General features: G+C 51.6%; 57 protein-coding genes and 1 riboswitch (1 of these 58 only partly in view). Of the genes, 26 read left to right on the top strand and 31 right to left on the bottom strand.

The window, feature by feature from the left end:
- A protein-coding gene (gene argB / locus JHL22_RS11735) for an acetylglutamate kinase (RefSeq protein ID WP_200237623.1) crosses the window boundary here: on the top strand, positions 1-809 show its 3' portion. Its footprint begins 97 nt before the window's first position; the window shows 809 of its 906 coding nt (coding positions 98-906); its start codon lies beyond the left edge, outside the window; its stop codon occupies positions 807-809.
- Between the two features lie 2 nt (positions 810-811).
- Positions 812-1537 carry a pyrimidine 5'-nucleotidase gene (locus JHL22_RS11730; protein ID WP_200237621.1) on the top strand — a complete coding sequence of 242 codons (726 nt, stop codon included), beginning with the start codon at positions 812-814 and terminating at the stop codon, positions 1535-1537.
- Positions 1538-1591: 54 nt separating this feature from the next.
- Here JHL22_RS11730 and JHL22_RS11725 read toward each other — a convergent pair whose 3' ends face one another.
- Genes JHL22_RS11725 through apaG form a run of 4 tightly spaced genes read right to left on the bottom strand, consistent with a single transcriptional unit; the run spans position 1592 to position 5250 of the window.
- Positions 1592-2353 (bottom strand): DsbC family protein, encoded by a 762-nt coding sequence (locus JHL22_RS11725; RefSeq protein WP_200237618.1) that lies wholly within the window; start codon positions 2351-2353, stop codon positions 1592-1594.
- A 53-nt stretch (positions 2354-2406) separates the two neighbouring features.
- A complete protein-coding gene (locus JHL22_RS11720) occupies positions 2407-3582 on the bottom strand; it encodes an FAD-dependent oxidoreductase (RefSeq protein ID WP_200237616.1) in 1176 nt (391 codons plus the stop codon).
- Positions 3579-4850, bottom strand: a complete 1272-nt coding sequence (gene mltA, locus JHL22_RS11715) for a murein transglycosylase A (protein WP_200237848.1) — start codon at positions 4848-4850, stop codon at positions 3579-3581. Before mltA ends, JHL22_RS11720 begins: the two co-directional genes overlap by 4 nt.
- Before the next feature lie 25 nt (positions 4851-4875).
- The gene (gene apaG, locus JHL22_RS11710; RefSeq protein WP_200237613.1) at positions 4876-5250 is read right to left on the bottom strand and encodes a Co2+/Mg2+ efflux facilitator ApaG/CorD; all 375 of its coding nucleotides are present in this window, start codon (positions 5248-5250) and stop codon (positions 4876-4878) included.
- Between the two features lie 91 nt (positions 5251-5341).
- Here apaG and rpe point away from each other — a divergent pair, with 91 nt between their 5' ends.
- From rpe to JHL22_RS11665, 9 genes are all read left to right on the top strand, one after another.
- Positions 5342-6052 carry a ribulose-phosphate 3-epimerase gene (rpe, locus tag JHL22_RS11705; RefSeq protein WP_200237611.1) on the top strand — a complete coding sequence of 237 codons (711 nt, stop codon included), beginning with the start codon at positions 5342-5344 and terminating at the stop codon, positions 6050-6052.
- A 9-nt stretch (positions 6053-6061) separates the two neighbouring features.
- Positions 6062-6733 carry a phosphoglycolate phosphatase gene (locus JHL22_RS11700; protein ID WP_200237608.1) on the top strand — a complete coding sequence of 224 codons (672 nt, stop codon included), beginning with the start codon at positions 6062-6064 and terminating at the stop codon, positions 6731-6733.
- A gap of 233 nt (positions 6734-6966) precedes the next feature.
- A complete protein-coding gene (locus JHL22_RS11695) occupies positions 6967-8490 on the top strand; it encodes an anthranilate synthase component I family protein (protein ID WP_200237845.1) in 1524 nt (507 codons plus the stop codon).
- 24 nt (positions 8491-8514) lie between these two features.
- Positions 8515-9087, top strand: coding sequence for an anthranilate synthase component II (locus JHL22_RS11690; protein ID WP_200237605.1), 573 nt, complete (start codon positions 8515-8517; stop codon positions 9085-9087).
- Entirely contained in the window at positions 9084-10115 is a 1032-nt protein-coding gene (trpD, locus tag JHL22_RS11685; protein ID WP_200237603.1) for an anthranilate phosphoribosyltransferase, read from the top strand. Before JHL22_RS11690 ends, trpD begins: the two co-directional genes overlap by 4 nt.
- Positions 10112-10903 carry an indole-3-glycerol phosphate synthase TrpC gene (gene trpC / locus JHL22_RS11680; protein WP_200237600.1) on the top strand — a complete coding sequence of 264 codons (792 nt, stop codon included), beginning with the start codon at positions 10112-10114 and terminating at the stop codon, positions 10901-10903. Before trpD ends, trpC begins: the two co-directional genes overlap by 4 nt.
- A 4-nt stretch (positions 10904-10907) precedes the next feature.
- On the top strand, positions 10908-11354 hold the full coding sequence (locus JHL22_RS11675; protein ID WP_200237598.1) for an HIT family protein: 447 nt from the start codon (positions 10908-10910) through the stop codon (positions 11352-11354).
- Entirely contained in the window at positions 11355-12116 is a 762-nt protein-coding gene (locus tag JHL22_RS11670) for a uracil-DNA glycosylase (protein ID WP_200237596.1), read from the top strand.
- A 385-nt stretch (positions 12117-12501) separates the two neighbouring features.
- Positions 12502-14151, top strand: a complete 1650-nt coding sequence (locus JHL22_RS11665) for a DEAD/DEAH box helicase (RefSeq protein ID WP_200237593.1) — start codon at positions 12502-12504, stop codon at positions 14149-14151.
- A gap of 234 nt (positions 14152-14385) precedes the next feature.
- Here the strand turns inward: JHL22_RS11665 and JHL22_RS11660 are convergent, their stop codons facing one another.
- From JHL22_RS11660 to JHL22_RS11635, 6 genes are all read right to left on the bottom strand, one after another.
- Positions 14386-15603 carry an RNA-guided endonuclease InsQ/TnpB family protein gene (locus JHL22_RS11660; RefSeq protein WP_200237591.1) on the bottom strand — a complete coding sequence of 406 codons (1218 nt, stop codon included), beginning with the start codon at positions 15601-15603 and terminating at the stop codon, positions 14386-14388.
- Positions 15604-15718: 115 nt separating this feature from the next.
- Positions 15719-16894: a CaiB/BaiF CoA transferase family protein gene (locus tag JHL22_RS11655; protein WP_200237588.1), complete on the bottom strand. Its 1176-nt coding sequence runs from the start codon at positions 16892-16894 to the stop codon at positions 15719-15721.
- Complete coding sequence (locus JHL22_RS11650; protein ID WP_234041258.1) at positions 16891-18606, bottom strand: long-chain-fatty-acid--CoA ligase; 1716 nt, start codon at positions 18604-18606, stop codon at positions 16891-16893. The genes JHL22_RS11655 and JHL22_RS11650 overlap by 4 nt, the downstream gene beginning before the upstream one ends.
- A gap of 18 nt (positions 18607-18624) precedes the next feature.
- Positions 18625-19617: a Bug family tripartite tricarboxylate transporter substrate binding protein gene (locus JHL22_RS11645; RefSeq protein WP_200237586.1), complete on the bottom strand. Its 993-nt coding sequence runs from the start codon at positions 19615-19617 to the stop codon at positions 18625-18627.
- Positions 19618-19730: 113 nt separating this feature from the next.
- Positions 19731-20495, bottom strand: a complete 765-nt coding sequence (locus tag JHL22_RS11640; RefSeq protein WP_200237583.1) for an SDR family NAD(P)-dependent oxidoreductase — start codon at positions 20493-20495, stop codon at positions 19731-19733.
- A 29-nt stretch (positions 20496-20524) separates the two neighbouring features.
- Positions 20525-21706: a thiolase family protein gene (locus tag JHL22_RS11635; RefSeq protein WP_200237580.1), complete on the bottom strand. Its 1182-nt coding sequence runs from the start codon at positions 21704-21706 to the stop codon at positions 20525-20527.
- 120 nt (positions 21707-21826) lie between these two features.
- Between JHL22_RS11635 and JHL22_RS11630 the strand changes: the two genes are divergently transcribed.
- Complete coding sequence (locus tag JHL22_RS11630; RefSeq protein ID WP_200237578.1) at positions 21827-22621, top strand: IclR family transcriptional regulator; 795 nt, start codon at positions 21827-21829, stop codon at positions 22619-22621.
- 38 nt (positions 22622-22659) lie between these two features.
- On the top strand, positions 22660-23787 hold the full coding sequence (locus tag JHL22_RS11625; protein WP_200237575.1) for an acyl-CoA dehydrogenase family protein: 1128 nt from the start codon (positions 22660-22662) through the stop codon (positions 23785-23787).
- 177 nt (positions 23788-23964) lie between these two features.
- Here the strand turns inward: JHL22_RS11625 and JHL22_RS11620 are convergent, their stop codons facing one another.
- Genes JHL22_RS11620 through JHL22_RS11600 form a run of 5 tightly spaced genes read right to left on the bottom strand, consistent with a single transcriptional unit; the run spans position 23965 to position 29816 of the window.
- A complete protein-coding gene (locus JHL22_RS11620; RefSeq protein ID WP_234041257.1) occupies positions 23965-25164 on the bottom strand; it encodes a cytochrome-c peroxidase in 1200 nt (399 codons plus the stop codon).
- The gene (locus JHL22_RS11615) at positions 25049-26056 is read right to left on the bottom strand and encodes a sterol desaturase family protein (RefSeq protein WP_200237573.1); all 1008 of its coding nucleotides are present in this window, start codon (positions 26054-26056) and stop codon (positions 25049-25051) included. The genes JHL22_RS11620 and JHL22_RS11615 overlap by 116 nt, the downstream gene beginning before the upstream one ends.
- Before the next feature lie 2 nt (positions 26057-26058).
- Positions 26059-27060, bottom strand: a complete 1002-nt coding sequence (locus JHL22_RS11610; protein WP_200237570.1) for an imelysin family protein — start codon at positions 27058-27060, stop codon at positions 26059-26061.
- Complete coding sequence (locus JHL22_RS11605) at positions 27057-28409, bottom strand: di-heme oxidoreductase family protein (protein ID WP_200237568.1); 1353 nt, start codon at positions 28407-28409, stop codon at positions 27057-27059. The genes JHL22_RS11610 and JHL22_RS11605 overlap by 4 nt, the downstream gene beginning before the upstream one ends.
- Before the next feature lie 27 nt (positions 28410-28436).
- Positions 28437-29816 (bottom strand): imelysin family protein, encoded by a 1380-nt coding sequence (locus JHL22_RS11600; RefSeq protein ID WP_234041256.1) that lies wholly within the window; start codon positions 29814-29816, stop codon positions 28437-28439.
- A 233-nt stretch (positions 29817-30049) separates the two neighbouring features.
- On the opposite strand from JHL22_RS11600, the gene JHL22_RS11595 reads away from it, so the two are divergent.
- Positions 30050-31234 (top strand): class I SAM-dependent methyltransferase, encoded by a 1185-nt coding sequence (locus JHL22_RS11595; RefSeq protein ID WP_200237565.1) that lies wholly within the window; start codon positions 30050-30052, stop codon positions 31232-31234.
- Here the strand turns inward: JHL22_RS11595 and JHL22_RS11590 are convergent.
- Both JHL22_RS11590 and JHL22_RS11585 read right to left on the bottom strand, forming a co-directional pair.
- Positions 31231-32409 carry a tRNA nucleotidyltransferase/poly(A) polymerase-related protein gene (locus tag JHL22_RS11590; RefSeq protein WP_200237563.1) on the bottom strand — a complete coding sequence of 393 codons (1179 nt, stop codon included), beginning with the start codon at positions 32407-32409 and terminating at the stop codon, positions 31231-31233. The genes JHL22_RS11595 and JHL22_RS11590 overlap by 4 nt on opposite strands.
- A 21-nt stretch (positions 32410-32430) precedes the next feature.
- Complete coding sequence (locus tag JHL22_RS11585) at positions 32431-34491, bottom strand: lytic transglycosylase domain-containing protein (protein ID WP_234041255.1); 2061 nt, start codon at positions 34489-34491, stop codon at positions 32431-32433.
- Between the two features lie 23 nt (positions 34492-34514).
- On the opposite strand from JHL22_RS11585, the gene JHL22_RS11580 reads away from it, so the two are divergent.
- Complete coding sequence (locus JHL22_RS11580) at positions 34515-35129, top strand: 5-formyltetrahydrofolate cyclo-ligase (protein ID WP_200237560.1); 615 nt, start codon at positions 34515-34517, stop codon at positions 35127-35129.
- A 117-nt stretch (positions 35130-35246) separates the two neighbouring features.
- Here the strand turns inward: JHL22_RS11580 and metF are convergent, their stop codons facing one another.
- From metF to metK, 4 genes are all read right to left on the bottom strand, one after another.
- On the bottom strand, positions 35247-36089 hold the full coding sequence (gene metF, locus JHL22_RS11575) for a methylenetetrahydrofolate reductase [NAD(P)H] (RefSeq protein WP_200237557.1): 843 nt from the start codon (positions 36087-36089) through the stop codon (positions 35247-35249).
- Between the two features lies 1 nt (position 36090).
- Positions 36091-36426 (bottom strand): phage holin family protein, encoded by a 336-nt coding sequence (locus JHL22_RS11570; protein WP_200237554.1) that lies wholly within the window; start codon positions 36424-36426, stop codon positions 36091-36093.
- A 121-nt stretch (positions 36427-36547) separates the two neighbouring features.
- Positions 36548-37945, bottom strand: coding sequence for an adenosylhomocysteinase (ahcY, locus tag JHL22_RS11565; protein ID WP_200237550.1), 1398 nt, complete (start codon positions 37943-37945; stop codon positions 36548-36550).
- A gap of 72 nt (positions 37946-38017) precedes the next feature.
- Positions 38018-38132: riboswitch (S-adenosyl-L-homocysteine riboswitch) on the bottom strand.
- Between the two features lie 89 nt (positions 38133-38221).
- Positions 38222-39385: a methionine adenosyltransferase gene (gene metK, locus JHL22_RS11560; RefSeq protein ID WP_200237547.1), complete on the bottom strand. Its 1164-nt coding sequence runs from the start codon at positions 39383-39385 to the stop codon at positions 38222-38224.
- A gap of 412 nt (positions 39386-39797) precedes the next feature.
- Between metK and JHL22_RS11555 the strand changes: the two genes are divergently transcribed.
- The 4 genes from JHL22_RS11555 (at position 39798) to xerC (ending at position 43267) form a co-directional block, all read left to right on the top strand.
- Positions 39798-40688 (top strand): lysophospholipid acyltransferase family protein, encoded by an 891-nt coding sequence (locus JHL22_RS11555; RefSeq protein WP_200237545.1) that lies wholly within the window; start codon positions 39798-39800, stop codon positions 40686-40688.
- Positions 40689-40766: 78 nt separating this feature from the next.
- Positions 40767-41651 (top strand): diaminopimelate epimerase, encoded by an 885-nt coding sequence (dapF, locus tag JHL22_RS11550; RefSeq protein ID WP_407926773.1) that lies wholly within the window; start codon positions 40767-40769, stop codon positions 41649-41651.
- A 4-nt stretch (positions 41652-41655) separates the two neighbouring features.
- Positions 41656-42312 carry a DUF484 family protein gene (locus JHL22_RS11545; RefSeq protein WP_200237539.1) on the top strand — a complete coding sequence of 219 codons (657 nt, stop codon included), beginning with the start codon at positions 41656-41658 and terminating at the stop codon, positions 42310-42312.
- Position 42313: 1 nt separating this feature from the next.
- Positions 42314-43267: a tyrosine recombinase XerC gene (gene xerC / locus JHL22_RS11540; RefSeq protein WP_200237536.1), complete on the top strand. Its 954-nt coding sequence runs from the start codon at positions 42314-42316 to the stop codon at positions 43265-43267.
- Here the strand turns inward: xerC and JHL22_RS11535 are convergent, their stop codons facing one another.
- The 4 genes from JHL22_RS11535 to JHL22_RS11520 are packed head-to-tail and all read right to left on the bottom strand — an operon-like array spanning position 43268 to position 46034.
- Positions 43268-44251: a metal ABC transporter solute-binding protein, Zn/Mn family gene (locus JHL22_RS11535; protein ID WP_200237534.1), complete on the bottom strand. Its 984-nt coding sequence runs from the start codon at positions 44249-44251 to the stop codon at positions 43268-43270.
- A 15-nt stretch (positions 44252-44266) separates the two neighbouring features.
- Positions 44267-45130, bottom strand: a complete 864-nt coding sequence (locus tag JHL22_RS11530) for a metal ABC transporter permease (protein WP_200237532.1) — start codon at positions 45128-45130, stop codon at positions 44267-44269.
- Positions 45130-45840 (bottom strand): metal ABC transporter ATP-binding protein, encoded by a 711-nt coding sequence (locus tag JHL22_RS11525; RefSeq protein ID WP_200237529.1) that lies wholly within the window; start codon positions 45838-45840, stop codon positions 45130-45132. Before JHL22_RS11525 ends, JHL22_RS11530 begins: the two co-directional genes overlap by 1 nt.
- Positions 45837-46034: a hypothetical protein gene (locus tag JHL22_RS11520; protein ID WP_200237527.1), complete on the bottom strand. Its 198-nt coding sequence runs from the start codon at positions 46032-46034 to the stop codon at positions 45837-45839. Before JHL22_RS11520 ends, JHL22_RS11525 begins: the two co-directional genes overlap by 4 nt.
- Positions 46035-46211: 177 nt before the next feature.
- Here JHL22_RS11520 and JHL22_RS11515 point away from each other — a divergent pair, with 177 nt between their 5' ends.
- The 5 genes from JHL22_RS11515 (at position 46212) to hslU (ending at position 50580) form a co-directional block, all read left to right on the top strand.
- Positions 46212-46703: a Fur family transcriptional regulator gene (locus JHL22_RS11515; protein ID WP_200237525.1), complete on the top strand. Its 492-nt coding sequence runs from the start codon at positions 46212-46214 to the stop codon at positions 46701-46703.
- A gap of 260 nt (positions 46704-46963) precedes the next feature.
- On the top strand, positions 46964-48055 hold the full coding sequence (locus JHL22_RS11510) for a CobW family GTP-binding protein (protein WP_200237522.1): 1092 nt from the start codon (positions 46964-46966) through the stop codon (positions 48053-48055).
- Between the two features lie 125 nt (positions 48056-48180).
- Positions 48181-48633, top strand: a complete 453-nt coding sequence (gene dksA / locus JHL22_RS11505; RefSeq protein WP_200237520.1) for an RNA polymerase-binding protein DksA — start codon at positions 48181-48183, stop codon at positions 48631-48633.
- A gap of 69 nt (positions 48634-48702) precedes the next feature.
- On the top strand, positions 48703-49236 hold the full coding sequence (gene hslV / locus JHL22_RS11500) for an ATP-dependent protease subunit HslV (RefSeq protein ID WP_200237517.1): 534 nt from the start codon (positions 48703-48705) through the stop codon (positions 49234-49236).
- A 12-nt stretch (positions 49237-49248) separates the two neighbouring features.
- Positions 49249-50580: an ATP-dependent protease ATPase subunit HslU gene (gene hslU / locus JHL22_RS11495; protein ID WP_200237515.1), complete on the top strand. Its 1332-nt coding sequence runs from the start codon at positions 49249-49251 to the stop codon at positions 50578-50580.
- A gap of 91 nt (positions 50581-50671) precedes the next feature.
- On the opposite strand, the gene JHL22_RS11490 is transcribed toward hslU, so the two are convergent.
- The gene (locus JHL22_RS11490; protein ID WP_200237513.1) at positions 50672-50962 is read right to left on the bottom strand and encodes a copper-binding protein; all 291 of its coding nucleotides are present in this window, start codon (positions 50960-50962) and stop codon (positions 50672-50674) included.
- Positions 50963-51145: 183 nt separating this feature from the next.
- Here JHL22_RS11490 and JHL22_RS11485 point away from each other — a divergent pair, with 183 nt between their 5' ends.
- A complete protein-coding gene (locus JHL22_RS11485; protein WP_200237511.1) occupies positions 51146-51598 on the top strand; it encodes a universal stress protein in 453 nt (150 codons plus the stop codon).
- Positions 51599-51678: 80 nt separating this feature from the next.
- Positions 51679-52230: a cob(I)yrinic acid a,c-diamide adenosyltransferase gene (locus JHL22_RS11480; RefSeq protein WP_200237508.1), complete on the top strand. Its 552-nt coding sequence runs from the start codon at positions 51679-51681 to the stop codon at positions 52228-52230.
- Positions 52231-52242: 12 nt separating this feature from the next.
- On the opposite strand, the gene JHL22_RS11475 is transcribed toward JHL22_RS11480, so the two are convergent.
- The 5 genes from JHL22_RS11475 to JHL22_RS11455 all read right to left on the bottom strand — a co-directional run.
- Positions 52243-52959 (bottom strand): ABC transporter ATP-binding protein, encoded by a 717-nt coding sequence (locus JHL22_RS11475; protein ID WP_200237504.1) that lies wholly within the window; start codon positions 52957-52959, stop codon positions 52243-52245.
- A gap of 5 nt (positions 52960-52964) precedes the next feature.
- On the bottom strand, positions 52965-54170 hold the full coding sequence (locus tag JHL22_RS11470) for an ABC transporter permease (RefSeq protein ID WP_200237501.1): 1206 nt from the start codon (positions 54168-54170) through the stop codon (positions 52965-52967).
- Entirely contained in the window at positions 54163-55317 is a 1155-nt protein-coding gene (locus JHL22_RS11465; RefSeq protein ID WP_200237498.1) for an efflux RND transporter periplasmic adaptor subunit, read from the bottom strand. Before JHL22_RS11465 ends, JHL22_RS11470 begins: the two co-directional genes overlap by 8 nt.
- 2 nt (positions 55318-55319) lie before the next feature.
- On the bottom strand, positions 55320-55925 hold the full coding sequence (locus tag JHL22_RS11460) for a TetR/AcrR family transcriptional regulator (protein ID WP_200237495.1): 606 nt from the start codon (positions 55923-55925) through the stop codon (positions 55320-55322).
- 169 nt (positions 55926-56094) lie between these two features.
- Positions 56095-56895 (bottom strand): tripartite tricarboxylate transporter permease (locus tag JHL22_RS11455; protein ID WP_200237493.1); only part of this gene is annotated, 801 nt, incomplete at its 5' end.

Here is a 56895-nt window from a genome sequence, read left to right as displayed (position 1 = left end):
GCAAAACCGTTGTCATCAAATATGGTGGCAACGCCATGACCGAAGAAAGCCTGCAACGCAGTTTTGCCCGCGACGTTGTTCTGCTCAAGCTTATCGGCCTGAATCCCATTGTGATTCACGGGGGTGGCCCACAAATCGACAGCGCCCTCAAACGCCTGGGCAAAGACGGCAACTTCATCCAGGGCATGCGCGTTACCGATGCCGATACCATGGAAGTGGTTGAATGGGTCTTGGGCGGCCAGGTCCAGCAAGACATTGTCATGATGATCAACGAAGCCGGTGGCAAGGCGGTTGGCCTGACTGGCAAGGATGGCGGCCTCATCCAGGCACGCAAAAAATTAATGCCCAACCGGGAAAATCCCGATGAACCCCTGGATATCGGCTTTGTTGGCGATATCACCAGCATCGACCCTTCCGTGGTCAAGGCCCTGCAAGATGACCAGTTTATTCCGGTCATTTCCCCTATTGGTTACGATCCCGAAGACGGCAATGTCTACAATATCAATGCCGACGTGGTGGCTGGCAAAATAGCCGAAGTCCTGCTGGCCGAAAAACTCCTCATGATGACCAATACACCGGGTGTCCTCGACAAGTCGGGCAATTTGCTGCGTCGTCTTTCCGCCAAGGTTATTGATGAGCTTTTCGCCGATGGCACGATCTCCGGCGGCATGCTGCCCAAAATCTCATCGGCACTGGATGCCGCCAGAAATGGCGTCAACTCAGTCCATGTTCTGGATGGCCGTGTTCCGCATTGCCTGCTACTGGAAATCCTTACCGATAAAGGCGTGGGCACCATGATTACCGCTTAGGCATGGCCTGTTCCAGCCTGATCAAACCGTTAAGCGCAAAAGCCATACACAAAAAAACCGGCCGTGTATGGCTTTTTGACCTGGACAACACCCTGCACGATGCCTCTCATGCCGTGTTTGCCCAAATTGATGTCAGCATGACCAAAGCCATCATGAAAGCCCTGGGCATTGGTTTTGTGCCGGCCACCGCACTGCGGCAGAAATACTGGGAACGCTACGGTGCCACCATGATTGGCATGGAACGCCATCACGGTGTCAATGCTTCGCAATTCCTGCACATGAGCCACGATTTTCATGCGCCCGATTTTGTCAAACCAGAACGAAATCTGGCCAGATTATTGCAAAATGTGCCCGGCATCAAATACATCCTCACCAATGCCCCACACGATTATGCCTGTTCGGTCCTTGATACCCTGGGCATCCGTCATTGCTTTGCCGGCATCTGTTCCATTGACCAAATGCGCCTGCAAGGCACCTTCCGACCCAAACCTTCCCCCGCATTAATGCACCAACTGCTTGGCCTGCTAAAGTGCAAACCCACCGACACCATCCTGGTTGAAGACACCCTGAAAAACCTGAAGATTGCCAAGCAGCTGCACCTGAAAACCGTGCATATTTTCAATGCCGGCACCCCCTTCAGCTCAACGCATAAAATCCGTCCAGCTTATGTTGACTTGCGGGTAAAGTCGGTTCACGAGCTTTTGCGTCACCCGTTTTCATACACATAAAAAAAACCGGCTTTTACAGGCCGGTTTTTTTATGTGTCAATGTCGTGTTGATGCTTAATTCTGGCTAACCACCTGGCTTTGCCGGTCCAGTACTTCATTAATTTTTTTTGCTGGCATATAACCATTGACGCGACTGCCGTCCTCAAAAAACATGGCAGGCGTACCCTGAACACCCAGCGTTTTACCCAAGGCAAGAATACTGCTAATGGGGGTTTCTTCCTCACACTTTGCCGTTGGCGGGGACACGTTCCTGCCCATCCAGTTTCCCCATGCCAGGGCCTGATCTTTGGCACACCAGATATTGTTGGCTTTTACCATAGAGTCCGGCGCCAGGATAGGCATCAGGAACGTATACACGGTCACGTTATCGACGCCATCGAACTCTTTATAGAGTTTTTTGCAATAGCCACAATTGGGGTCTTCAAAAATAGCCACTTTTCGTTCACCGTTACCAATAACCCGTTTAACGGCCTGTTCAACCGGTAAGGTATCAAAAGGCACTTCAGATAATTTAGCCACCCGCTCACTGGTGACATCGCTTTTGGTCTTGGCATCAATCAGGTTGCCGGCAATCACAAAATCAGCTTTTTCAGTGGTGTAAACAATATTGGTACCCATCTGGACTTCATAAATCCCCGCATAGGGAGTTTGTTCTACAGCGGTTACTTCTACCTCAAACGCCGAAGCAATGGCTTCTTTAATGCTGTCTGTTGTGTTGTTTGCTTCTTGTGCCAAAGCCGGTGACGAGGCAAAGCCCAGCAGGCAACACAGCGACAAAGCCTTGAGCCGTGCCCATTTATTCACATACAATTTCATTCCAACTGTTTCCTGTATAAAGCAGGTAACTACCTGCCTTTGATAACTATAAATTAAAGCCCCGAAGCCGCCGCAATCAGACGCTGCTTGACAAACGGCAAGCGTTGCACCACATCCATGCCGGCATTGCGCAACAGCGCCAAAGGCCCCGATGATGGCAGGGCAAACAGCTTGTGCAGGCCATCGGTAGCCAGGCGCATGGCCAGAATGGCTTCGGCACGTTCATTTTGATAACGTTCCAGTACTCTAAGATCGCCAAAAGAGCGAAAAGGTTCCTTGTGGGCCAAGGTGCTGCATAAAACCCGCGCATCAACCAAGCCAAGATTAAGGCCCTGGCCTGCCAGGGGGTGCACCCGATGGGCGGCATCCCCCACCAGGGCAATACCCGGTGCGGTCATTTTGGCTTTTTCAAGAGTAAGTGGAAAACCATACAAAGGGCTGCGGACACTGACCTTGCCCAACCTGCCCTGCGTAATTTCATCAAGCTGCCCTGGCAATTCTGCAGCCAGCTGCTCAGGACTCATGGCCTGCAGCACGTTAGCCTGTTCATCGCGCAATGACCACACCATGGAAACCTGATGGCCATCACGGGTATCGGGCAATGGCAGGAAGGCGAGGATGCCATTGGGACGGAACCACTGGATAGCCGTATTCAAATGCGGTTTTTCAGTGGTGAGCTGCAAGACCAGCCCGGTATCCCCATAAGGCTTTGCTTCATGCGCCAGGCCCGTAGCCTTACGTAACGGGGAGCGGGCACCATCAGCCCCGATGAATAAATCAGCCTGTATCGTTTTACCTTTTTCTGTGATGACCTGCCCAGGTGAATAACTGTGCATTTTGTCGTCAACCCAGGGCACGCCAAATATTTGCACCGCCTGGAACAAGGCCTGTTCTATTTCACCCGATTCCATGATCCAGGCCAGTTCGGCTTGTGCCGCCTGCCAGGCATCAAGCACCACCATACCGTCCCGGTCACCATGGATTTCCATGTTTTCTACCGGCACAATGCGTTCGCCAGGAATGGAATTCCAGACACCCAGTTCTTGCAGAAACAACTGGCTGGCTGAAGAAACCGCATAAATCCTTGGATGATACTGCTCACCAAGGTTAGCCATGGGCTTTTTCCTGGGGCCCAACAAACACACATTGACTCTTTGCCTGGCCAAAGCCAGCGCGCAGGACAGTCCCACAATACCGCCCCCGCAAACCACTACATCATATTTACTCATCTTGCACTCGGTGCTCCAGCCTGTTTAGGCCATAAAATCCAAACTTCTCCTTGCTGCTTCATTTTACCAGCCAAATTGCCAGCTTCCGGACCACTGCCCCAGAAAAAATCGGTTCGGGCAGCGCCCTTGATGGCAGCGCCCGTATCTTGGGCAAACACCACATTTCTTAATGGCGTGTTAGAACCCGGCTGGGTGGTTGATAAAAACAGGGGTGAACCCAGCGGTACAAAAACGGGATCAACCGCTACCGACCTTTGAGCAATTAAAGGAATCCCATACGCCCCTTTAGGCCCAATGGCTTCATCAGTGACCTTTTCAGGCCGAAAAAACACCATGGCCTGATTGGCATTTAACATTTCATTAACCCGGCCGGGATTGGCCTTGGCCCAAGCCTTAATATTTTGCATGGATGCTTGACTGATGGCTATTTCACCTTTGTCGGCCAGCCATTTTCCAATGGAAGTATAAGGGCGGCCGTTATGGTCGGCATAAGCCAGGCGCAGGGTTTCACCATTATCAAGCAGAACACGGCCTGAACCCTGAATTTGCAGAAAAAATGCTTCGACGGGGTCATCGAGCCAGGCAATGACAGGAGGCTTGTTGGCGCTGGCATTGATTTGCTCACGCGTATCATACGGCACGACTTTATTGTCAACCAGCTTGCCCCGAATACGCTTGCCAGCCAATTCGGGATAGACGCCACCCAGGTCAATGGTTAACAAGTCTGCCGGTGGCGCATACATGGGCCATTGGTATTGCCCCCCTTGCGACAGGGAGCCCCTGACCACCGGTTCATAGTAACCGGTGACCGTGTTACTGCTGCCATTTACACCGGATACCTTCCAGGGTTGCAAATGGGTTTCAAGGAAATTTTTTACAAAAGCGGCATTATTGCTGCGGACCGGCTGACCCGATTCGGCAACGGCCTTGCAAACCGGCTGCCAGGCTTGTGGGGTGGCACGCGCCGGGATTGTCAGGGACCCGGAAATGGGTCGCATCAGCCCCCGGCAATTGTTTACCAAGGTTAGCCAAAGATTGTCAACCTGCTCCTGATCCCAACCCGGCAAGTCGGACCAGGACACACGGGTATACTGGCCCGACAGTTTGCGCTCGGCGGTTTGTGCGAATGATGACAGCGCAGGCACCGTCAAGGGCGCGTCAATCGCAACCGTTTCAGGGCTTTCACCCGGGACATAAGGGGCACTGCCTGAACAGGCAGCCAGCAAAACAGCCGAACCGGCTGAAAGGGCCAGAAGACGAAGTTTCATCATTATTTTTTTCCGTTCTTAATTCTTAATGTAAGGTGCGGGGTACGGTAAGCACGAATTCAGGGATATCCACATCGAAAGGTACCCCGTTTTCACCCACACAATGATAACTGCCTTTCATTGTGCCGTAAGGCGTGCTCAGCGGGCAACCGCTGGTGTATTCAAAGGTATCTCCTACGGCAATCAGGGGTTGTTGCCCAATTACCCCCAGGCCCCTGACTTCCTGGACCTGCTCGTTGCCATCCTTGATAGTCCAGTGCCGGCTAATAATTTGCGCCGCAAACAAACCGTTATTCCTGATACGAACCGTATAAATAAAAAAATACTGCCTTTTTTCAGGATCCGATTGCTCCGGCAGATATTGCGCAATGACTTCAACCTCGATGCTATCAGATTTCAAAAGAATTCTCCTGAATGAATGATCACTCTATTTTATGTGAAATAATAACCGCTTATTGTACTTCCACCATCTCTAACTACGAAAAATCATCATGTCAATACAGCATGTTACCCGAATTGCGCCCAGCATCCTATCCGCCGATTTTGCCCGTCTGGGCGAAGAAGTCCGCGATGTCGTTCAAGCCGGTGCCGACTGGATCCATTTTGATGTCATGGACAACCATTATGTCCCCAACCTGACCATCGGCCCAATGGTGTGCGAAGCCATTCGCCCGCATACCACCGCGCCCATTGATGTCCACCTGATGTGTGAACCGGTTGACAGCCTGATCCCCATGTTTGCCAAAGCAGGGGCCAATATCATCACTTTCCACCCCGAAGCCTCCCGGCACATAGACCGTAGCCTGGGCCTTATCCGGGATCATGGCTGCCAGGCAGGCCTGGTTTTCAACCCGGGCACCCCACTTGCCTTCATGGATCATGTCATGGATAAACTTGATGTCGTCCTGCTGATGTCAGTCAACCCGGGTTTTGGCGGACAAAGTTTCATTCCCAACACGCTGGACAAACTGCGCCAGGCCAGAGCACGCATTAACCAATGGCAAAACGCAGGCGGCCAACCCATTTTACTCGAAGTGGATGGCGGCGTGAAAATCGACAATATCGCCCAGATCCGTGCCGCCGGTGCAGACACCTTTGTAGCCGGTTCGGCTATTTTCGGCCAAACCGATTATGCCTCCATCATTGCACAAATGCGTCGCGAAATCGCCAAAGGCGAAGCCGCGTCAGCCACTTCACTGTAAAGGAAGGGCATGACCATCAACGCCGTTCTTATCGATCTTGACGGAACCCTGGTAGACAGCATCCCCGACCTTGCCCATGCCGCCAATGCCATGCGCCTTGAACTGGGCATGCACGCTCTGGGGCAAGATGTCATTGCCAGCTTTGTGGGTAAAGGCATCGACAATCTGATTGTTCGCACCATTAATGCCAGTATTGAAAAAAAAGAACTTCCCCCTGAGGTCTTCAACCAGGCGCGGGAAATTTTCAACCGGCATTACCACTTGGTCAATGGCGATAACAGCACGGTTTACCCCGGTGTCATCGACGGCCTGAAAGCCATGAGGGCGCAAGGACTCAAACTGGCTGTGGTCACCAACAAGGCCGAGGCATTCACCCTGCCCCTGTTAACTCAAACCGGCCTGATCGGTTTTTTTGACACAGTGGTGTCCGGTGACACCTGCGCCAGAAAAAAACCACATCCAGAACCGTTATTACATGCCTGTAAAAAGCTGGGGCATCCGCCTGAAAACTGCGTATTCATTGGCGACTCGATTAACGATGTACAGGCAGCGCAAGCTGCCAGCATGCCGGTATTAATCCTGCCTTATGGATATAACGAAGGAAACAGTGTACAAACCCTTAAAGTAGATGCTATTATTGACGATATGACTAGCGCGGCCCAATGGCTGGCAAATCAATGATAGATTCAGGAAAACAGTAACGCCCATGAAAACCCCTTTTAATGCATTCGCTTCTTCTTATTGCGCCAATTATTGGCGCTGGTGGCGTTTGTGTTCCGGGATTTTCAAGTAAAAGGCGCGTCCACGCATCCTTAACGTCAATCAAGCAGTAAATAAATTCCCGGTAACCTGTATGGCTAGGCCGGGTTTTTTATTTTTGCCCGGTCTAATTGAAAAAAAACGAGACCACTATGATGACTGAAATTGAATTTAACGCATTAGCAGCACAAGGCTACAACCGCATTCCGATTGTCAAGGAAACCTACGCGGACCTGGATACCACCCTGGGTATTTACCTCAAACTGGCCCATACCGGCAAAGAAGCGGGTCGCATGACTTGCCTGCTGGAATCGGTCGTGGGCGGTGAGCAGTTTGGGCGTTATTCATTTATTGGCCTGCCTGCCAAAACCGTTATCACGGCAAACGGACAGCACACCGACGTCATTACCGATGGCCTGGTGGTGGAATCCCATGAAGGAGACCCGCTGGAATTCATCAAGTCTTTCCAGCAGCGCTTCAAGGTGGCCACCCGCCCCGGCATTCCCCGTTTTGCCGGTGGCCTGGCCGGTTACTTCGGCTACGATACCGTCCGCAACATAGAACCCAGCCTGGGCCCTGCCGTCAAACCTTTCCCGCATGGACAGGAAGAAGGCATTCCTGACATCATGCTGATGCAGGTTGATGAGCTGGTCATTGTCGATAACGTGATCGGACGCACCTACCTGATGATTTATGCCGATCCGGCCGTCCCTGAAAGCTACAGCAAAGCCCAGAAGCGTCTTCTGAAACTGCGCGCCATGCTGCGTAAACCCATTGAAATCCCTTACAGTCTGCCCAGCATGGTCACCGAAGAAATCCGTGACTTCAAAAAACAGGACTACCTCAATGCGGTCCTCAAAGCCAAAGAACATATTGCTGCCGGTGACTTGATGCAGGTCCAGGTCGGCCAGGTCATTGCCAAGCCCTTCCGCGACTCCCCTCTATCCCTGTACCGTGCCCTGCGCTCACTAAACCCCTCTCCGTACATGTACTTCTGGAATTTTGGCGATTTCCACGTTGTGGGCTCCTCTCCAGAGACCCTGGTGCGCCAGGAGGTTTTTCTTGATGAAAACAAACAGGAACAGTCTTCTATTACCATCCGTCCGCTGGCCGGCACTCGCAAACGTGGTGAAACCCCTTCAGAAGATGCCGCACTGGCCGAAGAGCTGAAGGCCGACCCCAAGGAAATTGCCGAGCATGTCATGCTGATCGACCTGGCCCGCAACGATGTGGGACGTGTCGCACAAACCGGTACCGTTGAAGTATCCGACCAGATGAATATCGAACGCTACTCACACGTGATGCACCTGGTTTCCAATGTCAAGGGCACACTCAAGCCGGGCATGGGTGCCATTGATGTCTTGCGCGCCTCCTTTCCTGCCGGCACTCTGACCGGTGCACCAAAGGTCAAGGCCATGGAAATCATCGACGAACTCGAACCGGTACGCCGTGGTGTCTACGGTGGCGCTGCCGGCTACTTAAGCTACAACGGCACCATGGATGTAGCCATTGCAATTCGTACCGGCGTGATTAAAAACGGGATGCTTTACGTTCAGGCTGCGGCAGGCATTGTGGCCGACTCCGACCCCGAAAAAGAATGGCTCGAAACCGAAGCCAAGGCACGCGCTGTTTTACGTGCGGCCGAACAGGTTCAGTACGGCCTTGACCAACCCGTTTAACCGTACAAAAAAAGGATAACAACAATGTTACTGATGCTTGATAACTATGATTCCTTCACCTATAACCTGGTGCAGTATTTTGGCGAACTGGGTGAAGACGTTAAGGTCGTGCGCAATGACCAGATGACGGTTGAAGAAATTGCCGCCCTGAACCCCGACCTGATTTGTGTTTCACCCGGCCCCTGCTCGCCTGCCGAGGCGGGTATTTCAGTGGACCTGATCAAACACTTTGCCGGCAAAAAACCCATTCTAGGGGTTTGCCTGGGGCACCAGTCCATCGGTGCCGCCTTTGGTGGCCGTATTATCCGTGCTCAACAAATCATGCACGGCAAAACTTCTCCCATCACCCATGCTGGCACCGATGTTTTCAAGGGCCTGCCCTCTCCCTTCACGGTTACCCGCTATCACTCGCTGGCTATCGAACGCGCAACCCTGCCCGACTGCCTGACCATCACCGCCGAAACCGCAGACGGTGAAATCATGGGTGTCGCCCACAAAACCTTGCCCATTTACGGCGTGCAATTCCATCCCGAGTCGGTACTCAGCGAGCATGGGCACGCCCTGTTGCAAAACTTTCTGGATCTGGACAAAAAATGAAAATCACTTATACCGAAGCACTGACCCGCTGTATTGAACACCGCGAAATTTTCCATGACGAAATGTTGTACCTGATGCGCCAGTTAATGAATGGCGAAGTTCCCGACACAATTGCCAGTGCCCTGTTAATGGGCCTGCGGGTTAAAAAGGAAACTGTTGGTGAACTGACTGCCGCGGCAACTGTCATGCGCGAGTTTGCCACACCGGTCCACCTGGACAATACCAATGACCTGCTGGATATGTGCGGCACTGGTGGTGATGGCAGCAATACCTTCAACATTTCAACCACCGCCATGTTTGTTGCCGCAGCGGCAGGCGTGCAAATTGCCAAGCACGGCAATCGCAGCGCCTCATCCTCTTCTGGTAGCGCCGATGCCCTGGAAGCCATGGGTGCCAATATCGAGCTGCTGCCCGAACAGGTTCGCGAATGTATCGAAAACACCGGCATCGGTTTCATGTACGCGCCCCACCACCATGCCAGCATGAAAAATGTTGCTACAGTACGCAAGGCATTGGGCGTTCGTACCATGTTCAATATCCTGGGTCCCCTGACTAACCCTGCCAAGGCTGGCAACCAGCTGATGGGCGTCTTTCACCCCGATCTGGTGGGCATCCAGGTTCGTGTTTTGCAGCAACTGGGCGCCAATCATGTCCTGATCATCCACGGTCTTGATGGCATGGACGAAGCCTCTCTGGGCGCCGCCACCCTGGTTGGCGAACTGAAAGACGGCGTTGTGAGCGAATATAAAATCCACCCCGAAGATTTTGGCATGCAAATGGTTTCCAATCGCAGCCTGAAAGTAGCCAACCGGGAAGAGTCTCTGGAAAAAATGCGTGAGGCCCTGGATAACCATGAAGGCCCTGCCCGGGATATTGTTATCCTCAACGCCGGCCTGGCCATTTATACCGGCAACAAGGCCGACTCCATCAAGGATGGGATAAACCAGGCACGTGAATTGATTGCTTCCGGCGCGGCAAAGGCTAAAATGGAAGCATTCTGTGCATTCACAAGGAAATTCAACTCATGAGCGATATTTTAGCCAATATACTGGCCGTCAAAAAAGAAGAGGTTTCTTCCCAGAAGCAAATCCGCAGCGAAGCGGACTTGCTGCGCGAAGCCAAGGCCCGGCAGGATGTCCGTGGGTTTGCCAATGCCCTGCGCGAAAAAATCGATGCTGGCAAGGCAGCCGTCATTGCGGAAATCAAAAAAGCCTCACCGTCCAAAGGCATCATCCGGGAAAATTTCAACCCGCCAGACATCGCACGCAGTTATGCCGCCAACGGTGCGGCCTGCCTGTCTGTCTTAACCGATGTCCAGTTTTTCCAGGGCTCCAACGACTACCTGCGCCAGGCCCGGGCCGCTTGCCCGCTACCTGTATTGCGCAAGGATTTTATTATTGATCCCTACCAGATCATTCATGCCCGCGCCCTGGGTGCCGACTGCATTTTGCTGATTGTGTCTGCACTTTCCAAAGAACAACTCAGGGAATTTGAAAAACTGGCATTTGAACTGGGTATGGATGTGCTGGTTGAAGTCCATGATCGTGACGAACTGGAAATGGCCCTAGAGCTTAAAACCCCGCTCGTTGGCATCAACAACCGCAACCTGCGCACCTTTGAAACCTCATTGCAGAACACCCTGGATCTTTTACCACTCATTCCCGAAAACCGCACCGTCATTACTGAAAGCGGCATTCACTCACATGAAGACATTCAAAAAATGAAAGACCATCATGTGTATGGTTTTTTAATTGGTGAGGCCTTCATGCGCGAACCCGACCCGGGCCTGGCACTGGCTGATTTCATCCGGGAATAATCCAATGACTGACTCATGCGTATTGTGCAGGGCCAGCGATGAACCGCTCATTTGGCAAAATGAGCAGGTTCGCGTTATTGACGCCGCCGAGACGGACTACCCTTGCTATACCCGTGTTATCTGGCAACAACACGTCAAGGAAATGACCGACCTTTCCCCTGCCGAACAAATGCAACTCATGCGTTTTGTTTTTTGTGTGGAATCGGTTCAGCGACAGGTACTCAACCCGGATAAAATCAATCTGGCGCAGTTCGGCACCGTGGTGCCCCATTTGCACTGGCACATTATTCCCCGTGTCAGCCAAGACCGGCACTTTCCGGGCTCTACCTGGGGCAAGCCCCGCTTTAGCAGTAGCGATGCGCCCGACGAATGGCATAAATACCTAAACCAGATGAACCGTCTGAAACCGGCCTACCACCAAGCCCTGACCCTCGCATTGGCAACCATCTGAATGACTGTTTCAAACTGCTTTAACAGCTCACTGTCCGATCAGCTTATACGCTGCCATCCCCACTGGCAGGCGCTGTTTAACCAGCCATCGCTTAAACCGGTACTGGAAAACATCAACGCTTTCCTGCACCAACGCTTGCAGGCAGGGGCTATTATCTATCCGGCAGCACCATTAAAAATATTCGAGCGGCTTGGGCCTGAAGACACCCGGGTCGTCATCCTGGGCCAGGACCCCTACCATGGCCCAGGCCAGGCACAAGGGCTGGCTTTTTCCGTCCCGGACAAGCTAAGAACCCCGCCCAGCCTGCGCAATATCTTCAAGGAACTGGCCCGGGAATACAAGGGCATCAGACTGGAAGGAAATAACCTGGATTCCTGGGTCAGCCAGGGTGTCATGCTGCTTAATACCGTACTCACCGTTGAAAACGGCCAGCCTGCTTCCCATGCAAAACTGGGCTGGCACCGCATTACCGATGCCGTCATCAGCCATCTTGCCAACCAGGCACATTGCGTCTTCCTGTTATGGGGCGCCCATGCCCAAAGCAAGATCCCCCTGATTATGGCAGGCAATGGCAGCCACCTTATCCTGAAAAGCAACCACCCCTCTCCGTTATCGGCCAGCCGCCCCCCTGAACCCTTTCTTGGCAATGGCCATTTCCAGGCCTGTAATACGTGGCTTTCAGCTCATGAATTGCCCCCGGTCAACTGGTCGTTGAAACAAAATGGCACAAAACAAATACAACAACTTGCCTTAAATATCTGATTTAATGTTTTTTTAGCTTTACAAGTTAGTAAAAACCCTTTATTATTGTCTTCTTACTGCAAATTGATTGGCAATTTTTATTTCAGCAGTTAATTAGTTAATATCGTTAATTAATGGCTAATTGTTTATGTAGCCCATATGCCAATCATCATCGCTCCTACCTCCTGACCTACGCTGTTTAAATACATCCATTGGTTGATCCGGTCGGCTCGATGCTCCGATCAACAACTCGTCTGGCATTACCCCTTTCGTTTTCTGTTTGCTCACACATTCATACTTCGCATGAAGCGCGTTCTATCGTGTTCGTTCATGCCTGTGGTATTTGATGTTTCTGCGCAAAACAGACACATCCCCAGGCTTGTTACTTAACACTTTAAGGACACTTATGTCATTCGACACTCTTGGTTTATCGCCCATTCTTCTGGCTTCACTGAAAAAATCCGGTTATACCGAACCCACTTCAGTACAGTCCGCCTCTATTCCCCAGGCACTGGAAGGGCATGACCTGATTGTTTCTGCCCAAACCGGCAGTGGCAAAACCGCCGCATTCATGCTGCCCTCTCTTCACCGCATTGCCAACATGCCCGCCAACAAAGGCGCCGGCGTACAGGTACTGGTTCTGACCCCAACCCGTGAGCTGGCCCAGCAAGTAGCTGAAGCCACCAAAACCTATGGCGAAGGCATTCAGGACTTGCGTATTGCCACCGTTGTGGGTGGTATGCCCTATGGTGCCCAAATCAAGATGCTATCCCGTCGCGTAGACGTGCTGGTGGCCACACCGGGCCGTTTAATCGACCACTTGAATGCCAAGCGCGTTAACCTGTCACAGGTTCACACCCTGATTCTTGACGAAGCCGATCGCATGCTGGACATGGGCTTCATTGAAGACATCGAAAGTATCGTTGCAAAAACACCGGCCAACCGTCAAACCCTCATGTTCTCTGCGACCTTTGAAGGTTCGGTTGCCCGTCTGGCCGCTGATATGCTGAATGAGCCAAAACGCATTGATATTTCAAACCAGAAACAAAAACACACCAATATTACGCAAACCTTGCTGTACGCAGATGATGCATCACATAAAATGCGTCTGCTTGACCACCTGCTGCGTGACGCATCCGTTGACCAGGCGATTGTTTTCACTGCCACCAAACGCGGTGCAGACGCACTGGCTGACCGTCTTGACGAAGAAGGTTTCTCGGCATCAGCCCTGCATGGCGACATGAACCAGCGTCAGCGTACCCGTACCCTGACCCAGCTGCAACGTGGCCGTTTGCGTGTTCTGGTTGCCACCGACGTAGCCGCCCGTGGTATTGACGTACAGGGCATCAGCCACGCCATCAACTATGATCTGCCCATGCAGGCCGAAGACTACGTTCACCGTATTGGCCGTACCGGCCGTGCTGGCAGAAGCGGTCTGGCTTTCACGCTGGCAACCCATAGCGAAAAACACAAAATCCGTCGTATCGAACACTTCATCGGTCAAACCCTGAACGCTGAAACCATCGAAGGCCTTGAGCCCACCAAAACCGCAGAAAGCACACGCGGACGCAAAGGTGGTGGTAAAGGCGCCGGTGGCCGTAATGGTGGCGGAGAGCGCAGATTCAACAAAGCTAAAGACCAGTCCCGTTCAGGCTTTTCCATGAGAAAAGGCGATCAGGAAAGATCTTTTGACAAACCCCGCGCTGAATTTGGCGATCGTCCTGCCCGCGCAGAGCGTCCTTCATTTGGTGATCGTCCTGCCCGTGCAGAGCGCCCTTCTTTTAGTGACCGTCCTGCCCGCGCCGCCCAAGGCGATCGTCCTTCTTATGGCGACCGTCCTGCCCGTGGCGGCTTCGGTGGTGACCGCCCTTCTTTCGGTGATCGTCCTGCCAAGGCGGGTTTTGGTGACCGCCCCGCTCGCGGTGGCTTCGGTGGTGATCGCCCGGTAAAAGAAGGCCGTCCAGCATCACGTAGTAGCGACCGTCCGTTTAGCAAAGGCGGCAAAGAGTCTTTTTCTCAGGGCAAGAAAAAAACTACCGCTCGAAGCTGGGCGTAATCAATCCACTTGATTAAAGCTTAAACAAAAAGGGAATCGTTAATAACGATTCCCTTTTTTTATTTATGTAATACTATTTCCGCCTTCCTTGGCTTTATCTTTAACAAAATTATCGCCCTCGAAATAGATCTATTTATTACGTTAATACCCCATTTCCCTCATTACCACGCTCACTGCGTGAGAATGCATACTTGACATCCTCCCCGCCCTAAAGGGCGGCGATTCCTACGGCGCTCAAACAAAAACTGCTTGAGTCGCTTCGGCGGGTTCCTGCTTCATCGAGCGGCCTGACTGCGCCAACTCTCCACAGGCTAACAAGCGGTATCCCCGCTCTAACACATTGATCGCGCCAACGACATCGGCGTGATTTTCGTAGCCGCAATCGACACACAAGAATTTCGCTTGTGTTTGCCGATTGCCTTTCGATACATGACCGCAGCACGGGCAAGTGCGACTGGTATCGTGTGGCGGCACGGCCAACAGTATGCCGCCATTCCACGACACCTTGTAGTCCAGTTGCCGCCTGAACTCGCCCCAGCCCTGATCAAGAATGGCACGGTTCAGACCGGACTTCTGCTTCACCCTCTTGCCGTGCTGTTCGTTGCTGCCCCTGGAAGACCTGGACATATTCCGTACCTGCAAATCCTCAATGCATACGAGCGCGTGGTTTTGGCTGATCGTCATGGTGGCTTTGTGCAGGAAGTCTTTCCGGGCATGAGCGATGCTGGTGTGAATCTTCTGAACGTTGGCTTTCGCCTTTTTCCAGTTGTTGCTGAATTTGACCTTGCGGCTCATGCGGCGCTGGTAACGAGCCAGGCGCTGCTGATGCTGCTTGAAGCTGTTGAGCGGCGCGATATAGTTTTCGTCGCTCATGGTGGCGAACCGGGCAATGCCGACATCAATGCCAATGGCGCTTGTCGCGGTTGGCAAAGGTGGCTCTATTTCCCGTTCGGTTTGAATCGACACGAACCATTTGCCGCCCGACTGGCTCACGGTGGCGTTGCGCACCTCGCCCAGCACCTCGCGGCTGTTGCGATAGCGCAGCCAACCGAGTTTGGGCAAGAAAATGCGGCTGTTGTCCTGATCGAGATTGATCTGTTTCGGCTCGGGGTAGCGAAAGCGGTCGCCGCTACCTTTTCGCTTGAAACGCGGGAAGTTGGCGCGTTTGGCAAAAGAGTTCTTGTAGGCTTTTTCCAAGTCCTTCAAGGCATGTTGCAATGCCTGTGACGGCGCATCCTTGAGCCATTCTTGGCCGGTCTCGCGTTTCCAGATTGGGAGGTTGGCCGCCATCGGCACATAGCCAATGAACTTGTTGCCGGCCTCGCGGTTCTCTTTTTGCATCGCCAGCGCCTTGTTATAGACGAACCGGCACGAACCAGCGAAACGGCGCATGGCGCGCTGCTGTTCGCCGTTTGGCATCAATTCAAATTTAAAGGCTTGAAGTCGTTGCATGAATCAATCATACTCTGCTCTATGAGCGATGACAACAACGGGAAGGACGGCTTCGCCGTCCGCGCTTACATCCCCGCCCTGAACCACGGGGTTTTACGCGCAAATCCGATAAACGTCACCCCTGAACAACCACCTTTTCATCAAGCAATTTCCTGATACGCTGAGTATCCACCCCCCAGTCCTGCAACACCTCTCTAGTATGCTGTCCCGCTGCGGGTGATGGCGTGTGAATGGAAAACTCAAAACCACTCATTTTGAACGGACTACCCAGTTGCCGTACGGTTACTCCCTTCTCATTGCTTGACTCAATAATCATGCCACGCTCTTTAAAGTGCTCATCACAGGCTGTTTCATTCAAATTTAAAACAGGCGTGACACAGCAATCACTGCCGTCCAGTTTGGCGCTCCACCAGGCGAAGTCGTGGGCGGCAATCAAACGGCCCAGCTCTTGCCTGGCATAATCACTTTTTTCCGGTTCGAGCGTACCATGCAGTGGTTTCAAGTCTTCCCGTTCAATCAGCTCACAAAACTCATCCCAGAATTTTTTCTCGAAAGCACCAACGGCAATATAACGATGATCTGCCGTTTCATAAAAGCCGTAATAGGCTTCCGCCCCCGTTAACTTGGTGATGCCGGCTGGGGTAGCCTGACCGAATTCATTGAGTGCCGCCATCGGCAAACCGGCATAAGCCAGTATCCCATCGGAAAAGGAAATATCCACCAAGCGGCCCTTGCCAGTGCGTTGCGCATCAAACAGGGCAGCCAGTATGCCAATAGTGGCGGTAGACGCTCCACCCAGCAAATCAGCCAAAGGCAAGTTGGACAGTGCCGGTTTGCCTGCACCATTACCTACCTGATCGGCAACGCCTGCCCGGGCAATATAATTAATGTCATGACCGGCAGCCTGGCTGTATGGGCCGGTTTGCCCATAACCAGTCATACTGCAATACACAATAGCCGGGTTACGCTGCTTTACCGTTTCATAGCCAACGCCCAGGCGCTCCATTACACCCGGCCTGAAGCCTTCTATCAGCACATCGGCTTTTTCACACAAGTCCAGAAACAAGGCCTTGCCTTCTTCTTTTTTAAGATCAAGCTGCAAGCCCCGTTTATTCCGGTTTACCTGGGAGCGCAAAGCCGCCCATGCATAATCACCGGCACCGGTATCTTCCACCTTAACCACCTCGGCGCCCATATCAGCCAGATGCATGGCACAAGCCGGGCCCGGTAGCAAACGGGTTAAATCCAGCACCCTGACCCCTTGCAGTGGTGCGCCTGAAACCTGAGTCATGCCTTTTCTCCTAATGGGTTGTTTTGTTCTGCCTGTAGTTTACGCCACATGATTTTGCCGGTATTGGATTTTGGCAATTCATCAACAAACTCAACCAATCTGGGGGTTTTGTAAACCGCCATATTTTCCCTGGCCCAGGCAATCAGTTCCTGCGCAGACAGCTTGCCTTCATATTCCGGTTTCAGAACCACCAGCGCTTTGACCGTCTCACCCTTAACGCTATCCTGAATACCAACAATACATACCTCATGAATGGCCGGGTGGTCATAAAACGTATTTTCAACTTCACTGGGCCAGACTTTATAACCCGATACGTTAATCATCCGTTTAAGGCGGTCACACATGAAAAAATAACCGTCTTCATCAATCCGTGCCAGGTCACCGGTACGAAAGAATATCCGGCCATCACGTTCAAGGAAAGACTCCTTGTTGGCCGGTTCATTTTGCCAGTAGCCTTTCATGACCTGCGGCCCACTGGTAATGAGTTCGCCCACTTCGCCCTGCGGTAACTCCTGCAAGGTGGCCGGATCAACAATACGGGAATCCACCCCCTGGGTTGGAATACCCAGGCACTGCCGCTTGCTGTTTTCAACCGGATTACAATGCAGGAAAGAAGCAGTTTCCGTCATGCCATAACCCTCGTTATAAACAATGCCAAACCGTTCTTTAAGCATGGCGGCAATGGCTTCCGGCATGGCTGCCCCCCCCCCTGACAAGAGGGCCAGGCTGGATAAGTCACGCTGCAGGGCATCGGCTTGCGAAAAACAATCCAACACCATCGCGGGCGGTGCCGTCCAGACCGAAACCCGATGTTTTTCCATGAGTTTCAATGCCAGACCGGCATTCCAGCGCGGCATCATAATCAGTGTGGCGCCCAGCATAATGGGCATATTCATGCCATTTTGCATGCCTAGCATATGAAACATGGGCGCGACGGAAAGCATGACCGATTCGGCATGCAAATGACGCCAGATGGCTGAATTCACCAATGACCCCAATAAGGTAGCATGGGTATGAATACACCCTTTGGGTTTGCCGGTTGTTCCTGATGTATAAGGCAGTACGCAAAAATCATCGGGGCCGGTTTGTACCGGTTCAGCCACCAAACCGGCATTCAGAGCATCTGAAAACAAAACCATGCCATCAGTGAGTGCAAAGTCACTGCCATGCTTCACAAAATCAGGCAAGTCAGGGTCGTCAAGATCTTCTACAAAATCACGATAAGCATGCACCATGACGTGCTGCAATCCACCTTCCTGATTGCTTTGCATGCAAGGGGCCAACTGCTTTAGCAGTTCCTGGGCAACAAAGGCACAGCGAGCTCCACTATCAGACATATAGTACTGGATTTCAGAAGTGGTACACATAGCATTAACGGGTACAATCACTGCCCCCAGCTGCAAGACGGCATAATATGCAATCACAAACTGCGGACAGTTCTGGCTCATCAACAGGACACGGTCGCCTTTGCCCAGCTGCATTTTCTGTTGCAAAAACCCGGCCATCGCATCGGTGTATTGCTTCAGTTCACGGTAAGTGATCCGCCTGCCGCAATAAACAATTGCGGTTTTTTCCGGGTATCGCAAAGCAGCGGTTTCAAGATAATGGGGAAGCGTTACATGCGGTACAGTCCCCGTGGCCGGTACCCCTTTAGGCCAGAACTTATTCTTGATTGGGCTCATTACGTTATTGTCTCCTGATGAATCTGCCATTTACCAACATATTCCGGGTTAATCCATCCGGATACCGGTTTCCTTTGCAACTTTGCCATATTCGGCCAAATCCTCTTTAACGATTTTGGCGTATTCAGCGGCAGAATTACCCACAGGAATCAGGCCCATATCGGTTAAACGGTCATGAATTTTTGGCATTTTCATGACTTTCTGGATTTTTTCGCTTAGCTGGTTCACAATCGGCTCTGGCGTACCTGCCGGCACAAAGAACCCAAACCAGCCATTGGCATTGAAGCCATCCATACCCATTTCACTAAATGTCCTGGCCTCTGGCAAAGAGGTTAACCGTTTTGAACCGGTCACACCCAGAATCTTGAATTTGTCAGACTGAAGATGTGGGCTAATCGCCGTGATATCAATAAAGGCCGATGTCAGCTCACCACTTAACATGGCGGTCACTTCAGGACCTGAACCCCGGTAAGGAATATGCATCAGATCAATACCGTTAATCACTTTGAACTGTTCACCATGCAAATGGGAAGAGGTGCCATTGCCGTAAGAACCGTAAGAATACTTACCCGGATTTTTCTTCACGTGTTCAATAAACTCTTCCATCGTATTAACCGGAAGCTCACTTTTCACCACAAATACATCAGAGGACAGCGCTACTTGTGACACCGGTGTCAAATCACTGACCTCATAGGGCAATTTTTTATACAACCAGGGCGCCTGGACCAGTGCCGTAATGCCCAGCAATACGCTATAGCCATCAGGGTCTGCCCTCGCAACCGACTGATTCCCAATCGTGCCGCTGGCCCCTGGTTTGTTTTCAACCCATACGGTTGCGCCAAGCTCTGTGGCCAGTTCGTGCGAAATCATGCGGGCGATGGTGTCGGTTCCCCCACCCGGCGGGTATGGAACGACGATACGAATGGATTTATCGGGATAATTGCCCGTACTTGCCTGCACATTTGCCGTCAGCAGGGCACTCATGCCCACCGCTGCCGCACACAACATGGATACTGCCGTACGTCTTGTTACCTTCTTCATTTTAGTCTCCTGTAAAAATTCAGAATGTTGCTACTATTTTGCAAACCGGCACCGCAACTGTTTATGATTTAATAAGCGGAACCGGCCATTGGTCATGTTAGCGTTTAAAAAAATTAACGGGGTGTCATGCGAATGGCACCGTCAAGCCGGATCGTTTCACCATTAAGCATGGCGTTTTCCAGCATCTGCACCGCCAATGAGGCGTATTCTGACGGAAAGCCCAAACGCGCCGGATGTGGCACCGATGCGCCCAACGCCGATTTCACATGCTCTGGCAGTTTTGATAACAACGGTGTATCAAACAAACCGGGGGCAATCGTATTAACACGGATCTGGCGTTGCGCCAGATCCCGTGCCGCCACCAGTGTCATGCCCACAACGCCGGCTTTTGCCGAAGAATAGGGAATCTGGCCAATTTGCCCTTCATAGGCCGCCACCGAAGCCGTTAACACGCAAGCGCCACGCTCACCATCCAACGGTTCATTTTTAGCCATGGCCGCTGCGGCCAGACGCAATGAGTTAAAAGTACCAATCACATTAACGCGGATAATGGATTCAAATTTTGCCAGATCGCCTGGCTCACCGTCTTTTTCAACCACCCGAATGGGGGCACCGTATCCGGCACAATGCACCAGTGCCCGCAAAGGAGCCAATGAAACCGCTTTCTCAATGACCGCTTTCATTTGTTCCGGCTCGCAAACATCCGCCTTGACAAAGTAGGCCCCCGCCCCCAACTGCTGCGCCACTTCCTGCCCCTTGTCATTCAGGTCGGCGATGACCACCTGCACGCCTTTAGCGAGCAGTTTTTCTACGGTAGCCAGGCCCAGGCCTGATGCGCCACCCGTTACTACTGCCGACATATTTTCCTGCAACTGCATAAGTATCTCCTGCCTTATTCTATTTTCAATTAGTTTAATCTTTCAATAATGGTGGTATTTGCCATGCCACCTGCCTCGCACATGGTTTGCAAGCCATAGCGTTGATTATTATCTTCAAGCGCATGCAACATGGTAGTCATTAAGCGCACCCCTGAAGCCCCCAAAGGATGCCCCAGCGCTATCGCCCCGCCTCTTGGATTCAGTTTCGCCTCATCAAGCTGAAACTCGCGTTGCCAGGCCAAAGGCACACTGGCAAAGGCTTCATTCACCTCAATATGATCAATATCTGCCGGCTTCAGGCCGCTTTTATCAATGGCCTTGCGGCTGGAACTGATGGGTGCGGTTAGCATTAACAAGGGGTCATCACCCCGCACATCAAACGCCACGAAACGGGCACGGGGTTTCAGGCCCAGTTTTTCAGCCATGGTCCGGCTCATGATAAGCATGGCTGCTGCCCCATCACTAATTTGCGAGGCATTACCTGCCGTGACATGCCAGCCAATTTGCGGAAACCGTTGCGAGATGGCTTCATTTTCAAAGGGAGATTTCAGTTCGGCCAATTTGCTGGCCTGCGTACCGGGGCGGATGGTTTCATCTTGATCCACCACGCCATTAACGGTATTGATGGGTAAAATTTCACGTTTGAATAAGCCAGTTTCCCGGGCCTGATGCGCCCGTTCATGAGAGCGGGCACTGTATTCATCCAGCTCTTGCCGGGAAATATCCCATTTTGCCGCCACCAATTCAGCCGATACGCCCTGTGACACCAGACCTGGCTCATAACGCTTCAGGAATTCTTCACCGTAAGGGTTTTGATCTAACCGGGACACCCCCATAGGCACATGACTCATGGACTCGATACCGCAGGCAATCACGATATCGTAAGCTCCCGCCATAATGCCCTGGGCCGCAAAATGCACGGCCTGTTGGCTTGAGCCACACTTGCGGTCAATCGTGGTGGAAGGAACATGTTCGGGAAAGCCTGCTGCCAGCCATGCCACACGACCCGGTGTGCCGGACTGCGCCCCTACCTGGCTGACGCAACCGGTAATCACATCATCTACCATGGCCGGATCCAGCTTGTTACGCTCAACCAGGCCCTTTAACAATTGCGCCAATAAATCGGTGGGATGCATTTGGGTAAAGGCACCACCGGTCTTGGAACGGCCAATCGGGCTTCTGATGGCATCAACGATTACGGCTTCTTCCATTTTATCTCCTTAAAATGAAACTTATGTCTCATTATTTAAATAATTTAATTGATATTTTGATATTAATGTATCATAATTTTATTAAATCGCAAATAATTTAATTTATAAAGAGAATAAACAATGTCTACTTCAGAAACCCCAGATGAAAGCAAACTGGTCAGTGCGCTTGCCAGGGGCATTAATATCCTCAACTGTTTTTCGCCCGTTCAATATGAGCTCAGTGCCAAAGAAATCGGTGAAAAAACAGGCCTGCCCAAACCTACCCTGTTCCGGCTGCTGGATACCTTAAGTGAGTACGGTTTAATCCGCTACTCTGACCGCCTGTCCAAATTTGTGCCCGGTGCCGGTTTGTTAAACCTGTCAGCGCCCGTCTTGCAACGCATGACCATCCGCCAGATTGCCCGCCCCCTCATGCAGGAACTGGCCAACCACATTTCAGGCCAGGTGCAACTGGTCATGGGCAGCAAAAGCAAAATGTGTTACGTAGAAATCGCACAAGGTGCCAATAGCAAAATATATCGGCCGGAAGTGGGTGTACGCATGTCCATTTCAAAAACATCCACTGGCCGTGCCTATATCAATTCCATCCCGCCAGAGTTCCGCGAGCGCTACCTGACAGACCTTGAAAAAAAATATCCAGGCCAACGGGCATGGTTTGAAGAGCGCCTGCAAGACGCCGCCAATGACCTTGAAAAACTGGGTTTCTGCCGTGGGCATCGTGATTTCCATCGTGAAATTGATGCCATTGCCGTGCCCCTGAGAAAACCCATCGACAACGAATACTGGATGTTTGCCGCTTCGGTGCCGGTTTACAGCGAAGAAAGCAAACATATTGACGAAGATATCGCCCCCAGGCTGATTACCCTGGTAAGAACCGTTGAATCATCATTGGGCAATCCCAATTACAGTATCTGAACCCATTCCTTCCATTTTTACAAAAGAGAGAGAGACAAATGAGAACCGTATTCCGGGACGACCACGAACACTTCCGCACCCAGGTGCAACGCTTTATAGAAAGGGAAATCAGCCCTTTTCATGCGCAATGGGAAAAAGACGGGATTGTGCCCAAATCAGTTTGGGCCAAAGCGGGCCAGGAAGGCTTGCTTAACTGCATGCTGCCCGAACCCTATGGCGGTGGCGGTGATTTTGGCCACTCTGCCGTACTGATTGAAGAAATGGGCAAGGTCAATGCCACTGGCCCGGGCTTTAACCTGCACTCGGAAATTGTCGCCCCCTATATTTTCCGCTACGGTACGCCAGAACAAAAAGACCGCTGGCTGCCAGCCATGGCCAGTGGCAACATCATTGGCGCGATTGCCATGACCGAACCCGGCACCGGCAGCGACCTGAAAGCGGTCAGGACCACAGCCCAACGCGAGGGCGACCATTATATTATTAACGGCCAGAAAACCTTCATTACCAACGGCCTGAATGCCGACCTGGTGATTGTGGTTTGCAAAACCGACCCCGATCTGGGCGCCAAAGGCATTTCCCTAATCTGCGTTGATGCCAACACCCCTGGCTTCAGCAAAGGCCGGAAACTGGAAAAAATAGGCCTGCATGCCCAGGATACCTCCGAGCTGTTTTTTGATAATGTCAAAGTGCCGGTCAGCAACCGCCTGGGTGAAGAAAATGCCGGTTTCAGCTACCTGATGCACGAACTGGCCCAGGAACGCCTGGTGATTGCCGTGCGTGCAGCAGCCTCCATTGAATCGTTTCTGGAAAAAACCATTGCCTATACCCGTGATCGCAAAACCTTCGGGCAAAGCGTGTTTGACTACCAGAACACCCGTTTCAAACTGGCCGAAGCCAAGGCCCAAAGCACCATGCTGCGGATTTTTGTAGACCACTGCATCGCACTGCACCTGGACAAGGCCCTGTCTCCGGCCCAAGCCGCCATGGCCAAGCTGAATGCCACCGACATGCAAGGACGCCTGCTGGACATGTTCCTGCAAATGCACGGCGGCTATGGTTATATGTCAGAGTACGGCATTGGCCAGGCCTGGATCGATGCCCGCATCGGGCGGATTTATGGCGGCAGCGATGAGATCATGAAAGAGATTATTGCCCGAACGCTGTAAGCATTGTCGACAAGACGCGTTTTGTGCAACAGCCGTTCTTGAGCAGTCGGCTGTTGGTGACCTTAGAATAAATTCCCCTCTGTGGAGGGGAATTTTTCTGCTTCGTGGAAACAGTTGTATGCCTTCCCACGCGGAGCATGAAACGAGCAAACGATTAACAAATAATACAAGCTTAAATTATTTCACCGCTTCATCCTGCTCCAGCAAATGCTCATACTCTTCATCGGTCAGCAACTTCATGAACGCAACCAGGGCATCTACCTTGCGATCGCTTAACACATTGGCCCGCAAATCCTTCAAATTCACGGTTTCAGGCACCTCGGCCTCACCCCAGACTTGCCCCGTTTCAGGATTAACACTGCGTTCTGGATTATTGAACTTGTCATAAAACAGCACCACCGTACGCAAATCCTTAAACACCCCGTTATGCATATACGGGCCGGTAATGGCAATATTACGCAAGGTAGGCACCTTGAACTTGCCCTTCATGGCCTCATCGCTTACCAGCGGGTTCTCCAGCAAACCATGATCGGCAAAATCCTGTGCCAGCTTATTCAAAGCCACCACATCTTCATTACGGGGCACCCCAATATTGTGATACTCGTAATTGCTGAAGGTTTCAAAAGGCGCATCTTCGGCACGCAGCTTATGGCACACTGAACAATTCACATTCTGGTTGGAAAAAAACAGGGTACGGCCCAGGTCTTCCAGCACCGTCAACTCATACTCGCCCCGCAGGTATTTATCATATTTTGAATTGAAAGGCGCAAACTGGCTGGTACGCTCAAAGGCCGCTAGTGACTGCATCATGGCCTCGTAGGCGGTTTCCTCGCTATCCCAGACCTGTTCCCCATAAACGCGACGGAAATTATCAAGATAGTATTGATTGTTTTTAAGCCGCTCAATAATACTGCCCACACTGGGCATATTCATTTCCACCGGATTCAGCGGTGGCTGCCCTGATTGTGCCGCCAGATCGTTGGCACGGCCATCCAGAAACTGCCCGCCCACATACTGCCCGGTTTTCTGGTTGAAATGAAAATCGGGCGCATACTTGGCATACATGGCAGTGGGCGTATTGCGATTGCCAAAAGAGGTGCCATCATCACCCAACGATACCATGCCCTTGCCGGCATTGCTTCTGCCATCGCTAAATGCCCGGGCCGGATCATGGCAAGTGGCACAGCTCTGAGTCCGGTTTTTTGACAGGTTCACATCAAAAAACAGCAGGCGGCCCAGGGCGATTTTTTCCTCTTCAGGATTATGGCCTGCCGGCGCCGGTAATTGTGCCAGCACCCGGTTTTGCCACAGCGGCACCGTGGCGGCTGCCGCCCCCATCAGAAGTCCGGCGATCAATAACAGTTTTCTTTTTTGCATGATAATTCAATAAACGATAACAGGAAACAAAAGGCGCATACAGCAGTTGCGGTATCGTGCGATAGTCATTCATTTGCTGCGCCTGAAAACCAAACCGGTCACTACGCTGCGCCTTGCCCGAAGGCATTAAAGAGACAAACAGCCAGTCCCACACCGCCAGATAGCCGCCATAATTGAAACGGGCATAACGGCTATAGTGATGCACCTGGTGTTGGGCCGGAGAAATAAACACACGTTCCAGCCAGGCCGGATAGCCCAGAAACACATGGGAGTGCCGTAAATTGCTGCCCAGCAAAGAAAAAACAAAAATAAAACCATTACTACCCATGATGGTCATCAGGCTTAAACGAGGCCCGAACAGCGTCATGAACAAACCGGTCACCACACCAGCACTGAGCGCGTAACGCAAGCCAAACAGGAAATTTTCTACCGGGTGCACCCGGTAAAAGGTAAGCGGATTCAGCACCGGTGCACTATGATGTACTTTGTGAAACTGCCATAACCATTTATTGGTATGCAGCCAACGATGCAGCCAGTAACGGGAGAAGTCACTGGCCACAAACAGGCAGGCGGTATAAAGCAAAGCCAGTGATTCATAAGAAAGATGCCAATCCGGCCGCAACAGCCAGGGGGAAGCCAGCTGGAATGTCCATAAGGCAATACTTTTGGCCGACAACAGCAAAGGGGCCAGCATAAACACCTTGATAAACCAGCTGACAAAAAAATAGCGGTAATCAAGCAAGGCACTGGGATGCAGCCAATACTGCCGGATGGCAAAGCCCTGTTGCCGTATCACCCTGAAACCGGTAAACAACAGCGCAATCAATGCCGAAGAAAGCAGGTAAAGCCAGAACAGGCGCTGCCCCGATTCAAGCACATAATCCCATGGCATGCTCAGTCTCCGTCGGCTTCCAGGATTTTACCCACTATGGGCAGGGCACTAAGCAGGCTGACATAATAGTGCCTGTACAGCTGCCCGGCACTATCATAGAGCGGGCGGGTTAAATCGGGCTGGAAGGCAAACGCCTGCTGCCCAAGCTGGCCAATCTGTTGCATGATCTGCTCAAGTGTCAAATTGATGGCTTCTGCCAGTTCATTGGCCTGGTACATTTTGATGACGTCTGCCAGGTTGGCATAATCCTGCTGCCCCATCATGGCCTGATGCACTTCAAACACCGCCTTAATAGCAGCCAGGCTGTGCCCGCTTAAGGCATACTCGCTGCGTTTGGCATTGGGCTGGTCTTTATATTTCCGGCTTAAACCGGCCGGATCAGCAATGCGCCATTCCTTGCCGGCAAAGATACTGTTGGACAGGGCATGGGTATACAAGGCCAGCGCCTTTTCAGGGTCGGCCAGCAAAGCCTCGCGCTGGTCGGTGTATACCGTGGCAATATCCTGCAAATGCCCGCAAATGCTGTCAGCCATTACCGCCGCAAACGACAGTTCACGGGCAGACAGTTGCGTATCGGCGTACAACACGGCCTCAAGGGCATTGACCGTTTTGAATGAATTCTTGAACAATGCTTTGGCTGGCGGGCTGGAAGAAGCCAGCTGGCGTTGCATAATGGCGCTTAAGTCTTCATTGCTGTTATGAAACACATCAATGAAACGGGGCGTATCCAGATAGTCATGGTCCAGTTCACCCGCCATATAGCTGGCTTCCACCTTTTTCCAGGACAGCAGCAATTGTTTGAAAACGGTATCAAGTGCCTCGGCAGCTGCACCGTCTTTTGTTTCATTTAATTTAACTTTAAAATTATTGCATGCCTGCACACTATTGTTGGCATTGTGCACGATCACCCTGTCATACACGGAAGCCACCGGTCCGGAAATATCCGGGGCTGCAAAGGCAAGATTTGTGCAGAACAAGGTAAGCACGGCGGCGACTTTTTTCATAAAGATTCCAGAAATTGGATAAGTTGTTCCCGTTCTGTGGCATTAAGCTGCATAAATGCCTGACGTGATGCCGCAGCCTCTGCGTCATGCCACAAAATGGCCTCAAGATGGTTGGCGGCACGGCCATCATGCAAAAAACGCCAGCCCTGGCGGACTTTTTCGGCGCTCCCCCATAAAGGTGCGGTACGCCATTCATTGGGTTGTGCATCAAACTCGGGGCGGGCATCGGCCAGCGCAGGCCCCAGGTCGTGCAATAAAAAATCACTGTAAGGGTAAATGGTTTGCCCCTTTTGTGTTTTAAAAGAGGGGCGATGGCATTGGACACAGCCAACGGCCTGAAACAGCGCCTTGCCCGCAGCCAGCGCTTGCGGCAAAACATCACTTCTTCGTTTGGGCGAGCCGTTCAGGTGGTTGACATAAAAGCTGATGGCTTCCAGCCGGTGCATGGGCAAATCAAGGGTTTCCCCCCTTGCCGACGGCCTGCCCGCCGGTGCCTGCAAACAGGCGGCCTGGGTACTGCCACACAATTCTTCAGGAAAATAAGGGTTGGTTAAACCCATATCATGGGCAGCGGCATCGGCCGTTTGCATCATGACACTGGCCTGGCTTGCCTTATGGCCAAAGCGCCCCAGTTTGAAGGCTTGCAGCAAAGGGTCATACACCCAGTTGGCTTTGCCCGAAATACCATCCCGGTTCTGGTCATTGGGGTCGGCACCGGCCAGAATGGCCTGTTCGGGTATTTGCTCTATCAAGCCGGTACCGTTAAGCATGGGGGCCAGCCGCAAACTTAAACGGGTATCGGGGCTTAAAGGCCCGTAATTCAAGCGTTTCAGATAAGGTACCGGCCAGCTTAAACCAACTTCCGTGCCGTCGGGGAAAACCACGGTTTTCACCTGCATGTCCAGCCCGGGCGTGGCTTCATATAAAACACCACTGACCCCGTTAATGGCAATTTGAGAACCGTAAACCGGATCGGGTACCGTAATGGTGGTTTTATCGCGCAGCGCATGTTTTTGCGGTTGCGACAGCTTGACCACCAAGGCTCTGCTTTGCTCATGCTTGTCATTCAGCAGATGCCCAGCCACCTTGGCCTGGTGGCAACTGGCACAGGTATTACTGTTAAACAAGGGGCCAAGCCCGTCACGGGCGGTGGTGGCACTGGGTGCGGCTACCCAGGGAACAGTAAAAAAAGAACGGCCAATAAGCAGCCTGTCCTGTTCTTCTTCACTGGATAGTTCCGCCTGTGTGGCTGAAACCGCGGTGGCCATGCCAGACAAGGCCCCAGCATGACTGCCACCGGCCAAAACGCAAGCCATTAACAACACCAGCCCCTTTATCTGCACAGCCACAACCCGTTCCTTATCAATCAATACACGTTAAATTTGGGTTTCTTCAGCATCAGTGACATCTTCTTCACTTAACTTGATATCAAAAGCCGATGCCACCGGAACCATCTGGTCACCCAGTTTACGCATGTCGTTTTTCATGGAAACGATGTTTTTTGACTCTTCTTTATGCTCGGGCATAATCTGGTAATCAAAATGCATGCTGGTTTTTGCCAGGGTATCCATTTTCTCAAGACGCTGTTCTATCTTGCCCATTAAATTGTCAATGGTTTGTTTTTCTGCCTGGCCCAGGGCATCATAGGGCGCAGGGCCAATTTTTTTGCCATTAAGCTGCCCCAGCAATACGTCTTTGAAACCCTCATAGTTGCGTACGATATCCCGATGGGTATTATCAGAAAAGCAGGAATGCTCGTCTTCTTCGCTGGGTGTTAACACGGCCACGGCAATGCGCTCGTTAGCCAGTTCTGATTTGATGAATACCCCCATACCTGCCAGCACCTGGAGCAGGGCGGTTTCAGCGGGAATGTTTTTATCGGCATTATTACCACTTAGCGCTGACAGGAAAGCGGCACGGTATAAACCTTTATGGCCATCCACTTTGTTATCCCATGCTTCGGCTACCGTTTTGACATCTGCCAATAACTTGTTGGTGGCTGCCTGCAGGTAAGCCAGACGGCGTTTGGCGAACGGGTCGCTGGTGAAATCGCTTAACGGGCGCTGCCCTGCCGTTTTGGCACCCTTGGTAATTTTGTCTTCAAGGAAATTGTTGTAATCCTGGTCTTGGCCCCACAACAAAAACTCAATAGCGTGATAGCCGGATGCCACATTGGCCTCTCCGCCATTTTCATTAAGCTCGGTAATGGCTTCAACGGTGATTTCAGTCACATCCACCTCTGCGGCTTCTTCGCCGCCCGGTGTGAATTTACCAATAGTATCAATGATATTGCCGCTGGTACGCTTGTTATCGGCATCAAGCGTGTAATCAATCATGTGCTCGTCAAGGGGCCAGGCATTGATTTGGCCTTCAAGCGCCCCATAGGCTTCTGCCACCCAACCTTCTTCTGCATCAATCGGACCTTCGGACAGGCGGAAGATTTCTGTCAGGCCGTAACTTTCACGTGACTGCAGCCATGCCGCCTTGGCTGCGTCCAGCGTAGCCTGGTTTGGCTGGCTGGCAAAAGCATTGATGGCCGTTTGCAGCGTCTCAAGATCTTTCACGCTGTTGGCATAAAACTGATGGGCCTGCCCCGCATAGGTTTTCAGGACATCTTGAATGGCGATTTTTTGCTGTGCCTGGACTTGCGCTGCCGCTTTGGTTTGTGCCAGGGCAGGTATGGATACGCTAACGGCAGCCATGGAAAAAGCGACCAGGACACTGAGGGAAATTTTGGTAAAAGTATGGCTTCTCATGTAGAAAATCTCTATTAAAATAACACCGTTGATCAATTATCGCAAATGATAATGATTATTATTATAGGTTTTAATTGGGAATATAAATCTTATCGACATAAGTAGCTTTGCGAAAAATCAAAAAATACAATATCGCCCTTCAAACACGCAATTACAACGCTGCCATGGAATGCGCTTTGTTGCATCATGTTTTATATACAATAGTGTCAGCTTATTTTATTGATTCCACCATCATGTCCCATATCCCACGCAAGAACCATTTTCCTGACATTGACCCCATCTCTCTTGAGCACAGTACCCATACGGCTACCCATTTAAAACAGCTGATTGGCCAACAGGGCAGCATTCCGTTCCAGGTGTGGATGCATGAAGCCCTGTATGCACCAGGCCTGGGTTATTACGCCAGTGGCAATACCAAGCTGGGCAATTACCAGAATCAGGCCATAACACAAGGACTACCAGGTGATTTCACAACCGCCCCCGAATTAAGCCCCTGGTTTGCCCGTACGTTAAGCAGGCAAATAAAGCAAGTGCTGCAGGCAAGCGGCACCACCGCCATTCTTGAATTTGGCGCAGGTACGGGCAAGCTGGCTTATGATATTTTATCCACGCTCAATAACCCTGCTATCAAATATTTCATACTTGAATTATCTGCCGATTTGAAAAGCCGACAACAGGAAAAACTGGCTGATTTTAACGGCCAGGTGCAATGGCTTGATGCCCTGCCCAAACACTTTGAGGGCTGCGTGATTGCCAATGAGGTACTGGATGCCATGCCCGTCAACCTGTTTGAATGGCAGGAAGACGGCTCCCTGGCGGAAAAACATGTCTCCCTGAACGAGGCAGGGGAATTTACCTGGTTTAAACAGCCTGCGAACGCGGCAATGGCAGAAAAAATCACTGCCCGCATGCCGGTTTTTCCTGCTTATGCTTCTGAAGTAAACCTGCAGGCAGAGGCCTGGATTAATGAAATGGGGAACTGGCTAAAGAAAGGTGTGGCCATTCTGATTGACTACGGTTTTCCGCAAAAGGAATACTATCACCCACAACGCAGCCAGGGTACTTTGATGTGCCACTTGCGCCATCACGCCCACGACAACGCCTTAATTTATCCCGGTATTCAGGACATTACCGCCCACGTTGATTTTACGGCCATGGCCGATGCCGCCCTGGATAGCGGCCTTGAAGTGCTGGGCTATACCTCCCAGGCCAATTTCCTGCTTAATTGCGGTTTAATGGACCTGCTGGCAGCACTGGACCCGCAAGACGTGGCACGCTATGCCAAAGAAATTGCCCCGGTACAAAAACTGGTTTCCGAGGCGGAAATGGGGGAACTGTTCAAGGTATTGGCGATCGGCTTTGATATTGGCGAAGATTTGCTTGGTTTCACCCGAGCCGACCGTCGCCATACGCTTTAAGATTGAATTAAATACTCATAAACCGATTCAACACGGACCTTTCTGACCGCCTCTTTTATTTGAGCCGCTTGCCCTGCGTATTCCCTCGCAATGGCACCGGCATCAATATCTTTTGCCCGCTCCAGGCAAATACGCCAGAAAGCAACGGGAACGTCACCATGCTGTATGGCTGCGGTATCCGGCAAGGGAAAACCGGTTTTGCCGGCACATGCCGCGGCCTGTATCAAATCCATAAAACGTTCTGGTTTGCGCAGGCCATCGCAACGCTCAATAAGCCCAACGATATCATCCGCCTTTTGCAAATCATGTTCATTTTCCTGCGCCTGCCATGCTTGCAGCCCCAGCAAAATCAGTGGCAACAAACGGGCATAATCAAGGCAATCATTAGGTACGCGCAAATGTTTGCCCAGTGCTTGCACTTCCGGAGAGCCCAGGCACACCAGCGCAAAACGTGATGGCAATGGTAAGCCCCATGCCTGGGCGGCATCGGTCAAGGCAGCTATCTGCGGATTCCAGACCAATTGCGGCATGACGCGCGGCAACGCATTGACATCAGCCAGCATAGCAAACATCCGGGACGGTTTTTCATACATCATGCCACGGGAAATTTCTTTCCAGACCCGTTCGGGCACCAGGGCATCTACTTCGCCATTATCAACCATCTGACGGCATAGCTGGCGGGTTTCTTCTGCCAGGCTGAACCGGGTGAACCGGGCCGCAAAACGGGCCACCCGCAAAATCCTGACCGGGTCTTCGATAAATGCATCACCGACATGGCGGAACAGCTGTGCCTGCAAATCCGCCTGTCCGTTTAAAGGGTCAATAATATGGCCTTCCCTGTCTTGCGCCATGGCATTGATGGTTAAATCACGCCGTTTCAAGTCGTCTTCCAGGCGGACATCCTTGCCGGTATAAAACGTGAATCCCTGGTAACCGCGCCCTGATTTTCTTTCGGTACGGGCCAATGCGTATTCTTCTTTGGTGTGAGGGTGCAGAAACACCGGGAAATCACCACCCACGGGAATAAACCCGCGTGCGCTCATGTCTTCGGGGCTGGCCCCCACCACCACCCAATCTTTATCACCTTCGGGCAGGCCCAGCAAGCGGTCACGGACCGCACCGCCCACAATATAAACATCCAGGCCTTCCAGGCTATTGTTTTTTTTACTTCTCACTTAAACCAGCTCCCATCATGACTAGGGTGTAACCGTACCCAGGCGCTGCACCAATGATTGGGGCTGTCCGGTAAACAGGGTGGCATACCAGGTGGCGTTGGACATGACATGCTTTACGTAAAGCCGGGTTTCGGTAAAGGGAATGGTTTCTGCAAAAATGGCACCTTCCACCGGCCCCGATAAACTGCTGCGCCAGCGCTTGGGACGGTTCGGTCCGGCATTATAGCCAGCCGTGGCCAACACCTCGGAATTGCCAAGGTCACTTTTCACCATGCTCAGGTAGGAAGTACCCAACCGCGTATTGGTGTCAAACTCATTAACATCACTCATTGAAAAATCGGACATGCCAATCTTTTTGGCAACCATTTTTGCCGTCCCGGGCATAACCTGCATCAGGCCGGCCGCCCCCACCCGCGAACGGGCTACCGGCACAAAACGGGATTCCTGCCGGATAAGGCCATATACCCAGGCGGGGTCAAGCCCCACGTTCCTGGCCTGTTGGCCCACCTTGCCCTCGAAGGGCGCCAGAAAGCGCTGCCTGAAATTGATATCGCCTTGGGTTAACAAAGAGGTGTTAATGGCCCGATCATAGACACTTTCCTGCACCGCCCATTCGGCAGCGGCCATCAGTTCCCGGTCATTCAGGCTCTTGATGGCAAAATTCCATTCGGCAACCGCTTCGGGTCGCCAGTCTAAATTAAACAGGCTGACAGCACGCTGCAAACCCCGGTTCTGTTTGATCTGCGCCAGCTCGGCGGCATTGCTGGCGGGCGCCTGCAGTGGCAGCGTAATCTTGCGACCCAATGCTTCAGTCGCCAGTTGTCCGTAGAAACCATGATCGTCATTGGCAACCGTTTCAAACCCCTTGCGGGCAGCTGCCGTGTTACCCATGGCTTGCTGGGCCCTGGCTGTCCAGTACGTCCAGACGGGCTCCTGCTGTTGCGCTGGCGGCATCATGCCAATGGTTTTGGCCACCCATGGCCAGTCTATGGTTGGCTGGCGCAAAGCCGCCCGTACTCGCCAGGCATGGTTATATTCGCTTAAACGAAAGCCTTCTCCGGCCTGACGGTACCATTGGTCCGAGCGGTCCTCCAGGTTCAGTACGGAAACCAGGCCAAACTGAGTCAGGATCCACTGCCGGTTTTTAGCGGAAACCAGTGTATTGCCGGTACTTTGCAAAAATGCATAACCACCCTCACGATCTTGTCTGGCCAAACGGCTGAATGCCAGTGTTCTTAATTCTTCCTGCTCCTGGCTTTGTGCCTTGCCGCTTTGACCTGACAACCAGGCTTTAGGATTGGCTATTAAGGCATCATAATCTTTCATTTGCGCAGGACTGAACAGCATGACCGCGTAACGCCGGGCATTTGCCTTATTGTCGTATTCTATGTCATCACGCAACAGGGGCTGGATGTGTTCCCATTGCAGCACATTGGCAGCAGACAGCTGTCTCATCATGTCCCAGCAGGCATTGCCAGGTCTGAAGGCCTCTAGTGCCTGGCTGGCGCCAACACGGCTATTACCCATATGCCGGGCATGCAAAATGGCACAATTCACCTGTGAATTGTTCAAATCCACATTGCCTAATTGACGCACTGTAGCAAAGTCCCCAGTGCGCGCTGCTTCTAGTATCCAGTCGGCTTTCAAACGCTCATGCAAATAAGGATTCTGGCTTTTTTCAAGAAAAGCCAGAATTTCACCCGCGGGAATCGATTCGGACCGGCTTCTGATCTGGTTGCGCAAGTACCAGAACATGGGGTATTCACCCAGTTCCTGATCGGCACGGGCCTGCTGGGCCAGTGCGGGCAATTGCGCCCAGTTTTTTGCCTGCATGGCCTCATGGGCCGCCATCACGGCATTGCGTGAAGCGGCCGGCACTTGTGCCGGCGGGCCGTAAGATTGCTGCACAGATGACGCAAGCTTGCCTTCAGTTTTCTTTTCAGCGGCCGACGTGGACGTTTCGGCACAGCCGCTTAACAATAACAGCAGCGGAAGCATGCCCATCTGCCAACGGGACGCCTGTTTCTTGAATATGCTCCAACGTGTTATTCTTGTTTTTCTTGAATAATTACTTTCTGTCATTTTGATCCCCTAAACCGGTACCTATGAACTTAACCCGATCCGCACGCATGAACAATCAGGAAATACGTAAATGGCTAACGGCTTCCCGCCAGGCATTGACGGCATTAACCCGTGAAAAATACAGTGAGCAAATACGGCAGCACTTCATGACGTGGTTCAGCCAGTTTGTCACCAGGCATCCGCAACCTACATGCAAGATTGCCGGATTCTGGCCCATCAAAGAAGAACCTGACCTGATCCCCCTGCTAACCGAACTGGACCGGCAGGGCCATGAACTTAGCCTGCCCCGCATCACAAAACCGGACAGTTCACTGGAATTTTATCGATGGACGGCAACAACACCATTACACCCCGGCAAATTCAATATACCCGAGCCGCAGTTAAGTGAAAAATCGCTGCCTGCCGATATCATACTGGTACCCACCCTGGGTTTTACCCGCGATGGACACCGAATTGGCTATGGCAAAGGCTATTATGACCGCACCCTGGCAAAGTTGCACGAAAAAGGACATACCTTCATCAAAATCGGCATTGCCTGGGATGAAGGGGAAATTACCGTACCCTATACGCCCGAGTCGCATGATATCCCGCTTGACTATATCCTGACGCCATCCGGGCTGCATGCACCGCTTAAATAATTGGACTCGCGAACTGGCACCGGATTGCACGAAAAGCCCCATTATTCAAAGGGGTGTCAACATGACACCGGTCTTTCAACCGGTGTCTCTTAAAAAACAAATCGTGCCGAACCAAAATCAGTAACTCAGGTTTTCCCAGATAGACAGGGTGGCTTCGGCATTATTAAGCGTATAAAAATGAATGCCGGGCGCACCATTATCAATCAATTCCTGGCACAATTTAGTAACCACTTCCGCACCAAACTGGCGGATAGACGGTTTGTCGTCACCGAATTCGGCCAGACGCAAACGGATCCAGCGCGGAATTTCAGCACCACACATTTGTGAAAAACGCACCAGTTGCGTGTGATTGGTAATGGGCATAATGCCCGGCACTATCGGGATATCCACGCCTTTGGCGCGCACGCGATCCACAAAACTGAAATAAGCATCGGCATTGAAGAAATACTGCGTGATGGCACTGTCGGCACCCGCCCGAACTTTTTGCACAAAGTGCTCTACGTCTTGCTCAAACCCCTGTGCCTGCGGATGCATTTCAGGGTAGGCGGCCACTTCAATATGAAACCAGTCACCGGAATGCTCGCGAACCAGCGCCACCAAGTCACTGGCATAACGCAAGTCGCTGCTGACCACCCCCATGCCCGAAGGCAAATCACCACGCAAGGCAACCAAGCGCCGAACCCCTTCTGCACGGTAGGCATCCAGAATCTGGCAAATGCTGGCCTTGTCGGCCCCTATGCATGACAAGTGCGGGGCAGCGTCGTAACCCATCTGGGAAAACAGCCGCACCGTTTCTGCCGTCCCTTCGCGGGTTGAACCACCGGCCCCAAAAGTCACGCTGACATAATTCGGGTTGATAATTTGCAACTGTTTGGCCGTAGCCACCAGACGCTCACGTCCAGCCTGGTCTCGCGGAGGAAAAAACTCCAGGCTGAATGACTCTTTGGAAAACGAACTCATATTAATTCAAAAGACTTAAAAGGATCCCTGAAATAATACTATAGATTAATGCCCCGGCCAGTGCCCACCAGAAGCCATCTACCTGGAACCCATTGAAAATAGAGCCGGCCAGCCAGAATAACAAAGCATTCAGGATAAACAGGAACAGGCCCAGGGTAACAACGGTAATGGGAATGGTAAGGAATGCCAGGACAGGATAAATAATTGTATTGACCAGTCCCAATATGACAGCGGCCACCAGGGCCGAGCCAAAACTTGCAACCGTGACACCGGGCAGGATATAGGCAACCACCATCAGCGCCAATGCCTGCAACAACCAGGTAAGTATTAATGACATTTGTTGCTCCAGAAAACGGGATCGGGAAGCTGCCTTAACGACAGCTTTTATACAATAAATCCATAGTAACGCATGTGCAATCCGGATATTTCAGGATAGCCGGATTGCCTGTTTTTCCTGATCAATAACGGTAATGATCGGGCTTGAAGGGACCGTCTACGGGAACCCCGATATAGTCAGCCTGCTGTGGTGACAGCGTGCTTAACTGTACACCCAGTTTTTTCAGGTGCAGACGAGCCACTTTTTCATCAAGGTGTTTGGGCAGCACATAGACCTGGCCTTTTTTATAGGCCTCGGTGCGTGTGAACAGTTCGATCTGGGCAATGGTCTGGTTGGTGAAAGACGCAGACATCACAAAAGAAGGATGGCCGGTTGCACAACCCAGGTTGACCAGGCGGCCTTGTGCCAGCAAAATAATGCGTTTGCCATCGGGGAAAATAATGTGATCAACCTGGGGCTTGATTTCTTCCCATTGCAGGTCTTCTATCGCGGCCACGTCAATTTCATTGTCGAAGTGACCGATATTGCACAAGATCGCCTGGTCTTTCATTTTTTCCATATGACTGCGGTCAATCACATGGTAGTTACCGGTAGCCGTTACGAAAATATCGGCCTTGTCGGCGGCTTCGTCCATGGTAACCACTTTATAGCCTTCCATAGAGGCCTGCAAGGCACAAATGGGGTCAATTTCGCAAACCCACACCTGGGCACGCAAGGCCTGCAAGGCTTGTGCGCAACCTTTGCCCACATCACCAAAGCCCACCACCACAGCCACTTTGCCGGCAATCATGACATCGGTGGCGCGCTTGATGCCGTCAACCAGGGATTCACGGCAGCCATACAGGTTGTCAAACTTGGATTTGGTGACCGAGTCGTTCACGTTGATGGCCGGGAACTGCAGCTCACCTTTTTGTGACATCTGGTACAAGCGATGAACGCCGGTGGTGGTTTCTTCGGTCACGCCCTTGATTTGTGCCAGGCGGATTGAGTACCAGGTCGCGTCAGTGGCCAGTTTTGCCTTGATGGCGGCAAACAGCACACGTTCTTCTTCACTGCCAGGGTTGGCCAGCACGGAAATGTCTTTCTCTGCCTTGGCACCCAGGTGCAACAGGGTTGTGGCATCGCCACCGTCATCAAGGATCATGTTGGCCTGCTCGCCTGGCCATTCAAAAATTTGATGGGTATATTGCCAGTACTCTTCAAGCGACTCGCCCTTGACCGCAAACACGGGAATGCCACGCTCGGCAATGGCGGCGGCGGCATGGTCCTGGGTAGAAAAAATGTTGCAAGACGCCCAGCGCACCTCGGCGCCCAGGGCAACCAGGGTTTCAATTAACACACCGGTCTGGATGGTCATGTGCAGGCTACCGGCAATACGGGCACCTTTCAGGGGCTGTGAAGCGGCAAATTCTTCACGGGTTGCCATCAAACCGGGCATTTCTGTTTCGGCAATGCTTAACTCACGACGTCCCCAGCCGGCCAGGGAAATATCAGCAATTTTATAATCAGCAGTAGTCATTGTAAAAAAATCCAATAAATGCTGCTTTGGTAATGAATGCGAGCTTGTCTCACCATCAACTACAAAGCAGGTTAATGATGAGCGCCGTTACATGAAAAAATGTATTCCGAGCCTGGCAGATTGCACTGTTAAGCGCATGATCCCAATCATGCACAACAGGAAAACTGTCGCAGCGCCCCTCGGAAATGTTCGGAATAGTTTACCCCAAACGTGGTCTTGAAAGTTCAAAAAGTGTCTCGCCACCAAAGATGGCAAAACACCCTTTGCATGAACCCGTTAACGGGCGTTTTTCAGTGCATTGACCTTGTCGGTGGCTTCCCAGCTGAATTCGGGCTCGGCGCGGCCAAAGTGACCGTAAGCAGCGGTTTTGCTGTAAATAGGTCGCAACAGGTCCAGCATTTGCACAATACCGCGTGGACGCAGGTCAAAATGCTCACGCACCAGCAAGGCGATTTCGTCATCGGGGATAACGCCAGTGCCTTCGGTATAAACCGTGATATTAATGGGTTCGGCCACGCCAATCGCATAACTGACCTGGACCTGGCACTGGCGTGCCAGGCCTGCGGCCACAATGTTCTTGGCTACATAACGGGCCGCATAGGCGGCCGAACGGTCTACCTTTGAAGGGTCTTTACCCGAGAAAGCACCACCGCCGTGCGGGCAGGCACCACCATAGGTATCCACAATGATCTTGCGCCCGGTCAGACCACAGTCACCCTGCGGACCGCCAATCACGAAAATACCGGTTGGGTTCACCAGGAATTTGGTTTTGGGGGTAATCAGGCCTTCAGGAAAACTGGGCTTGATAATATCTTCAATCACCGCTTCGCGAATGGAAGATTGTGAAATTTCAGGGGCATGTTGGGTAGACAGCACCACCGTATCCACTTCTGCCGGTTTACCGTCAATATAGCGGAAGGTAACCTGTGACTTGGCATCGGGACGCAACCATGGCAGGCGGCCGTCTTTGCGCAATTCGCTTTGGCGCTGCACCAGACGGTGGGCATACCAGATAGGGGCGGGCATCAGGTCGGGTGTTTCATCGCAGGCATAGCCAAACATTAAGCCCTGGTCACCGGCACCCTGGTTAAGGATTTCATCAGGACTGCGATCCACGCCCTGGGCGATATCGGGTGATTGCTTGTCATAGGCAACCAGCACGGCACAACCTTTGTAATCAATACCATAAGCGGTATTGTCGTAGCCAATGCGTTTAATCGTATCGCGGGCAACCTGGATATAATCAATGTTTGCCGTTGTCGTGATTTCACCGGCCAACACGACCAGGCCGGTATTGCACAAGGTTTCGGCAGCAACCCGGGCCGTCGGGTCTTCGGTAAGAATGGCATCCAGGATGGCATCGGAAATCTGGTCAGACACCTTGTCGGGGTGACCTTCAGAAACAGACTCGGAAGTAAATAAAAAATCGTTTTGAGCCATTTAACAGCGTCCTTTTATTAATGTCAGAAACTCCGACGTTTTGGAAGTAAGAACGCGTAGCACCCTTATTTCAGATGAAATAACAAAAGGCGCGACGCTTTAGCGGTGTTTTATGAAACCAGTCCATGTCGCCCCGCAAGTTGTCGGTTAACTCAGCGACTGCCGGTCATTTTAAAACATTTATAAATTTTTCCAAGCAAAGCCCCTATTTACTTAACAGATTTTTTGCAAATAGTTTAAAAACGGCCCAAGACGGTCCCGGGCATGTCCGTTGTCCATCTCCGGTTCCCGTTTCAGGGCCCTCGCCTTTCCATCCAATTGCAGCATGTGTTAAATTGTTTTTTATTAAAACCATATTGAAACCTTGCTTGTTTATGGTTCTTTGCGTTTATATCGCCTTTTTTCCAATTGCATGAAATCCACCAAAAGAAAACTCCTTGATGCCATCTTCAGCTGGTTTGGCAATACTTCACACAAGAGACGCCAGCAACTTGGCTGGCTACTCAGTGCCCTGTCACCCCTTATCATGAAGCGCAGGGCCGCTATTGTCCGCAAAAACCTGGAACTGTGTTTCCCCGACGCCTCAGCCCGGCAGCGCCAACAATGGCAAAAAGAGCACTTCCGCGTCCTAGCCCAATCCATTGTCGATCGCGGCCTGTTCTGGTTCGGCTCACCGGAAAACATCCGGGCAACCATCCATATGCAGGGCTTTGAACACATAGAACAACTCCTAGCGGAAAAACGTCCCATCCTGATGCTGGCCCCCCATTTTGTACCGCTTGATGCCGCTGCCACCCGCCTTTCCATGTCCCTGAAAAAAGCGGCTACCATGTATACACCGCAGCACGACCCGGACATTGACGATATTGTTCGTGAAGGGCGCGGCCGCTTCAACGAGATCCACCTGATCAGCCGCAAAGAAGGAGTGCGTGGCATGCTGCGCCACCTGAAAGAAGGCACGCCGGTTTATTACCTGCCCGACATGGATTTTGGCCGCAAGGGTTCCATTTTCGTGCCGTTTTTCAATATTCCCGCTGCCACCCTGCCCACCACGGCACAAATTGCCAAATCCTGGCAGGCGGCGGTAGTGCCCATTGTCAGCCGCTGGGATCCGGCAACCGGCCACTATCATATCCAGGTACTGCCCCCCTTAAAAGATTTTCCCGGAGAACAAAGCATCGAGGCGGCAACCACCCGCATCAACCATTTACTTGAGCAATGGATCTTGCAAGAACCCAGCCAGTATTACTGGGTCCATCGCCGTTTCAAGACCCGCCCCGACGGCGAGGAAAAATTTTATTGAAACAGACCCGGCAACAAAGCCGCACACTAGGAATTTTCAGTCCATAATGAGTTTGGTTTTTTTATGCATCAGGCACCTATGATTTGGCAATTTACAAAAATGCATGGCGCGGGCAATGACTTTATCGTTATCGATGGCGTTAGCCAGCCCATTGAAATGACCCCTGAACGGGCACGCGCCCTGGCCCATCGTCAGCTTGGTATCGGTGCCGACCAGATTCTGCTGGTGGAAAACCCTTCCCACCCTGAAGCCGACTTCCGCTATCGCATTTTCAATGCCGATGGTAGCGAGGTTGAGCATTGCGGCAACGGTGCCCGCTGTTTTGTGCGTTTTATACACGAACAACGCTTATCCCGTCGCAACCCGCTCAAAGCAGAAATTGCCACCGGCCTGATCATTCTTGAAGAAAAAGAAAACAATAGCGTTACCGTTGACATGGGTTTGACCCGTTTCGACCCGGCTGCCCTGCCCTTTGACGCAGAAGATTTAAGCCACTGCCAGGCGCATGAAGAAACCCTCTGGAACCTGCCCTTGCCCAATGCAGGCACAGCGGCCCTGTCAGTGCTGGCCATTTCCAATCCGCACGCAGTGCTATTGGTTGACAATATTGATACCGCTCCCGTTGCCGAACAGGGGCCACTCATCGAATCCCACCCCCGTTTTGGCAATCGCGTCAATGTCGGATTCATGCAGATTATCAACCGCAACCAGATTCGGCTGCGCGTTTACGAGCGTGGCGTAGGTGAAACCCTGTCCTGCGGCACCGGGGCTTGTGCCGCCGTTGCCACCGGCATTCGCCGGGGCCTGCTTGACTCACCGGTCAACGTCCAGACCCGGGGGGGGCAATTAACCGTTGAATGGGATGGTACCCGCTTGCAAATGACCGGCCCGGCCACCACCGTGTTTTCAGGTCAGGTTGATATTGATAAACTGGTTAAAGACTTTTGCTTACAGGATGAATAAACCTATGTCAGAAACAACGTTTGAGCCGGATGAAGTGGCCATTTTCCTGAAAAACAATCCCTCATTTTTTGAAGATCATGCCCAGCTGTTTGCCAGCCTGTCCATTCCGCACCCTTATGCCGACCGCACCCTGTCTTTAGGTGCCCGTCAAGTCATGACCCTGCGCAAGCGCAGCAAGGCACTAGAGTGGAAACTGGCTGAACTGATGCACAATGCCGACTCAAACGCTTCCATCAGCAATAGCATGACACTTTGGTGCACTCAGATGCTGGCCGAAAAAAACAGCCAGAATTTGCCTGCCAGCATTATTGCCAGCCTGAAGCAGGCCTTTGAACAGCTTGATGTATCCCTTCGTCTGTGGGATCTGCCCATGCTCCGGGCAAAAAAACTCAAGCTTGATGAAGATGCCGGGCTGCAGGCTTACGCCCACTCACTGGAAAAGCCTTATTGTGGTCCTGAGGGCTATCTGCCTGCCCATGAATGGCTTGAAGAAAAGCCCGCTTCGGTGGCCCTTGTCCCCCTGAGAACAGAAGACCGGACATTTGGCCTGCTGGTTTTTGGCTCTTGCCATGAAGAGCACTTTACCCCTGACATGGGTACGGCTTTCCTGGAAAAACTGGGGCAACTAGCCAGTGCCAGCCTAAGCCGCCTTATCAAATAAAATGCGCCATTGCCTGCCTGCCGCCATGGAGCAATGGCTGGCGTACTTGCACACCAACAAGCGTTATTCGGCCCATACCCTGGCGGCATACCGAAGAGACCTGGCACAGCTGGCAAGGCTGCATCCCGACACCGACCTGGCCACCATCACACACCCGCAAATCCGCACCGCCATTGCCCGCCTGCATGCCAGCCAAATGAGCCCTCGTAGTCTGGCACGTATTCTGTCCGCCTGGCGCGGTTTCTATACATGGTGGGTACCACTGGCCAAATTAAGCATTAATCCAGCCAAAAATGTCAAAACCCCCAAGGTGCCCAAAAGCCTGCCCAAAGCATTATCGGTAGAGCAAACCCAGGCTCTGCTGGATCATCCGGCCAGAAACCTTCAAAACGATCCGGTCCACCTGCGCGACCAGGCCATGTTCGAGCTGCTTTACGCCAGCGGCCTGCGGCTGGCCGAACTGGTGCAACTGGACACGCATTACATTAAAAAAGACAATTATGAGTCGGTCGGCTGGCTTAATTTGCCAGAACAGGAATTAACCGTAAAGGGAAAAGGTAATAAAATACGGTTGGCACCATTGGGCAAGAAAGCACAAGAAGCCATTTCAATATGGCTGCAGACCCGTCCTTCGCTGCTGAAACCGGCCACGCCTGAAAACGATGTAAACGCCCTTTTTTTAGGGGAACGCGGCGCACGCATCTCGCCACGGGTCGTTCAGCTGCAACTGAAAAAATTTGCCCAGCTATCAGATGTGCCCGGCCAGATCCACCCGCATGTATTACGCCACAGTTTTGCCAGCCACCTGTTGCAATCGGCCCAGGACTTGCGTGCGGTGCAGGAACTGCTGGGTCATGCGAATATATCCACCACGCAAATTTATACCCGGCTGGATTTCCAGCACCTGGCCAAAGCCTATGACCAGGCACACCCAAGAGCCAAACGCAAAAAATAATTATTTAATCGCCTCGGTAATCACCCGGATATTGCTACGCATCATCCCCAGATAAGAAGTGGCTTCACCGGTTGAGGACAAGGCATCCGAATACAGCATCCCGCCCACTTTTGCGCCCGTTTCTTTGGCAATCTGATCCTGCAATTTATTATTTTTCACATTTTCCAGAAAAACGGCAGGTACCTGCTGCTCCCTGACTTGCCTGATGACCTCTGCAATCGCCTTGGCAGAAGGCTCGGCCGACGTAGAGATACCCAATGGAGCAATCACTTCAAGCCCATAGGCATCGGCAAAATAACCAAAGGCATCGTGAGTTGTCACGATTTTCCGACGCCCCTCGGGAATGTCTGCCATGACCTTGCGAACCTGTTCATCAAGCGCCTGCATCTGCTGGATGTAATCCTGGGCATTGCGCTCGTACAATGGGGCATTTTCGGGATCAACCTGCGACAAAGCCTGGGCAATATTGCGAACATAAACCTGCCCGTTGGCCAGATCCTGCCAGGCGTGCGGATCAAACTCCCCGTGATCATGCCCGTGTTCGTGTTCGTGTTCGTGTTCGTGTTCGTGTTCGTGTTCGTGTTCGTCATGATCATGCGCCTCATGACTGGATTCTTCATCCAGTTTACGCACTTTCACGCCATCACTGACCACAATCACCTTGCCCTGGAAACCCGAAGAAGCCAGCAAACGGTCTGTCCAGCTATCAAGACCAAGCCCGTTGACAAACAACAGCCTGGTATCGGGAGAAGAAACTTTTTTGATATCCTGAGGCGTCAGCTCAACTTCATGCGAATTACCATCGGCTGGCACCAGTGAAACCACATTGACCTGATCTGCACCCACCGTCTTCACCATATCCGCCAGAATGGAAAAACTGGCCACCACGTCGATGGGGGCCTTGGCATGGACGGGCAAGGCACTGGCCAACAAACCCGCCAACACCATGGCTGGCACCCCTTTCAGGTAAGTCTGGAATTTCATGAATAGATCCTGTTATTAATTAAAAAAACGAATGTGACTGCGAATAACGCCACCGTGCCGGCCAAACATCAAGCCCAAAATATAAAACAGGCCGGCAACCAGAATAATGGAGGATGAAGCCGGCACACTGTAATGATAGGAAACCAGCAAACCGGCATAGGCTGACAAGGCACCAATGGCGGCGGCCAGCACCAGCTGCCTGCCAACCGTGCGCCCACAGAATCGGGCGGCGGCGGCCGGCAGCATCATCATGCCCACCACCATCAAGGTACCCAGCACCTGGAAACCAGCCACCAGGTTCACAACCAGCAGGATCAGGAACATCATGTGAACCAGCGACCCGCCCCCACCCTCTGAGCGCAGGAAACCGGGATCAAGGCATTCGATAATCAAGGGCCGGTAAATTAAAGACAAAACCAAGATAGTCAGGCTGCTGATCACCATGATAAACAGCAGAGCCTGATCATCAAGACCCAGCACGGAACCGAACAGCACATGCAGCAAATCCATATTGGACCCCTTGAGGGACAGCAACACCACACCCAGCCCAAGGGAAATAAGATAAAAAGCGGCAAAACTGGCGTCTTCTTTGAGGGAGGTAAGCCGTGACACCACACCGGCCAGCAGGGCCACCAGCAAACCGGTTAACATCCCTCCGACCAACATAGCCGTTAAAGAAACCCCGGCAATCAGGAAACCTGCCGCCACCCCGGGCAATATGGCATGTGACATAGAGTCAGCCACCAGGCTCATGCGCCGCAAAATAAGAAACACGCCTAGTGGACCGGTTGCCACAGCCAGGAAAATGGCACCAAACAGGGCCCGGCTCATGAATCCGAACTCGACAAATGGGGACAGGAAAATATCGTATAAGCCCATTAGAAACCACCCAGGGACAGGCGACGGGCCTGCTGCAGGTTTTCTTCGGTCAGGATATCAGCGGTTTTACCCCAGGCCACGACTTGCCGGGCCAATAAAAGCGTCTCGGGAAAACACTGCCTGACCCTGTCCACATCGTGCAAAACGGCAATAATGGTTCGCCCTTCGGCATGCCAGTTCAAAATAATGCGCATCAAGTCTTCACAAGTATCTTCATCAACCGCGGCAAAAGGCTCATCAAGCAGCAATACCTGTGCGTCACGCACCATTAAGCGGGCAAACAGGGCCCGTTGCAACTGCCCGCCCGAGAGATTGCCAATCAGCTGGTCGGCAACGGCTTGCAAACCCACCTTTTCAAGCGCATGACTGATACGGATACGTTCTGCCTTGCCATATTGTCGCCAAGGCCCAATCCGGCGCCAGGCGCCCATGGCGACCAGTTCGTAGGTAGTAATGGGAAAGCTGCGATCCAGATCGCTAAGCTGGGGCAGCAAGGTCAGTTCCTTGCGAAAAGCCCGGGCAATTTCAATACTGCCCGCAGTTGGCTTGAGAAAATTGATGATACCTTTAACCAGCGTGGATTTACCGGCACCGTTCGCACCCAGGATAGCAGTAAGCGTACCTTGATTGAACTGCCCCGAAACATGTTGGAGCACCGGTTTGTCCCGCCACCCGAGCGATACATCATTCAGGCGGATAACAGGATTCACAGGGTCATACCTGAAACCAGTGTGCTGACCCCTGGAACCCAGCCCATGACATAAGCGGTGACTGCCCACATAAGCGCCAGAAAAAGCCCGACCTGAATCACCCTTGCCAATGCGGAATCGAGCAACGGGGACTGAATCCGCTGCTTAGCGGCATGGACAGGAACGGAAGGGCGGCTGGATAATGAGGTTTGCATGACAGTTGCGCAAAGTTGAATAAACGTAAAAAAAATCAACAAATGATATGATATAACATATTAAAACATAAAATAATGGCTAATGTCATTAAAATTATGCTTGCCGACATACTTTTTTCGCTTCGTGGTACATTGGCCTAAAGTATCAACTTATTATTTTTACGATTAAAAACGTTCATGCATTCCACTCATACCCATTCTCACTCGCATAAATCGGTCGACCAGCGACTGCTTGAAGCCGAGCAGCTCTGTGAGTCTCGTGGCAAACGGCTTACGCCCATCCGCCAGCAGGTACTCAGGCTCATGCTTGAAGAGTCCCGTAGCCTTAAAGCCTATGAGCTTCTTGATGCCATGCTTCTCATTCACCCAAAATCCAAACCACCAACCGTTTATCGTGCGCTTGAGTTTCTTGAAGAAGAGGGGCTTATCCACCGCCTTGATGCCGTCAACGCCTGGACTGCCTGTATCGATGTCAACAGCCATCACCACGATTTGCTGGTGGTTTGCACACAATGTGGCAAAGTCGTTGAAATCAGTGCGCCTGAAATCAGTAGCCAGCTTAAAAAGCTGATTGCCAATACCGGTTTTTCCTTAACATCCAACGAAACGGAAATCAGGGCCACCTGCGCACAATGCAAGGCAAAAAACCAATCCAAAGACAATCATTAATACATTCAATACGCAAAATCCGGCCCAGGCCTTGCATTTTGCATTAATGCCCCCATCATGGGATGTTGCATCACAAAAACGCTTTTTCCTTGGGTTGTACTGGCAGCATTAGGGTTTATATCTAAATTGATTCAATTTTTTGTAAAGACACTGATATCTGTTTGCCAGATAATGAAAGCTGTGATGTAATTGCCCGATTATATTAAAAATTCTCGCCATGCAGCAAAGTCTGCCTGCGATGTTAGTTAAGAAGCAAAATTATGACTGTTACCCAGGCTCAAGCCAATAAAATGGTTCCTGTCACCGTTCTAACCGGATTCCTTGGTGCAGGAAAAACCACGTTACTCAAGCGAATCCTTACCGAATTTCACGGCAAGCGCATTGCTGTCATCGAAAACGAATTCGGGCCCGAAAGCATCGACAACGAGCTATTGGTCCAGGACAGTGATGAAGAAATCATCGAACTGAACAACGGCTGCGTCTGCTGCACGGTTCGCGGTGATTTACTCAAGACGCTTACAGACCTTAAAAACCGCCGTATCAACAACGAGCTCAATTTCGAGCGCGTGATTATTGAAACCACCGGTGTGGCCAATCCTGGTCCGGTCTGCCAGACCTTTTTCATGGATGATGACATTGCCGAATACTACCGTCTTGATGCCGTCATCACGGTCGTAGACGCCAAACATGGCATGCAAACCCTGGATACCCAACCCGAAGCACAGAAACAGGTGGGTTTTGCAGACCGTCTCCTGATTTCCAAAAAAGACCTGGTCAGCGATGAAGAATTTGCCTCGTTAAAACATCGCCTGCTGCACATGAATCCCCGCGCGCAAATCATGCCCGTGCATTTTGGTGAAGCCGATCTTGACAAAATACTCGATGTCACCGGCTTCAACCTGAACAGCATTCTGGAAATCGATCCGGAGTTCCTGCAAGACGAGCAAGCAGATCATCATGACCATCATCACGATCATGGCCATGATCATGAGTGCGATGCACACTGCAATCATGAGCACCATCACGAACATAACCACCATCACGCCCATCACGATGATGAAATCGGTGCCTTTGTGTTTTCTTCCAACAAACCCTTCGATCCCCAACGCCTGGAAGAATTCCTGAGTGGTGTGGTACAGGTTTTTGGTCCCGACCTTTACCGTTACAAGGGCATCCTGTATATGAAAGGCGTCAAACAAAGAATGCTGTTCCAGGGCGTGCACATGCTCATGGGTGCAGAACCCGGAAAACTCTGGGGCCCCAAAGAAAAACCTTACAATAAAATGGTTTTCATTGGTCGAAAATTGCCCAAAGACGTATTTACCAACGGCCTGACGCAATGCCTTGCTTAAAGCTGGTAGTAAATTTTTAACACACGGTGAAGGCATGTTCTCGATCCTTTATATAATAATTGATACTTCCTGAACACGCCTTCATTGATTTGATTAATTAGCAGTACTACTGAACGGAGTGTTTGATGGCTACTAAATCAGCTAAAAATACCGACACAATCACAGAACAACCGTTATTAACCGAAGAGCAGCTCCTCGCCATGCCAGAAGAGGACTACATGAACGAGCAGCAACTGGCGTTCTTCAAGGAACGGCTCAAAACACTGGAAGCAGACATCCTCAATAACGCGGATGCCACAACAGAAAACCTTCGCGAAACCCAGTTTGTTCCTGATCCGGCAGACCGTGCCACCATCGAGGAAGAGCACGCCCTGGAGCTTCGTACCCGTGACCGTGAGCGCAAGCTGCTAAAGAAAGTGCAGCAATCCCTGCTGCTTATTGAATCCAAAGAATACGGCTGGTGCGAAGAAACCGGAGAACCCATTGGCCTGCGTCGCCTGTTGGCACGCCCAACCGCCAACCTTTCACTGGAAGCCCAGGAAAGACGCGAAAAACGCCAAAAACTTTACGGGGATTAAAAATCTTTTTTTCCCTCCCTTGAAATTCTTCCTGCAAGCCCCATCTACGGAAACTACAGGAAGAATTTCATGGAACAATTTCACGCTACTACCATTATTTGTGTTCGCCGCGGCAACGAGGTTGCCATTGGTGGCGATGGCCAGGTCACACTGGGCAACATCGTTTTCAAAAGCACTGCCCGCAAAATCCGTCGCCTCTACAATGACAAGGTCCTGGTAGGTTTTGCCGGCGCCACTGCCGACGCCTTTACCCTTCTGGAACTCTTCGAGGCCAAACTTGAAAAACATCAGGGCCACCTGATGCGCGCTGCCGTTGAACTCACCAAAGACTGGCGCACCGACCGCGCCCTGCGTAGGCTTGAAGCCATGTTAATTGTGGCCGACAAAGATCACACATTAGTGCTTACCGGCAATGGCGATGTCCTTGAACCCGAATACAGCCTTGCTGCCATCGGCTCAGGCGGTGCCTATGCGCAATCTGCCGCCCTGGCACTGCTTCACAATACCAGCCTGACGCCCGCCGAAATCGTTAAAAAATCGCTTGAAATTGCCGGTGATCTGTGTATTTACACTAACCAGAATCACGTTGTTGAAACGCTTTAATCAGGATACCTCATGACAACCAGCGTAATGACGCCCAAAGAAATTGTCTCTGAACTGGACAAAAACATTATCGGCCAGCAAAAGGCCAAAAAATCCGTTGCGGTCGCCCTGCGCAACCGCTGGCGCCGTCAGCAGGTGGCAGAACCCCTGCGTACCGAAATATCTCCTAAAAACATCCTCATGATTGGCCCTACCGGCGTTGGAAAAACCGAAATCGCCCGCAGGCTGGCCAAGCTGGCCAATGCTCCCTTTATCAAGGTTGAGGCCACCAAATTCACCGAAGTGGGCTATGTGGGCCGTGATGTCGACACCATCATCCGTGACCTTGTTGATATCTCTGTCAAACAAACCCGCGAACTGGAAATGCGTCGCGTACGCACCCAGGCCGAAGATGCCGCAGAAGACCGCATTCTTGACGTGCTGGTTGCGCCCGCCCGTGATGCTAACGATAACCCTATCCGCGAAGAAAACAGCGCCCGCCAGAATTTCCGCAAACGCTTGCGTGAAAACAAAATCGATGATCTCGAAATTGACATCGACGTGGCGCAACAGTTGCCACAAATGGAAATCATGGCGCCTCCAGGCATGGAAGACATGACCGAGCAATTGAAGGGTATGTTTGCCGGACTAAACCGCGACAAGCGGAAAACACAAAAAATGACTGTTAAAAACGCATTCAAGCTTCTGGTTGAAGAGGAAGCGGCAAAGCGCGTCAATGACGAAGAAATTCGCAACGCGGCGGTTAAAAATGCCGAGCAGAACGGCATTGTGTTCCTGGACGAAATTGACAAAATCGCCACACGTCAATCACAAAGCAGCGCTGACGTTTCACGTCAGGGCGTTCAGCGCGACCTGCTTCCATTAGTTGAGGGCACAACCGTCAACACCAAATACGGCATGATCAAGACTGATCACATTCTGTTTATTGCCTCGGGTGCTTTCCACCTGTCACGCCCCTCAGACCTGATTCCCGAGTTACAAGGCCGTTTCCCGATCAGGGTTGAGCTGGATTCGTTAACAGCCGAAGACTTTGTTGAAATCCTTAGCAGCACCGATTATTCCCTGATCAAGCAGTACACGGCCCTGATGGCGACTGAAGATGTCCATCTGGACTTTACCAATGAAGGTATCAAGCGTTTGGCTGAGCTGGCGTTTGACGTTAATGAGCGCACCGAAAACATTGGCGCCCGCAGACTGTATACCGTCATGGAAAAACTGCTGGAAGATCTTTCCTTTGATGCCACGGCCAGCAATGAAGCAACCATTCGCATTGATGCCGAATACGTCAACAGCAAACTGGAAGAAACCGTCCAAAGCCCCAATCTGGCTCATTACGTGCTTTAATTCCAGCAAAGCCAATACACATTGCCCCCGCATCCGGCCAACCATATTAACCACGGCAGCCCTGCGGGGGCAATTTACGCAATAGCCTTTACTACTTGCGAATTTCGATAATAATGTACTGATTGTCCTGGTGCAATGCCTTGAACTTGACCTCATCACCCGGGTTGATATCTTTCAATAAAACCCTGTCTATATTATAAATTAATGTCATTGCTGGCAATTTCAACTCGGTAATCACGCCATGTTTAATCGCGATTTTCCCTTTATCTGCCTGAATCCGACGCACCTCTCCGGTGGCACTGGCCACAGTCTGTGCCAATACCGGGCCAGCCGCCAGTACACCGGCAAAACACAGCGTTGCCGCCAGTAGCATTTTTTTCATGAAAACTCCTTATCGACAAGAAAAACCATAGTTTTATAGTACACAAAATTACGCTAAAAAAGAGAAAATGAATTACTTTACAGGCCTAAAGGCATTTCATTTTTCTTAGTAAAAAACTACGTTAGAATATGAGTTGTACTTGTAATTTGACTTGAAAATATAACAGTAACTTTGGAGCAATGAATGGCAAAAACAATATTAGTCCCCTTCGATGGTTCGCCCAACGCAGTCAAGGCGCTAGACTGGGCAATTTCCCTGGCAAAAGTATCCAGTTTTAAAATTCTACTGCTTAACGTTCAACCCAGTTTCAGAACCGTTCATGCCAAAACATTCTTCAACAAATCAGACCTTGAAGAATATCAGCAACAGCTTTTCAAAGAAGCAACCGAAGGCGTTGAAGACAAACTGAAAGCGGCTGGCGTTACCTATAATCTTAAACTGGATATCGGTGACCCCAAAGAGCGCATTGTTGACGAAGTCCGCAATAGCGCCCAAGGCGAAGACCGCATCGAACTGATTGTCATGGGTTCTCGTGGTACAAACCCGGTATTCAGTGGCGTCCTGGGCAGCGTCAGCTATGCCATTATCAATGCAGGCGTTTGCCCCGTCACCATTATTCCCCAAGAAAAAAAATAATTTTCTGGCAGTATAAAAAAGCCATCTTTTGATGGCTTTTTTATTTGCCCCACCATCAACTGCCTGAACAAGGATCTATCATGCCTGACCGTTTAACCTCGATCGTGACCAAAACGGGTGATGCCGGTACAACCAGTCTGGGAGACGGCTCCCGTATTGCCAAAGATGATGCCCGCATTGAAGCGATCGGCCAGGTTGATGAACTCAACAGCTTTATCGGCTTGCTTGCTTGCGAACCACTACCTACTGGCATCCAGGCCGCGCTGGAGCGCATTCAGCACCATTTATTTGACCTGGGCTCGGAGCTGTGTGTGCCCGGTTATTCTGCCCTGACAGAAAGCCATGTGACTTTTCTGGAAACAGAAATTGAACAATCACTGGCTGAACTGCCTCCCTTGAAAGAATTCATTCTGCCGGGGGGCACACGGCAAGCCAGCCTGTCTCATGCCTGCCGCAGCATTTGCAGGCGGGCGGAACGCAGTCTGGTTGCCCTCGACCAACGCGAACCCCTAAGCGATGTCGGCAGGCAATACCTGAACCGCCTGTCCGATTATTTTTTCATGCTTGCCCGTATCCTTAACAAAGAAGCCGGGCGCCAGGATGTTTTCTGGCAAAAAGAAAAAACAGCGTAACAACAGCGTCCCTCAATTGATGGGACGCCCCTGCCCGGCCTCTTCATAGGTAATCCCGTCCCGGATATGATAAATACGCTTGAAAGTGGGAATGATTTTCTCATCATGCGTCACGACAATAATAGCGGTTTCATACTCGCGGGCCATGTCATTCAGGATACGGATAACCGCCAGTGCCCGCTCGCTATCCAAAGGGGCAGTCGGTTCGTCAGCCAAAATAATCGGTGGCCGGTTAACCAGGCCCCTGGCAATGGCAACCCGCTGCTGCTCACCACCGGACAACTGGGAGGGCATCGCCTGGGCCCGATGCGCCACATCAAGCGCTTCCAGCAAATGCAAGGCCTTCTCCCTTGCCTGGCCATTGGGCACGCCGGCCAGCATAGGAAGCAAAGCCACATTATCGACCACATCAAGAAACGGGATAAGATAAGGGGCCTGGAAGACAAAACCGATTTTATCGCGCCTTAAGGCGCGCAAATCACGCACTTTCCAACCCTGGTCATAAATGACCTGATCACCCAGCTTCATGACTCCCTCGGTGGGATCAATAATAGCCCCCAGGCATTTAAGCAAGGTGCTTTTGCCCGAACCCGATGGACCGATAAGCCCTACCACTTCTCCGGGCGCAACCTGCATATTCACGTCTTTAAGGGCAAGGAATGCATTTTCCCCCTGTCCATACTGCTTTTTCAGGTTCTCGATCCTGACACCACCAACACGTTGTGACATTAACATTACCCCCCAACCGCTTCAGCCGGATCAACCCGCAATGCCATGCGAATCGCCACCAGGCTGGCCAATATGCAAATAATCATCACCGCCACAAAACCCATGATTGAATCTTCGGGCATGATGAGGACATACTTGGGAAAATAAGGCGCAGAAAAACTGGAGGTGATTTTACCCACCACAAATCCGATAATACCCAGCACCACGGACTGTTGCACAATCATGGATGCGATCGTGAAATTTCGGGTACCAATCAGCTTTAACACCGCAATTTCCCGTATTTTATCCATCGTTAACGTATAAATAATAAAAGCGACAATCGCAGCGCTCACGACCGCCAGAATAATCAGAAACATGGCAATCTGACGTGCTGATGTGGCAATCATTTTACCGACCAGGATATCTTCCATATCTGCCCGCCCGTAAGCCGTCAGGTATTTCCAGCGTTCTATGTTGGTGATGACCTGCACCGGATCAACTCCCTCTTTTAAGGTCACCAGCACCGAATTGACCGACAGGTTACTGGTTCTTGAGGTAAGAATGCTGTCAAGCAAACCGGGCACATTCGGCCGATTGAATTCGGGATTGGCCTGCGTTTTACGCCGATCCAGCCAGATGGCCTCGTTATTTTTCAGGAACTGGGCCTCTTGAGCGTCCTTCAGGGGAATAAACACCATCGGGTCACCACCTGAAGACACCATGCGCCGGGTCAAACCAACAACCGTATATTGGTTACGACGCAAAGTTATCTTATCGCCCAGCTTCAAGCCAGTGGCGATATCCGCAACAGCTTCATAATGACTGCGCGTGATATGCCGCCCCGCCACCAGAAACCGGGGCCAGCCGGGTGTTTTTCCAGCCATTCCCGGCGCAATCCCTACCACCATCACACGAACGTCCGTATCATTATGACGAACCTGCATGGTCAGGTAGGTAATATTAGTTGCCTGTTCAACACCAGGAATACCAAGGATGCCACGATACACATCATCATTCAGGCTTGAAGGTTCTGCATAGGGACCCAGTGTATCCTGTTGCACAACCCAGACATCGGCTCCACTATTGTCCAGCAATGATTTGCCATCGCTAACCAGTCCCCGGTATACGCCCGCCATAACCAGGGTAACCCCGATAAGCAGACCCAACCCCATACCTGTAAAAATAAATTTACCCCAAGAGTGCAAGATATCCCGGGAAGCCAGGTTAATCATTTGCCACCCCTGGAATTTGATCGGAAATCAGGATCCGGCTATTGGCCGTCAACGCTTTCTCTCTATATACAACAACCTGGTCGCCTTCCTGTATCCCCGACATGACCTGCACATTGCCGTCCAGATCCATCACACCGAGCTCCACGGGAACAAACTGCAACTTTTTATCAACTACCCGCCAGACACCCTGCCGGTTCCCTACCCGCACCAGTGAAGCATTGGGAATAACCACAAAACCGGTTATTTCAGGCAAATGCACCGTTACCTCACTGAGCTCTCCCAACGAGGGGATCCGTTCAGGCAAAGAAACGAAACTCACTTTTGCCAGCATTTCTTCAGTAACCATATCCGCCTTCGGCTCTATTCGTGATACTTTGCCAGGGAACACTTCATGTCCGCGCGTACGCAACACAATACTGGCTGGCAAATCGGCCGCTAGTCCAATGGCACTGGATTGATCAAAACGGCCCTCAATCCAAACTTCTGCCGGATTAACTATTTCAAGCACTGCCTGCCCCGCAACCACCGTAGAACCGGGATCCACATTGCGCAAGGTCACGATGCCGCCGGCAGGTGCAATCAATCGCAGTGATTTTCTCTGGTTCATCAAGGCATCCAGATCAGCCCTTGCCTTGGTAATATCTTCTGCCGCCGCATCAAGCCCTGCCTGCGTAACCCGATACTCCTGTTCCATAATATTCAGGCTTTCTTCACTGCTTGAACGCGAAGCGAACAATTTACGGTAACGCTTAAGCTGCACACCGGCATGTTCAAATTTGACTTTGGCCTGAGTATGCTGCAAACCAGCCCGTTTAAGCGCTATTTCCTGGGAACGGATCCGCTCATCAAGATCAACCGGATCCATTTCCCCAAGCAACTGCCCCGCATCGATCCTGTCACCGACATTGACCGATACATCAAGCAATCTGCCCGTCATGACTGGGCCAATTTTATACGTGGAACGGGCACTGACCGTCCCGACCCCAAACACCGCTGGCGAAACCGCCTGGATTTTGGCCTGTGTGACCGTAACCGGTACCGGTGCCAGAGGGCCAGTACGGATTACCACATAAGCAAATAAAACCAACAGGGGCAAAATGATCAGCAACAGACCCAGTTTTCTTGACCGCATGGAAATTCTGGCCATTTTTAGCTCCTGATTGAACGTAGATACAAAGCAAACACCGATTGGGCATTTTTATTGATTAATTGAATCTCACCCGCAAGCAGGGATTGCATCACCAAACCCTGGAGCGTGCCTACAAACAGGGTTGCCGCTGCCCCCGAATCCAGATCGAAAACAATCTCTTTTTGTGCCTTACCCTGCTCAAGCAACTGCTTGATGCGCTCTCCATAGCGTTGGATTAAATCCTGAACAATCCGCTTGGCGGGTGTGGCTTCGACATGCTGCAATTCACCAAACAAGATCCTGGGTACCCCTGGGTAGGTAAGCACAAAATCAACATGCTGCATGAATACGCTTTCCAGTGCTGCCACCGCAGAATGTGGATTACTCTCTATCGCTTTCATGACCCGCCCGAAAAGGGTTTGCTCAACCCAAGTCATCACCTCCTCCCAGATGGCCTCTTTATTGGAAAAGTGACGGAACAAGGCGCCCTGTGTCAAATTCATTTCTTTGGCAATGGCGGCAGTTGTGATATTTGCTGGATTAAGAACACCCGCCAGTTCAACAACTGAAGTAACAGTCATTGACTTGCGCTCGGCCGCAGTCAGTTTCTTGCCCGTGGTTTCCATATATCACCTTGAAGATAGTAATTGATTACTATCTTATCAAAATTGCTTAAACATTCACGCTTTATATTGCCAGTCCGAACAAAAAAACGCCCTTGATGCCTGAATGACATCAAGGGCGTTTTTTTGCATGGCAAGGTTTATTTGCCAGCAAACAGCCAATTAACTATCTTCATTCCTCTTCGACAAACGTTTCTTCACGTTTCTTGCGGATGGATGGCAGGGCGACCAGAATCACCAGACCTGCGGCCATCAATAACAGCGTGAGCGATAGCGGACGTTCGACAAAGGTCAGGAAGTCACCACGGGACAGCAAGAGCGCGCGGCGGAAGTTCTCTTCCATCATTGGGCCTAACACCAGACCCAGCAGCAAAGGCGCGCCTTCACACTTGAGCTTGGTCCAGATGTAACCGATGATGCCGAAGATACCCATGACATAAATATCAAACACGTTGTAGTTCAATGAATATACGCCAATGGTACAAAACAGCAAAATAGCCGGGAACAGGACACGGTAAGGCACCTTCAGCAGTTTGACCCACAAGCCAACCAATGGCAGGTTCAGAATCACCAGCATCAGGTTACCAATCCACATAGAGGCAATCAGGCCCCAGAACAGCTCTGGGTGGCTACTCATGACCTGTGGACCAGGCTGGATGTTGTGAATGGTCATGGCACCGACCATTAAAGCCATTACCGCGTTACCGGGGATACCCAGTGTCAGCAATGGAATAAAGGAGGTTTGTGCCGCTGCGTTGTTGGCAGACTCGGGGCCCGCCAGACCGGCAGGGTGACCCTTGCCGAAACGCTCGGGATTTTTGGAAATTTTCTTTTCCAGGGTATAAGAGGCAAAAGAAGACAATACCGCACCACCACCGGGCAGGATACCCAGGGCGGAGCCCAGCAAGGTGCCGCGCAGTACAGCAGGTGCTGCTTCCTTGAACTCCTGTTTATTGGGATACAGGCTGCCGAT

Source organism: Advenella mandrilli, assembly GCF_016595155.1.
GTDB lineage: Bacteria > Pseudomonadota > Gammaproteobacteria > Burkholderiales > Burkholderiaceae_B > Advenella > Advenella mandrilli.
The sequence above is the reverse complement of the archived record's forward strand: the minus strand, read 5'-3'. Positions and strand labels throughout refer to the sequence as shown.

Excerpts from the sequence above, each read along its gene's own strand:
- JHL22_RS11730 (WP_200237621.1), top strand. The coding sequence starts at position 812 with ATGGCCTGTTCCAGCCTGATCAAACCGTTAAGCGCAAAAGCCATACAC.
- JHL22_RS11725 (WP_200237618.1), bottom strand. The coding sequence starts at position 2,353 with ATGAAATTGTATGTGAATAAATGGGCACGGCTCAAGGCTTTGTCGCTG.
- JHL22_RS11720 (WP_200237616.1), bottom strand. The coding sequence starts at position 3,582 with ATGAGTAAATATGATGTAGTGGTTTGCGGGGGCGGTATTGTGGGACTG.
- mltA (WP_200237848.1), bottom strand. The coding sequence starts at position 4,850 with ATGAAACTTCGTCTTCTGGCCCTTTCAGCCGGTTCGGCTGTTTTGCTG.
- rpe (WP_200237611.1), top strand. The coding sequence starts at position 5,342 with ATGTCAATACAGCATGTTACCCGAATTGCGCCCAGCATCCTATCCGCC.
- JHL22_RS11700 (WP_200237608.1), top strand. The coding sequence starts at position 6,062 with ATGACCATCAACGCCGTTCTTATCGATCTTGACGGAACCCTGGTAGAC.
- JHL22_RS11695 (WP_200237845.1), top strand. The coding sequence starts at position 6,967 with ATGACTGAAATTGAATTTAACGCATTAGCAGCACAAGGCTACAACCGC.
- JHL22_RS11690 (WP_200237605.1), top strand. The coding sequence starts at position 8,515 with ATGTTACTGATGCTTGATAACTATGATTCCTTCACCTATAACCTGGTG.
- trpD (WP_200237603.1), top strand. The coding sequence starts at position 9,084 with ATGAAAATCACTTATACCGAAGCACTGACCCGCTGTATTGAACACCGC.
- trpC (WP_200237600.1), top strand. The coding sequence starts at position 10,112 with ATGAGCGATATTTTAGCCAATATACTGGCCGTCAAAAAAGAAGAGGTT.
- JHL22_RS11675 (WP_200237598.1), top strand. The coding sequence starts at position 10,908 with ATGACTGACTCATGCGTATTGTGCAGGGCCAGCGATGAACCGCTCATT.
- JHL22_RS11670 (WP_200237596.1), top strand. The coding sequence starts at position 11,355 with ATGACTGTTTCAAACTGCTTTAACAGCTCACTGTCCGATCAGCTTATA.
- JHL22_RS11665 (WP_200237593.1), top strand. The coding sequence starts at position 12,502 with ATGTCATTCGACACTCTTGGTTTATCGCCCATTCTTCTGGCTTCACTG.
- JHL22_RS11660 (WP_200237591.1), bottom strand. The coding sequence starts at position 15,603 with ATGCAACGACTTCAAGCCTTTAAATTTGAATTGATGCCAAACGGCGAA.
- JHL22_RS11655 (WP_200237588.1), bottom strand. The coding sequence starts at position 16,894 with ATGACTCAGGTTTCAGGCGCACCACTGCAAGGGGTCAGGGTGCTGGAT.
- JHL22_RS11650 (WP_234041258.1), bottom strand. The coding sequence starts at position 18,606 with ATGGCAGATTCATCAGGAGACAATAACGTAATGAGCCCAATCAAGAAT.
- JHL22_RS11645 (WP_200237586.1), bottom strand. The coding sequence starts at position 19,617 with ATGAAGAAGGTAACAAGACGTACGGCAGTATCCATGTTGTGTGCGGCA.
- JHL22_RS11640 (WP_200237583.1), bottom strand. The coding sequence starts at position 20,495 with ATGCAGTTGCAGGAAAATATGTCGGCAGTAGTAACGGGTGGCGCATCA.
- JHL22_RS11635 (WP_200237580.1), bottom strand. The coding sequence starts at position 21,706 with ATGGAAGAAGCCGTAATCGTTGATGCCATCAGAAGCCCGATTGGCCGT.
- JHL22_RS11630 (WP_200237578.1), top strand. The coding sequence starts at position 21,827 with ATGTCTACTTCAGAAACCCCAGATGAAAGCAAACTGGTCAGTGCGCTT.
- JHL22_RS11625 (WP_200237575.1), top strand. The coding sequence starts at position 22,660 with ATGAGAACCGTATTCCGGGACGACCACGAACACTTCCGCACCCAGGTG.
- JHL22_RS11620 (WP_234041257.1), bottom strand. The coding sequence starts at position 25,164 with ATGCAAAAAAGAAAACTGTTATTGATCGCCGGACTTCTGATGGGGGCG.
- JHL22_RS11615 (WP_200237573.1), bottom strand. The coding sequence starts at position 26,056 with ATGCCATGGGATTATGTGCTTGAATCGGGGCAGCGCCTGTTCTGGCTT.
- JHL22_RS11610 (WP_200237570.1), bottom strand. The coding sequence starts at position 27,060 with ATGAAAAAAGTCGCCGCCGTGCTTACCTTGTTCTGCACAAATCTTGCC.
- JHL22_RS11600 (WP_234041256.1), bottom strand. The coding sequence starts at position 29,816 with ATGAGAAGCCATACTTTTACCAAAATTTCCCTCAGTGTCCTGGTCGCT.
- JHL22_RS11595 (WP_200237565.1), top strand. The coding sequence starts at position 30,050 with ATGTCCCATATCCCACGCAAGAACCATTTTCCTGACATTGACCCCATC.
- JHL22_RS11585 (WP_234041255.1), bottom strand. The coding sequence starts at position 34,491 with ATGACAGAAAGTAATTATTCAAGAAAAACAAGAATAACACGTTGGAGC.
- JHL22_RS11580 (WP_200237560.1), top strand. The coding sequence starts at position 34,515 with ATGAACTTAACCCGATCCGCACGCATGAACAATCAGGAAATACGTAAA.
- metF (WP_200237557.1), bottom strand. The coding sequence starts at position 36,089 with ATGAGTTCGTTTTCCAAAGAGTCATTCAGCCTGGAGTTTTTTCCTCCG.
- JHL22_RS11570 (WP_200237554.1), bottom strand. The coding sequence starts at position 36,426 with ATGTCATTAATACTTACCTGGTTGTTGCAGGCATTGGCGCTGATGGTG.
- ahcY (WP_200237550.1), bottom strand. The coding sequence starts at position 37,945 with ATGACTACTGCTGATTATAAAATTGCTGATATTTCCCTGGCCGGCTGG.
- metK (WP_200237547.1), bottom strand. The coding sequence starts at position 39,385 with ATGGCTCAAAACGATTTTTTATTTACTTCCGAGTCTGTTTCTGAAGGT.
- JHL22_RS11555 (WP_200237545.1), top strand. The coding sequence starts at position 39,798 with ATGAAATCCACCAAAAGAAAACTCCTTGATGCCATCTTCAGCTGGTTT.
- dapF (WP_407926773.1), top strand. The coding sequence starts at position 40,767 with ATGATTTGGCAATTTACAAAAATGCATGGCGCGGGCAATGACTTTATC.
- JHL22_RS11545 (WP_200237539.1), top strand. The coding sequence starts at position 41,656 with ATGTCAGAAACAACGTTTGAGCCGGATGAAGTGGCCATTTTCCTGAAA.
- xerC (WP_200237536.1), top strand. The coding sequence starts at position 42,314 with ATGCGCCATTGCCTGCCTGCCGCCATGGAGCAATGGCTGGCGTACTTG.
- JHL22_RS11535 (WP_200237534.1), bottom strand. The coding sequence starts at position 44,251 with ATGAAATTCCAGACTTACCTGAAAGGGGTGCCAGCCATGGTGTTGGCG.
- JHL22_RS11530 (WP_200237532.1), bottom strand. The coding sequence starts at position 45,130 with ATGGGCTTATACGATATTTTCCTGTCCCCATTTGTCGAGTTCGGATTC.
- JHL22_RS11520 (WP_200237527.1), bottom strand. The coding sequence starts at position 46,034 with ATGCAAACCTCATTATCCAGCCGCCCTTCCGTTCCTGTCCATGCCGCT.
- JHL22_RS11515 (WP_200237525.1), top strand. The coding sequence starts at position 46,212 with ATGCATTCCACTCATACCCATTCTCACTCGCATAAATCGGTCGACCAG.
- JHL22_RS11510 (WP_200237522.1), top strand. The coding sequence starts at position 46,964 with ATGACTGTTACCCAGGCTCAAGCCAATAAAATGGTTCCTGTCACCGTT.
- dksA (WP_200237520.1), top strand. The coding sequence starts at position 48,181 with ATGGCTACTAAATCAGCTAAAAATACCGACACAATCACAGAACAACCG.
- hslV (WP_200237517.1), top strand. The coding sequence starts at position 48,703 with ATGGAACAATTTCACGCTACTACCATTATTTGTGTTCGCCGCGGCAAC.
- hslU (WP_200237515.1), top strand. The coding sequence starts at position 49,249 with ATGACAACCAGCGTAATGACGCCCAAAGAAATTGTCTCTGAACTGGAC.
- JHL22_RS11490 (WP_200237513.1), bottom strand. The coding sequence starts at position 50,962 with ATGAAAAAAATGCTACTGGCGGCAACGCTGTGTTTTGCCGGTGTACTG.
- JHL22_RS11485 (WP_200237511.1), top strand. The coding sequence starts at position 51,146 with ATGGCAAAAACAATATTAGTCCCCTTCGATGGTTCGCCCAACGCAGTC.
- JHL22_RS11480 (WP_200237508.1), top strand. The coding sequence starts at position 51,679 with ATGCCTGACCGTTTAACCTCGATCGTGACCAAAACGGGTGATGCCGGT.
- JHL22_RS11475 (WP_200237504.1), bottom strand. The coding sequence starts at position 52,959 with ATGTCACAACGTGTTGGTGGTGTCAGGATCGAGAACCTGAAAAAGCAG.
- JHL22_RS11470 (WP_200237501.1), bottom strand. The coding sequence starts at position 54,170 with ATGATTAACCTGGCTTCCCGGGATATCTTGCACTCTTGGGGTAAATTT.
- JHL22_RS11465 (WP_200237498.1), bottom strand. The coding sequence starts at position 55,317 with ATGGCCAGAATTTCCATGCGGTCAAGAAAACTGGGTCTGTTGCTGATC.
- JHL22_RS11460 (WP_200237495.1), bottom strand. The coding sequence starts at position 55,925 with ATGGAAACCACGGGCAAGAAACTGACTGCGGCCGAGCGCAAGTCAATG.